This window comes from Meiothermus taiwanensis WR-220 (genome assembly GCF_003568585.1).
Lineage (GTDB): Bacteria > Deinococcota > Deinococci > Deinococcales > Thermaceae > Meiothermus > Meiothermus taiwanensis.
Genome location: NZ_CP021131.1, coordinates 57,672 through 115,342 on the forward strand (window position 1 = coordinate 57,672; position 57,671 = coordinate 115,342).

Consider the following 57,671-nt stretch of genomic DNA (forward strand, 5'->3'; position numbering starts at 1 on the left):
GCCCACCAGCTGATCGGCCTGGCGAAGGATGGCAGGCCTGTCTTCGATTCCATCATCGTGGTGACCGACCGGCGCGTGTTGGATCAGCAAATCCGTGACACGATCAAGCAATTTGCCCAGGTGAACGCTACGGTGGGGCACGCCGAGCGTGCCGGCGACCTCCGGCGCTTCATCCAGAGTGGCAAGAAAATCATTATCACAACGCTGCAAAAGTTCCCGTTTATCCTCGATGAGATCGGCAACGAGCACCGCGGGCGCCGTTTCGCCATCATCATCGATGAGGCGCACTCGAGCCAGGGCGGTCGCACCGCGGCCAAGATGAGCATGGCCTTGTCGGAGGCAGGTAGGGAAGAAGATGACGAGACCTTCGAAGATCAGATCAACCGGCTGATGGAGGCGCGCAAGCTCTTGCCGAATGCCAGCTACTTCGCCTTCACCGCCACCCCCAAGAACAAGACCCTGGAGATATTCGGCGAGCCCGACCCACAGCCCGACGGTACAGTAAAGCATCGCCCGTTCCACACTTACACCATGAAACAGGCCATCCAGGAAGGGTTCATCCTGGATGTGCTGGCCAACTATACGCCGGTGAAGAGCTACTACAAGCTGGTTAAGACCATCGAGGATGACCCGGAGTTCGACGTCAAAAAGGCACAGAAAAAACTGCGCCGCTTCGTGGAGGGCCACGAGCACGCCATCCGGCTCAAGGCCGAGATCATGGTGGATCACTTCCACGAGCAGGTGATCGCCAAGGGCAAGATCGGCGGCCAGGCGCGGGCCATGGTGATCACCGGCAGCATCGAGCGCGCCATTCAGTACTTCCATGCCTTTCAGGCATACCTGGCCGAACGTAAGAGCCCTTACCGGGCGATTGTCGCCTTCTCGGGTGAGTACGAGTACGGCGGGGTCAAGGTCACCGAGTCGAGCCTCAACGGCTTTCCCTCGGCCCAAATTCCCGACAGGATCCGGGAAGACCCCTATCGCTTTTTGATCTGCGCCGATAAGTTCCAGACTGGCTATGACGAGCCGCTCCTGCACACCATGTACGTGGACAAGGTGCTCTCCGGGGTCAAGGCGGTGCAGACGCTTTCCCGCCTCAACCGCGCCCACCCCCAGAAGCACGACACCTTTGTACTGGATTTCGTCAACGATCCAGAGGTGATACGACAGGCCTTTGAGCCCTATTACCGGACGACCATCCTTGCCGACGAAACCGACCCCAACAAGCTGCACGACCTGAAGGCCGACCTGGATGGCTACCAGGTGTACGCGCCTGAACAAGTGGATGAGCTGGTGCGGCTTTATTTGAGCGGGGCCGAGCGCGACCGGCTCGACCCGATCCTTGATGCCTGCGTCGCCACCTACCTGGAGCAACTCGATGAGGATGGTCAGGTGGACTTCAAGGGCAAGGCCAAGGCCTTTCTGCGAACCTATAACTTTCTGTCTTCAATCCTGCCCTACACCAACGCCGAGTGGGAGAAGCTATCGATCTTCCTAGAGTTCCTGGTACCCAAGCTGCCGGCTCCAAAAGAGGAAGACCTCGCCAAGGGCATCCTCGAGGCGATTGATATGGACAGTTACCGGGTGGAAAAGCAGGCGAGCATGAGGATCGCACTTTCCGATGCGGATACCGAGATCGAACCGGTGCCCACGGTGGGTGGCGGACGCAAGCCCGAACCGCAGCTCGACCGTCTCTCAAACATCCTCAAGGCCTTTAACGATCAGTTCGGCAACATTCCCTGGAGCGACGCCGATCGGGTGCGTAAGCTGATCACCGAGGAGATTCCTGCCCGTGTAGCCGCGGACACCGCCTACCAGAACGCGCGCAAGAATTCTGACAAACAGAACGCACGGATTGAGCACGATAGGGCCCTGGTTCGAGTGATGACCGCGCTGCTCAAGGATGATACCGAGCTGTTTAAGCAATTCAGCGACAATGAGTCGTTCCGTCGCTGGCTGGCCGATACGGTATTCGCCTTGACTTACAGCGAAGCTCGTACCTCGGGGTAGCCAGTACGTCTTCGTTGGCGGCTTTGCTCGCCACCTGCGCGATGCCCTTCAGCACGCCTACTTTATCGGCTTCACCGGCACCCCGATTGAGCTCAAGAATGCTAAGAGACTGTCTTAAAACTCTTCCAGACAATATAATCACCCATGGAACCCAGAGAAAGCCGCTATCCGAGCGACTTATCGGACAAGGAGTGGGCGATACTCGGGCCGTTGATGCCTGAACCCTCTTGGTACACTCGTAGACCCAGGGAAAATAGCCGGCGGGAAATCCTCAATGGCATCTTCCACATCACCCGTGGGGGTTGCTCCTGCCGCACTGGAAAACCGTCTATCACTACTTTCGGCTGTGGCGTAAGAGTGGTTTCCTCGAGCGTCTGCACACCACATTGCGGGAGAAGACCCCTACCCGAGTGCGGGCAGTCTGGACAGCCAAAGCGTGAAGACCGGTGAAAAAGGGGGTCAGGGGGTACGACGGTGGCAAGAAAATCAAGGGTCGTAGAGGGCTGGTGCTCAAAGTCAAGGTGCTGCCAGCCCAGATCACCGATGCTGAGGGTGGGAAAGTATTGCTGCAAGCTGCTGGGGCCACCCAGAGAGATTGCTGCCATTTGTGGCTACAAACGCCGGTTCGAGGGGTGGGTCAAGACCACCTTGGGCTGGAGCGACCCGATGCTAACTTATGCGGCATCTGGTGGCCCAAAGACAAACCCATACCCGACGGCCTGGCCGAAGACCGGAGGGTATCGCAGCTTTGTGGTTATCCCCAGGAGTGGAGCGCACTTTTGCTTGGTTGAGCTTCAACCGGGACTACGAGCCACTGTCCGAAACCTCAGAAACCCTGATCTACGCGGCGATGATCCGGCTCATGGTCAGGAGACTGGCCTCCTAGACGGTTTTAAGACAGTTTCTCACCCCGCGGGCATCGCCGGAACCAGATCAGCAAAGTAAAACCCGTCGCGCTCCACGACCTCGCCCACCGCCGCGCACAGGGGCTTGCGGAACATCGGCCCGGCCAGAACACAGGTGTGGAACTCGCCGTTTTCACCACAGGGATCAACGCCCCCCGGCAGATTGTCGAGGAATGCCTGATCGAAGGTACGACCGACGAACGACGGCGGGAGCCTCCTCGGATCCACGCAGGTAACCACCGCCTCGAGGCCGGCCTCGATCATACGGCGGGCGAGCGGCCTGGTTGGCTCGTGCCATAACGGAAAGAGGGGCTCGAGGCCGGTGCCTTGGAGCTGCCTGACCCGGTAGGCGCGGATTTCCTCCAGAAACAGATCTCCGAAGGCCAGGTGGGTTGCTCCCCGCCTGCGCCCGTCGGCGATGGCCGCGCGCATTGCACGCTCGTAGACCTCGTTGGAACAGGGCCATGGAAGGGGGACGAGGTGAAGCGGGAGCCCGACCGCCCGGGCCTGGGCCTCGAGCAGGGCCAGACGGGTGGAGTGCATTGCGACCCGCCCGTGGGTGGTATTCACGGTTGTCAGGAGGCCGATGACCTCCACCTCCGGATCCTGCTGCAGGATGTGCAAGGCCCAGGCGCTGTCCTTGCCGGAACTCCAGGAAAGCAGCACCCTCTTCGGCATCAGGCCAACACCCCGGGCTCAGCCGCAGGGGCTTTCAACCCCCCATCGCTTTCTGCAGCTTCCTTGTGCAAGACCATGGCTGTTACCGATATTAGCAAATGGTAGTGCCAAGCAGGTAACGATCAGTGGGTAAGACCCCCCACCCTGGGCCGCGCTTTGAGCGGATCCTTGCCCCCGTACCCGCCTCGAGCTTTCTAGAAGGGGGCAAGATACCCTACGCCCCTTGCACGTCGGGTGACCGGGCGAAGGCTTTACGGTACACCCGGTACTCGAGCACAGCATAGACCATCGGCCTATGGACGGAGCTATGACACCGGTTTTCCAGTGCGGCGGCAAACAGCAGGGCTTGGAGGCTACGGTTGCTCCGGTACAAGGGCCTTCAGCAAAGGGGTTCGCCACTGCCGGGTGGTGCGGTCGTAGATGCCAAAGCCCGCTGCGAACTCCCAGTAGGCCCAGCTAAAATTGCGCTTCTCCAATTCCGAGCGCACCGCCCCTGTCCAGCGCACCCTCGAGTCCAGATCGCCCTTCTCGTAGGCTCCGAACTCCCCCACGAAGATGGGGCGCCGGTTCTGCTCAGCCCAGCGCTGGGCAAACTCCATGGCCTGGGCTATGGCGTTTTGCTGGTGGGTAAGCAGGGCCAGGGGGCTTCCAGGGCCCCGTAACTCCAGCCTCTCCAGGCGGAAAGCAGCTCGGGCGTTGGGGGAGTTGTTCTGCAAGATCAGGTCTGTAAGCCTGCTGGGGTTGCCGCACTCCGAGAGGTTCACCACCGTTTCCACCCCGCCGCTGGTGGTGACAGCTTTTGCAGGGGCATCCCGGCGGCACGAGACCTGCAGGCTCACGGGTGCGCTGGTTCTAAAGGCAAGACGGTCATACCCCTCCACCCCAGCGTCCGAGTGCAAATAGAACCCGGCCCAGCCTTCCTGGTAGGTGATCTCTAAAGCTTCACCCACAAAACCGACCCGGCTGCCCCAGGACCAGTTCTGCCAGCCCGCCGCGAAGGCCCCCTGGTTCTCCCTCCAGACCACACCGGTAGGTGGAACGGGGTTGAGCCACTCAGCCCCCTGGTGGGTGAACTCCAGGGGATCGTAGTAGTGGAAGGTAACGATCAGGTTGGGATCGTCCGGCAGCCGCAGCTCGGACAGCCGCCACAGCGAGTTCCAACCCACCGGCCCCACAATCACCGCCCGGCTGGGGTTGCTCTCCCGCACCACCCGCAGGGCTTTGGCCAAGAGATCGTTCCACAGCTGGGGATTGTCGTTGAACCGGCCGTGGGGCTCGTTGAGCAGCTCGAAATACACACTGCCCGGCTGGTTGCGGTAGCGCTCAGCAATCTGCCGCCAGATGGATAGGTAGCGGGCTTCCTCGGCCTGGGGGTTGGCGTTGAGCTCGTCGTAGTGGTGCACGTTGACGACGATGTTGAGGCCGCGCCGGGTGGCCTGTGTGACGGCCCAGTCCACCCGGCTGAAGAAGGCCGGGTCTATGGTGTAGGGTGCGGCCCGCCCCGCATGGTGTGTCCAGCTGACGGGCAGCCGAATGGTCTTGAAACCCGCCTCTCTGATCAGCTCGAAAAACCCTTCCTCCAGCCTGACCCCCCAGGCCCCTTCCCAGGGGGCCTCGAGGGCGTTGCCCAGGTTCACCCCCCGGCCCAGCTGGCGGTTGAGCTCGACGATCCCGCCGGTGTCCGGCGCGGGTGTTTGAAGCTGGGTGGATTGGCAGCCTACCGGCCCCAAAACCAGCAGCAACCCACTCACCGCGAGGAAGCGCATGGCCTCATGCTACCACCGGTGCCCCTAAGCGGCCGGCCGGGTACGGGGGTAGACCCTTGCACCTGGGGTAAAATCCGGGCAAGGATTGAAATATGCGGAACATGCGATTGAGTTACCGGCCCGAGAAAGATCGCGAAGGCCTCGACCCGGAGGGGTACGAGAATCTCTCGTTCTACGGCGACTGGTTGACTGAGGAGGAGCTGGCCGATATTGCCCGCATTCTGCGATCGCGCGAGAACCCTTTGCCCAGCCAGCCCGAGGAGGAGATGGACTAGTTCAACAGCCTCGACAGCGGCCTAAGGCATATCAATAAAGCCAGTCTAGAACGGAAAAACCCGAGGGTACGAATCCTCGGGTTTTGCTTTTGGCCCCAAAACGCTACTCCTTGGGGGCCCAATCAGGTAAGCGGGCGTCCTTGGACATGCGGTGGAAGGGTACGTTCTCGTAGTAGATTTTGTCAATCTTGTACTGGAACCGCCACTCGCCCCAGGAGCCGTCGCTGCCCTTGTAGAGGGCGTGGTAGCCCCAGCCGTAGTCGGGCGTCCACAAAGGCACCTTGTCAAAGCCCACCAGCTTCCAGCGCACCCCGTTCTCCTCAAACTCGATGCGGTCTTTGATGGGGAAGCGGTGCGGGGGTAGGCCGTATTCTGGTTCAGCCCAGCGTTTACCGATGCTCATACTCTCACCTCGGGTACAGGATAGCTAGCCGGGTTTTTCTGCTCAGAAGAAATAGCCCCCGGTGAACACCGAAAACCACGATGTCAAGGCAATAAGCCTCCACTGGACAGCCGTCGAACAGGTGTTCGGCGGGGCGTGCAAGAGGGTCTCTTGAACGTCGTCCAGGACGAGCGCTGGGATGGGTCGTTGCACTCAGGTGAGAGCCTGGGGTGAGGGCTCGGACACAATGGCCCCCCTGTGGGGTGGCCGTGGCGTTATGCTTCTTTCTCTTTTGGATATATTTCGCATAATGTGTATTATGCGAAATTAGCCAACGATAAGAACCCTAAGGTACGTTCGACAGTGGTTCCCGATAAAACACCTTACATGCCCGCATGGCTGCTTTGCCCACGAGGGCTACTGTGCGGTGTGGTACTGGGGATACGCTGTGAGGCTTTTGTCGTTGGATTCAATCCTCACTCGAGCGCTCACCAAGTGCGTGGGGCTATACAATACCCTCCGTGGACCTGCAGGAGCTCGAGCGCTGGCTGGCCCAGGCCCGGCACACCCTCACCTCAGCCGAGAGGGACGCCCAGGGCGGCGATTTCGACTGGGCCTGCTTCAAGGCCCAGCAGGCAGGGGAGTATGCCATAAAGGGGCTTCTCAGGGGGCTGGGGCGGCCGGCCTATGGGCACAGCATCATGCGCCTCCTCGAGGAGCTGAGGGCGGGCCATGTAGACGTCCCCGAGGAGCTCGTCGAGGCCGCCCAGGAGCTGGACATCCACTACATCCCCGCGCGCTACCCCGATGCCTACCCCGAGGGAAGCCCCTTCGAGTTTTACAACCCTAGACGGGCCGAGGAGGCCCTCCGGGCGGCCCGACGTATCCTCGCCTGGGTTCGGGAGGCGGTATGAGAAGTATCCTGGCCTCTGCTCTGGCCAGAAGGGCTGAGGAGCGCGAGGCCCTCCTCCAGGAAGCCCGGGCCTATGCGCAGCGGGTACGGAACTCTCTCGGGGAGGCCGAGGTCTACCTCTACGGCTCGGTCGCTCGAGGGGATTTCAACCTGGAAAGCGACATAGACCTCCTGGTGGTCTCCCCTAACCTCCCCAAGGATCCCCTGGAGCGGGCCCGGCTTCTCTTCTCCCTGCGGCAGGGCCGGGAGGAGCCCAAGGGGCTTCTCCCCCAGGAGTTCGCCCAGCTGCGGGCCAGGGGGGGGGCTCTGGTTCCTCGAGGAGGCTGTACCCCTCTAGGGGTAGTGGCGTAGGAGCTCGAGCCCCGACCCACGATGATCCTCCCAGGGCAGCTAGTCGACCAGGGACGCTGGAAACGTGGGCAAGACAGGAGTGGCCGGTCAGCAGCCGAATCTAGCCGTCCTGCTCATGCTGGTGACCAGAGCCTTCCGCAAGATGGTTGTACTTGTGCTTGGCAATCAGATCCACCCCCTGCCGGGCACCCGTGCCTTGAGGCCCCGGCTCAGATACCCCTTCTCCCCCGTGACCACCTGGTACCTCCATCCCTCCAGCAACCGCCCGGCCACCACCCCATCGTGCGAGCAAAACCCGCCGCACAAAGCCCCGCTCAACGACCCGGGCGTGTAGGCGCAGTTCGTGGAAGTACGTGCGGTGGGCGGTGTCAGGTTCTTTTCCGAATTGTGGGAAACGCTCTGAGCAATGGGCCGCTCGAGCCGCCTCCCACCCAGCACCCGTAAACCTACCGTGCGGCCCAGGCCAGCAGGTACTGGGCTGCGTAGTAAAGTGGCAGGCCCAGCAACGGATTCAGCGGCTGCTGCACCACAAAGCGCTGGCGGGCCACGAACAGGTCGGAAAGGTAGAAGAGCAGCGCCCCCAGCCAGATCTCGCTCTGGGCAGTGCCCAGCCCAGCCCAGAGCATCAGGCTGATGACCACCCCGTAGGCCAGCACCGGGGCCTTCCAGCCTCCCAGATGGGGCCACAGCCAGCGCAGCCAGCCATACCCCATCGCCAGCACCAGCAGCAAACCCCCCAAGGAGGGCGCGCCCACCTGCACGAAAGCCCCCAGGTAGGCCAGGTGGGCCAGCAGAAAGGCCCCCAAACCGGCCAGAAAGGCCCGGCTCGAGCCAAAGAGCAAAAGCACATCCCCCACCGCCGAAAGCAGCAACCCCACAAAGATGAGCCTCGCGAACAAGCTATCCAGGCCCAGGCTGAGGGCGAAGAGCAGGAACCCCAACGAACACAGGGATTTGAAGAGGGCTCGAGCCGCGCGCCGATTCTGCCACTCTGCCCACAGCAGCCCCACCAGGCTGAGTCCCCCCAGTCCCAGCACCACCCAACTCCAGTCGTTCATAGCCTTCCACACCGCCTTGAGCCAGCCTTTAGACGGCCCCTAGCTTACCCTGGGTCACGCTACAATCGGAATTGGTCATGAAACACCAGGTGGGGCTACTTGGTTTGATTCTGGCGATAGGCCTGGCCGCACCGTCGTCTAACCTTGCCGACCTCGACCAGGACGGCTATCCCGACGTTGCCGAGTTCCACAGCGCCGTGCAGCGCGAGGCGTTTCTGGAGTGGTTTGCCGCTATTGCCGAGGCCCAGTTCACCGCCCCCTCGCCCGCCTGGCCCCCCCAGGAGCAGGACTGCGCCGGCCTGCTGCGCTTTGCTTTTTTCGAGGCCCTGAAGCCCAAAACCGCGGCCTGGTTCCAGAAGTTTCCCTACCTGCCCAGGGTAGCAGCCCCGCCCCTGAGCGCCTATCCCCTGCCCCAGATTGGCCGCGCGGTCTTCCGCATCGCGCCGGGGGCCTACCGCCCGGACGATGTGCAGGCGGGCCGCCTGGTACCCTGGGCCAGCGCCATGTACCTGATGCGGTACTCGAGCGTCTTCCTGGGCCGCACCCCCGACAAAGCCCGGCGCGGCGACCTCTTGTTTTTCGTGCGCCCTTTGGCCCGGGGCTCGGCCTATCACAGCATGGTGTACCTGGGCAATAACCTGGTGGTCTACCACACCGGCTACGCCCCCTCCGAAGGGGGGGAGGTGCGCATGGTGAGCCTGGAAACCCTGAACAAGCACCCCCAGAAATACTGGCACCCCCGGCCCGACAACCCCTACTTTCTGGGCTTTTACCGCTGGAAAATCGTGAGTTATTAGGAGGCTACGGAGATGAAGCGTTTTGGGCGAGCAGGGTTCGGCATATTCGGTTTGCTTTTTTTGAGTCTGATACCAGGGTCGGCCCAGCGCCCGGAACCCCAGTTGTACGGCGGCGGAACCTACAGCCCCACCCAGCCGGTGCGGCTGGAGTACTACCTGCCGGGGGGTGGCCGCAGCCAGATCCGCCTCTTGCGGATTCGCAACCCCGAGAAGGTGGTGGAACTCGGCGGTCCGCGCGGCTTTCAGCGCACCGGCGAGCTGGACCTGTCGCCGGTGCGTACCGTGCCGGTTTTTGGCACCCAGAATAGGCCCTACGGCGAGGTGAGCCTGGGGCGGCTACCCGAGGGCCTGTACCTGGCCCAGATGGGCACCCCCCGCCCCACCTCGGCCACGCTGGTTCTGGTGACCAACCTGGGGCTGGTGGTCAAGTCGGATCCGCAGCGAATCCTGGCCTATACCGCCAGCCTGGATAGCGGACAGCCGCGCACCGCCCAGATTTTTGTCTCCAAGGACAGGCGCATCGTGCAGCAGGGACGGGCCGAGGGCGGGCTGGCCCTGCTCCAGAGCAACCTGCCCGACACCAGCAACCTGTTTGTGGCGGCCCGCTCGGGCAGCTCCTGGGCCTTTAGCAGCGCCTACTGGCAGCGCTGGAACCTGGAAAAGAATCGGCTTTATCTGGTCACCGACCGCCCGGTCTACCGCCCCGGCCAGACGGTGTTTTTCAAGGGCACCGCCCGCAGCACCAGCGGCCTGCGCCCCATCGCCCATCAGCCGGTGGAGCTGGTGGTGCGCGACTTCGACGACAACGAGGTGTTTTCCGGCCGCTTCACCACCGAAGCCTACGGTAGCTTTTCCGGGCAGTTTCGCCTGGGGCTGGACGTGCGGCTGGGCGGGTATACGCTGGTGGCCCGTCTACAGGGGGAGGAGCACATCGGCGAGTTCGAGGTGCAGGAGTTCGTCAAGCCCGAGTACCGCGTGGAGGTGACCCCCGCAAAGCCCGTAGCGGTGCAGGGGGAGAAGGCCCGCTTTGTGGTGAAAGGCGAGTACCTGTTTGGCGGGCCGGTGGCGGGCGGCAAGGTCAGCTACGCCCTCATCCAGCGGCCCTACTACCGCTTTGCCTACGCCTCGAGCTACGGTTTCTACGAGAATTACGAGTACGAGGACATCTACGAGGGCCGGATCATCGAGCGGGGCGAAGGGCGGCTCAACGCCCAGGGGGAGCTGGTGCTGGAGGTGCCCTTGCAGCCCCTGGGGGAAGACTACCGGCTGACCCTCGAGGCCGGCGTGACCGACGAGGCCGGGCGGGAGATCAGCGGAACCGGGTTTCTCACCGCCTACCGTGCGGGCGTGGTGCTCAACATCCGCACCGACCGCTACGCCTATCAGACCCAGGAGACCCTGAGCGTCACCGTGCAGGCCGAAGACCTCGAGGGCAACCCGGTCGCGCTGCCCTTTTCCCTGAGCGCCAACCGCGTCTACTGGGTGCGGGGCCGGGGCGAACAGCAGGAACGCACCGTCCGCCTGCAGGGGCGCACCGACGCCAGGGGCCAGGCCAGGCTGCAGCTCAGGCTGCCCAAGCAGGGCTCGTATACCCTGGTGGTGGAGGCCCGCGACCGCGCCGGGCGGGCCACCCAGGCCCAGGAGGGGGTCTGGGTCTCGGACGGTTCGTACTGGTTCTGGGACTATAAGAGCCTGAAGATTACCCCCGACAAGCCCCAGTACAGGGTGGGCGAGACCGCCCGCTTCGTGGTGCAGTCGCCGGTGGCGGATGGCTGGGCCCTGGTGAACCTGGAAGGCCCGGGCCTCCGCAAGCCCGAAATTGTGCGCTTCCGGGGCTCCACCTTCACCTACGAGCTGAAGCTCACCCCGGAGATGGCCCCCAACGGCTACCTCGCGGTCACGGTGCTGGGGGGTGGCGAGTACTACAGCGAGGTGGCGGGCTTTTTGCTGCCACCGACGGAGAAATTTTTGAACGTGACGGTGGCCTCCGACAAAACCACCTACAAGCCCGGCGAGACCGCCCTCTTCCGGCTCAAGGTGACCGATGCCAGCGGGCGTGCGGTGAAAAGCCAGGTCACGCTGGGCCTGGTGGACGAGGCCATCTACCTGGTGCGGCCCGAGAAAACCCCGGACATCCGGGCCTTCTTCTGGGGTCTGAAGTCCAACCTGGTGGGCACCCAGACCGCCGGGGGCTTCTACTTTGGCAACGTGGCCCCAGCACCTGCGGTGGCCGGCCGGGCCCCCATGGACAGGGCCGTCTTTGGACAGGCCAAGGAGTCGCTGGCGGCCCCCAAAGTGCGGGAGGACTTCCGCGATACCCTCCTCTGGCTGCCCGCGGTGGAGACCGACGAACGGGGCGAGGCCACGGTAGAGGCTCGCTTCCCCGACAACCTGACCCAGTGGCGCCTGACCGCCCGGGCCATCTCGCTGGCGGATACCGTTGGGCAGGCCACCCAGACCGTAACCACCACCCTGCCGGTGATCGCCCGGCTGAGCACCCCGCGCTTCCTGGTCCGGGGGGACGAGGCCACCTTGCGGGTGATCGGGCAGAACAACCTGGGCGAGAACCAGGAGGGCCAGTTGCGCCTGGTGCCCAGCGGGCTCGAGCTGCTGACCCCACCCACCACACCCGTTAGGCTTCCAGCCGGTGGACGCACCGCTACCAGTTACCGGGTGCAGGCCCGACAAAGCGGCAGCGCTACCCTGGAAGCCTCGGCCCTCACCCCGGCCGCCTCCGATGCCCTGCGCACCCGGCTGCCCATCCTCCCCAGGGGCCTCAAGCAGGAGCTGGGCTGGGCCGGGCAGTCGGGGGATCGCTGGGCGTTTAGCCTGCCCCCCACCACCGACCCCGGCCAGATGCGGGGCCGGCTCTACCTCACCCCCTCGCTGGCCGCTGCGGTCACACCCGCACTCTCCTATCTGGCAGGCTATCCCTATGGCTGCTCCGAACAGACCATGAGCCGCTTTTTGCCCAGTGTGCTGGCCAGGCAGGCCGGTAACTTTGCCCAATTACCCGAAGAACTCGCGCAAAATCTGGACGACTTTGTGGCGGCAGGCCTCAAGCGCCTCTACGACTTCCAGCACGAGGACGGGGGCTGGGGCTTCTGGCAGCACGACGACTCCTCGCTCTACATCTCGTCCTATGTGCTGACCGGGCTCCTGCAGGCCCAGGAGGCCGGTTATCGGGTGCGCGAGGACGTCCTGAAGCGGGGCGTGGCGTATCTGCTCAAAACCCTGAACCGGCCCGACGCCCACACCTACGCCGCCGACGCCGTGGCCTACGCCGCCTATGCCTTTGCCCTGGCCGGGCCCGCGTATATGCCCAAGGAACGTTCCGCTGTCGGGACAGACTTCGCTCGTGCGCCGGGTGGCTTGCAGCGCTCCAACCAACCGCACCTGACCCGAACCGCCAATCAACAAACCCCGCCGCTGGACTTTAGCTACCTGCAAGACTACCTGAGAAGGCCCGACCTCACCCCCTACGGCCATGCGCTGGCGGTGCTGGCCTACCACCACAACGGCAACCGAGCCCTGGCCGAACGGACCCTCGAGGGTCTCCTGGCCCGACTGACCGAGCGCGAACGCACCGCCTACTGGGAGGTGCGGGCCCCGCGCTGGGCCTGGAACGACGACCGTATTGAAGCAACGGCCCGTGGCCTGGAAGCCCTGGCCCGGTTGCGCCCCAACCACCCCGCCGTCCCCAAGATCGTGAACTGGCTGATGCAGGAGCGCAGGGGGGCCCGCTGGGTCTCCACCAAGGACACCGCCGCAGTGGTGATCGCCGCACTGGCCCTGGCGAAGGCTACCGGCGAGCAGCCCGGCGAACAGGAGGTGCAGGTTCGGGTCAACGGGCAGACGCAAACCCTGAAGGTTCCAGCCCGGGGGGCCGAGCTGGCCCTGGAAGGCCTGAAGGTAGGCGAGAACGAGGTACAGGTCACCGGCCAGAATGGCCTGTATATCAGCGGCAGCGTGAGCTATTTCGAGGAGAAGGAGTACCTGCGTCCGGAGTCCCGTGGCCTGCGGGTGGCCCGTACCTATCATAAGCTCACCCCCCGCTACGATGCCAGAACCGAACGCTTTGTCTACGAGCAAAGCCCCCTGACCGGCCCGGTCAAGGCCGGGGAGCTGGTGCTGGTAACCCTCACCGTGCGCCCCGAGCAGGGCGCGCTGCGGTATGTGGTGGTGGAGGAACCCACCCCGGCCGGCCTGGTGGTGGTGGAGAACGACGACTCCTTCCGCATCGCCGGGGTGCGCTCGCGCTTTGGCGACGACTACTACGGCTGGAACTACTGGTTCGACGGGCGGGAGATCCGCGACCGGCAGGTGGAGTTCTTCTTCAGCTACCTGAGCGGGCCCGTCACCTTCACCTACCTGCTGCGGGCCGAGACCCCCGGCCGCTTTACCGCGCTGCCCACGCTGGCCTGGATGATGTACGAGCCGGAGGTGCGCGGGGTGGGGACGGCACGGACGCTGCAGGTGAGCGAGTGAGGTGAGCCGGTGCGCTGGCCCTGGGTGCTGTTTGCTTTTGGGGTCTTTTTCCCCTTGGCCCTGGCCCAGGCCTGGCAGATCGCCAAAGCACCCGGCTTCGTAGTACAGACGGCCTCGCCGGAGGACGCCCGGCACCTGCCCGAGGTCTTCCGGGTGCTGCAAAAAGCCCGGCGGGACTTGATCGCCGCTGGCTATACGCCGCCCCCAGAGGTGCGGGTGGTGGTGCACCCCCACCTGAAGTCCTACCGCGCCGCAACCCGGCTGCCCTGGTTCATCCTGGCCGCGGCCAATCGGAACAGGAACCAGATCGACAGCCAGCGTCTGCGGCTTCTGCTGGAGCGGGGCGCGCTGGAGCGCACCCTGCGTCACGAGCTATTCCACCTGGCCCAGCCCGCGGGCTGGCCCCGCTGGAAAGCCGAAGGGATGGCCCTGCGCTTTGCCGGCGACCGGCCCCGGGCCAGGCCGCTGGAAAACATCGACGAGGCCGAGTTAGAACGTTTGTTGATCAATCCACCCGATCAAGAAACCTTAAACCGGGCGATGGCCACCGCATTTTGGTGGGTGGGGCGCTGGCAAGCCGGCCAGAATCTGCGCCAGCGGCCCTGATGGGCGGTTTGGGAGACATCCTCTCCGGCCTCATTGCGGGCTTGGGCTTCGCCTGCAGTGGGAACATGGGCTAAAGGAGGGCGAAGCGGGCCTCGAGGCCCGGGATATCCGCCTCCAGGAAGCGGAGGCGGGCCTCCGCGTCCAGGGCAAGGGGGGCGGGCAGGATCACCTGGGCGCTGAGGCCCAGCTCAGGGAGGAGGAAGACCCCCTGCCCTCCCCTTCGCTCCACCAGAACCCCGGGGCCTTCGTACCCCTTTTCCTGAAGGTAGAGGAGGGTCCAGTGAAGCCTGCTCTTCCTCTCGGCCTCCCGCACCAGGTCGGCCACCGCCTCCGCCGCCCCCACCCTTTCCAGAATCTCCCCCTGGGCTAAGGGCTTTTCCCCCCGGAGCCAGGCCCGAAGCTGCTGGTGGGCCACCAGATCCAGGTAGCGCCTCAAGGGGCTGGTCACCTGGGCGTAGAGGGGAAGGCCCAGGCCCTTGTGGGGGGCGGGCACCGCCCTGAGCTGGGCCCGTTTCAGGGCCTTCCGCTGCTCCCAAAGGGCGCTCAGGCCCTCCCCCTCCACCCGCCGACTGGGGGCCTCCTGGGTGGCGAAGGGGAAGGGCAGCCCCTCCCGTAAGGCCAGATGGGCCGCGGCATAGCCCGCAAGGAGCATGGCCTCCCGCACCCAGACCCGGCTTTTGTAGGGGGGAAGGGGGTGGATCTGGATGGCCTCCCCCTCCACCCGCACCTTCACCTCGGGAAGAGCGAGGTCTAGGGCCCCCTGGGCCAGGCGGCGCCTTCGCAAGACCTCCGCCAGGGCCTTCAGAGCCTCGAGGCCCTCCACTTCCAGGGCTTCCCGGTAGGTGAGGCGCACAGCCCGCACCCAGCTCGGGTAGATCCGCTCCTCCAGTAGCTCCCCCTCTTCGGAAACCCGTAGCTCAAAGGTGAGGGCGGGGGAAACCTCTCTCAGGCCCAGGCCGAGGATCTGGGTTGCCTCCTCGGGGAGCATGGGCATCGTGCCCTCGGGCAGGTAGAGGTTGGCCCCCCGGCGGCGGGCCTCCTCGTCCAGGGGGCTATGCGGAGGGACGAGGGCGGCCACGTCCGCCACGTGCACCAAGAGGCGGAAGCCCTCCCCTACCCTTTCCGCGTACACCGCGTCGTCCGGATCCCGGCTCCCCTCGTCGTCGATGGCGAAGGCGGGGAGGTGGGTGAGGTTCTCCCGTTCCTCCTCGGGCAGAGGGGGAACCGGGAGGCCTGGGGGGGTAAGGGGGAGGCCCAGCCTGCTCGGGTGGGGGTTTTCCCGGTGCCAGACCCCCAGGCGGAGGAGGAGGCCGTGAGCGGCCTCGGGGGTTTCGGAAAGGCCCAGGGCGCGCAGGACAGGGCTTTCCTTCCGCTTCCCCAGGGCCAGGGCCTCCACCTCCTGGAGGAGGGGGCGATCCTCCGGCCCCGGGTTGCCCTTCTTAAGCCGCTCCACCCCCTCCCGGAAGGCCCGCTCCCGGGCTTCCCTCTCCTCCCGCGCCCGCAGGAGGGCGGAAAGCTCCTCCTCCGTGCGGGCCCTCACCCCCTCCCCCTCCAGGGCGAAGCGCTCCCCCCTTTGGGCCAGGAGGTAGGCCCCGTAGGCTGCCTCGGGGGTGTAGGCCCCGTAGACCAACTCAGCAAGCTCCTTCAGGGAAACCTGCTCCCCCTTAAGAAGCTCCCAGGCCGCCTCCTCCTCGCCCTCGGGAACCGCAAGCTCCAGGCTTGCAGGCCCTGGGTGGAGGAGCAGAACGTCCTTGGAACGAACCCGCACCCGCTCCCCGTCGGAAAGGAGGAGCTCCAGCCGCCCTTCCTTCTCCCAGGCCAGGGCGGGCCTCTGGCGGTAGATGACCAGCGCGGCGGTCAGACTGGACATAGCTACTCTCCTCTACTAGCCTTGAGTGTGCAGCGGGTTCCCGGCCTCGGCTTTTAGCCAGGCTCAGCAAGCCGTACCCTAGCGGAACTCAACCTCCCCTCAGGCGAACCCAATCCATGGGGCGGCCACGCGTTCGTCGCCCACGAAAGGCCAATAGTCTTGGGTTTTCGGGTTCGGCCCCCGGCCCTATCCCAAAGCCAAACCCCACCCCGCCAAGTATACTTGACACCGTGGGATGGGGTCTTTCTGAAGCTAGAGGGGGCCAGGGTTTTTTGAGGCCGCCCTGGCCCGGGCCAAGCGGGTCAGCCTCCCCGGACGCATCGGCCGTGACCATGCCAACCGAACGTACTTCTACGGATTACGTCTACACGCCCTGGTCGATGACCAGGGCTTCATACGGCGGGTTTTGCTCTCTTCAGCCAACGTGCACGATGTGGTGGTAGCCGAGCGGCTACTGGAGGGGTTGAGGTACCAGGCGGTCACGGGTGGCCCGGCAGGGGGTGGATCTGGTTGCCAAGCACAAGCGCAACATGCGGCCTCATACCCGGCGGGAGCGGTGTCTTTTACAGGGGCACCGGGTGGTCGAGAGTGTGTTTTCCAGCCTGGATCGGCGGGGTTTGAGCGAGCGTGCTTATCGCAAGACCCGGGGGCTGGTCTTTCACGTCTATGCGGTGCTCCTGGCCTATGGTCTGCTCAAGCTGCTGGAGCACGATCCTGCCTGGCGTCACATGGTGGCGCAGATGGGGGCGGGGCTGGGTGCTGGTCTCTGTTGCTCCTCCGGCCTCCACAGCGGTTGGTGGTTCGGGTGGCTTTTCCGAATTGGGGTAAAGTTATAACCACTTATATTTGATTTCATTTATAACTGGACATAAGTGCATATAGATAGGGTATGCCTGCAGGAGTTGTACAGTTCGCTCTCGCCCATCTACTTGGCTGCCGCGCCACCCGGCGACTCCGCTTGATCGGGAATACTTTGAAGGGGCGTTGTTGCATTTAGGACTTACGCAGTTGGGCAAAGGATGTGGCGGTGGGCGTGTACGTGCATGTCCCGAGGTGAGCCGTGCCCTACCCTCGCTATCCTAAAGGCAACGGGCGCACACGAACCCGGCGGGAGTCCACCACTACGATGGCCCCAGCCTCGAGCACCTCTGCCGCGGCCACCAGCACTTGCAGCAGGCGCTCTCCGCTAGCCTCAGGCCGCAAGTCCACTCCCCGCAGAATCACCACGCTTGGGTATACGCCAGCAGGTCGCCAAAGTCGAGGTCGTGGGTTAGGAGCAAGTACCCCTGGGTGGCAGCGAAGCGCAACACCTCGAGGTCGTTTGCGCTGGCCAGTCCCACCTCCGACCATCGCACGGCCTGGTGGCCCCGTTCACGCAAAAACCCCACCCAGCGAGGGGTGAGGTTCATGTCCAGTAGAATCTTCAAACCGCAACCTCGCGCTCCTCGGCCAGAAAGACCGCGTACTCCAGCGCGGCGTCAATATCCTCTGGCTCGAGCTCGGGGTAGTCGCGCAGGATTTCTGCCGGGGTCTGGGAACGGAGCTGGTTGAGGATGGTGCCCACGGTGATGCGCGTTCCACGAATGCAGGGCCGCCCGCCCATGACCAGTGGGTTGAAGGTGATGCGCTCAGACAGCCTCACATGTTTATGTTAGCACTCCGGTAGGACTTGCGCAGTTGAGTGAAGGATGTGGATGGGATTGGCCAGGTAACCTTGTATCGCCTCACGAACGATGCTCGCCTTGGACTCATACCAACTCAAACCCGTTCACAAACGCTACGCCTCCAGCCTGAGAAAAGCACGCGTGGCCTAAGATCGAAGCCTTCTTCACCTCATTCCGTCCCCTCCAGCTCTCCCCGCCTGCCCTCGCTCATCCCCAGATTGTCAATTGCCCGGTGCTCCGCGTTCTCTTCTTTTGAAACTGCCCGGAACGCCCTGACCAAGCCAACCCTGTTTGCAGAAAAGGATGGCCAAGTAGAAAGGTGAAAGGCAACTACAGGAGGTGTCGGTTCCTCAGGAGTCTCAAGTGTATTGACCGATTACACGCCACCCGGCCGTCAAGATGCTGGCGCTGTCCTTCCTGCTGCTCATCGGCGTGAGCCTCATCGCCGAGGGGCTGGGCCAGAAGATCCCTAAGGGCTACATCTACTTCGCCATCGCTTTCGCGGTCTTCACTGAGTGGCTCAACATCCGTGCTGGCAGCCGCACCAAGGCCAAGCCGGTGCAGCTCCACCAGCCCTACGAGCAGGCGAAGGAATAACCGGCAACTACCCCAGGGCGGGTTGGTCTCGAGCTCCTTCAGCACCGCGTTCACGGCCCCGAGGAGGGGCCGGATTTTTCGCCAGAGACACGCGAGAGCGCCTGGGGGATCTGCGGGAAGCCCGTTGCGCGCGGCAGCCTCAGAAATCTTGAGCAACCTGTTCAAGAAGCAGCATCTAGTTGTCGCAGATTGGATATAAGTGTTTTTTTTCACGATTATATTTACGTGAAAAAAATATTTGCTATACACTTCACGCCCTTTGGGCATGTTTCGAGCGAGCCAACACTCTGCAACAACAGCCACCTCGAGACCGGCTTCGAGGCCGAGGGGGCAGCGCTCGAGTGGGGCGCGATGGCTAGGGTGTTCGTCTACGGAACCGAGTGTTGCCCGCGGCATCCCCTTCAAGCTGCAGACGTGGAGCGCAACCCCGAGGCCGAGCAGGCCGTGCGGGCTATGAGCAGCGGCTAGCTCAAGTTCCCGATGGTGGCGGTGGGCGAACTCGAGGGCCACTGGAAACCCGGCGACAACGCCCGTACACTGAGAGACCCACGCCCAGCGGAGTTGCAGGAAGCCCTGCAGCACGGCGGCTTCTCGGTAAGCGGATTGTAATGCTTGATTTTTTATAGCACTATGTTTTATCATCATTAGTGAGGTTGCCCTCGAGGAGGGCCTGCAATGGAAAAAGTCACCGGAATTCACCACATCACTGCGATGGCAGGCGACCCCCAGAAGAACCTGGACTTCTATGCCGGGGTGCTGGGACTGCGCCTGGTCAAGCTCACCGTCAACTTTGACGACCCCGGCACCTACCACTTCTACTACGGCGACGGGCTGGGCCGGCCCGGCACCCTCCTGACCTTCTTCCCCTGGCCGCAGGCCGCGCCCGGACGGGCGGGCGTGCATCAGGTGGGGGTGGTCTCCCTGGCGATCCCCCAAAGCTCGCTGGGCTACTGGCTGCACCGCCTGATGGAGAAGGGCGTGGCGTACAGCGGCCCCTTCGAGCGGGAAGGCGCTCAGGTCGTGGCGTTCAAGGACCCCAACGGGCTGCAGCTCGAGCTCGTCGCCACCCCCCACGCGCCCGAAGTCACCGCCTGGAAGGCCATGCCGGTTCCCGCCGAGCACGCGATCCGGGGCGTCTACGCCGCGCAGATGTGGGTGCTCGAGGCCGGGCCGAGCCTGCGGACGCTCGAGGCCATGGGCTACCGCGTGAAGGGGCAGCGCGAGAACGTCACCGTGATGGTGCCCGAGGGCGGGTTCGGCGCGGTGGAGGTGCGGGAGACGGGAGGGTTCCTGGCCGCGCGGGACGGGGTGGGCACGGTTCATCACATCGCCTTCCGCGTCCCCGACGACGCGGCCCAAATCGCGCTGCGCGAGAAGCTGCTGGGCTTGGGGTTGCGCGTGAGCGAGGTGCGGGAGCGGCAGTACTTCCGCTCGGTCTACTTCCGCGAGCCCGGCGGCGTGCTCTTCGAGGTCGCCACCGACATCCCCGGCTTCACCGCCGACGAGCCCTTCGAGGCGCTGGGCAGCAGCCTCAAGCTGCCGCCATGGCTCGAGGCCAGCCGCGCCCAGATCGAACTGGCCCTGCCCGAAATCGCCCACCCGGGCGCGGAGGTGCGGGCATGAGCGGGGTGAACGGCCTGCACCACGTCACCGCCATGGCCACCCAGGCCCAGCGCAACCTCGACTTCTACGCCGGGGTTCTGGGGATGCGGCTGGTGAAGAGGAGCGTAAACCAGGACGACCCCGGCACCTACCACCTCTTCTATGCCGATGCCGAGGGGCGGCCCGGCACCGACCTCACCTTCTTCCCCTGGGAGAACCTGGCCGCCCCGCGCAAGGGCACCGGCATGGCCGTTGAGGTGCAGCTTGCGGTGCCGCACGGCAGCCTGGAGTTCTGGGCCACTCGGCTGCAGCGCTACGGGGTCAGGGTGGGCGAGGTGGAGGTGCGCTTTGGAGAGCGGGCCCTGCCCTTTCAGGACCCCGACGGCCTCGAGGTCGCCCTGGTGGAAACTGGCCCCCGCCCCTTCACCCCCTGGGAGGGGAGCACCATTCCGGAGGACAAACAAATAATGGGCCTGCACGGTGCGCGGCTGTGGGAGCGCGAACTCTACCCCACCGCGCAGTTTCTGAGCCAGGCTTTAGGCTTCGTGAGCGCAGGCCAGGAGAAGGGTTGGAACCGCTTCGTCGTCAATGGCGGCGGCTCGGGCAACTTCCTCGACATCAAGGAGCTGCCCAACCTGCCCCAGGGCCGCTGGGGCCGGGGCAGCATCCACCACCTGGCCTGGCGGGTGGAGGACACCGCCCACGAGATGGCCGTGCGCGCGCGCATCGAGGCTGCTGGCATGCGGGCCACGCCGCAGATCGACCGCTTCTGGTTCAAATCGGTCTACTTCAACGAGCCGGGCGGGGCGCTCTTCGAGCTCGCCACCGACGGCCCCGGTTTCGCCGTGGACGAAGACCCCGCCCACCTGGGCGAGAAGCTGGTGCTGCCGCCGTGGCTCGAGCCGGCGCGCCCCCGCATCGAGGCCAGGTTGCCCGAGCTGCGTCTGCCCACGCCTGAGGTGTGGTCGTGAGCGCCGAGCTGGGCTTCGTCCACCGCTTTGAGCCGGGGAGCTCACCGACCACCCTGCTCTTGCTGCACGGCACCGGGGGGAACGAACACAGCCTGATTGAGCTGGCCCGCCATCTGGCCCCGGCTGCCAACCTGCTCTCACCGCGTGGGAAGGTGCTCGAGAACGGCGCTCCGCGCTTCTTCCGGCGGCTGGCCCTGGGCGTGTTCGACGAGGCCGACCTCAAGGCCCAGGCCGCCGACCTGGCCCGCTTTGTGGGGGAGGCCGCCAAACGCTACGGCTTCGATGCGGGCCGGGTGTACGCCCTGGGCTACTCCAACGGGGCCAACATGGCCGCTGCGCTGATGCTGCTGCACCCCGAGGCGCTGGCCGGGGGTGTGCTGCTGCGCCCGGTGCTGCCCCTGAAGCCTTCCACCCTGCCCAACCTTTCCACCAAGGCCGCCTTCTTAGCCGCGGGCCGTCGCGACCCCTGGGCCCCCATTGAGCGCGTCGAAGCCCTGGCAGACTGGCTCGAGCGGGCCGGGGCCGCGGTCGAGCTGCGCTGGCAGGAGGCCGGCCATGAGCTGCATTCGGAGGAGCTGGAGGCAGCCAGGGAGTGGCTGGCCCGGCACCTGGAGGGCTGATCCAGGCACAAAGCCCCACATGGGCCTGACCCCTCTGGAAGCTACACGAGGCGTCGGTTCCCCAGGTGCCTCATACCAGATTCGGTTAGTTCGGCACCGGGATACATAGCCTTACCCAACCCAGCATCTCAGGAAGGCAGGTAGGGGCTGGGCTCGCCCCAGTAACCCACCCAGAGGTACTCCCGGGGGCGGGAGAGGGCCACGTACAGCAGGCTGCGCTCCTTCTCCTCCACCAGGGCCCTTTCCTGAGGGTCGGCGGCCCTGTCCAGCAGGGTTCTCAAGGGGAACAGGCCGGCGGTGGCCCCAAACAAAGCCACCGCACGGAACTCGAGCCCCTTAGCCCCGTGCACCGTCCCGCACCAGACCCCTTCCCCGTCCGTCTCCAGACCCTGGGGTAGGAGTCCCTCCCTCTGCAGCCCTTCCCCAACCCGCTTGGACAGGTTATGGGTGCGGGCCAGAACGGCCATCTGATGGGGCTCCAGACCCTGATCCAGGAGCCAGCGGAGCCAGCGCAAAAGCTCCTCCAGGGCCGCCTCCTCTCTGGGAAAGCCACGGATTTCCGGCTTGGAACCCCGCAGAAGGGCCAGACTCCCCCGCACCTCCCCCTCCACCTGGGAGGGAAGCGTCCGCTCCGCCAGCTCCCCGATCTCCCGGGTGGTGCGGTAGTTGACCCGCAGACGGCGGGATCGCCCCTGCACCTCGAGGCCCAGCGCCCGCCAGGAGGTGGGGCCTTTGTAGATCCGCTGGCCAGGATCCAGGGTAAGGAAGAGGTCGTCCGCACCTTCCTCAGCCAGGGCCCGCAGGAGCATGAGCTCGGCGGGGCCGAAGTCCTGGGTCTCGTCGGCCACCACCGCGCGGAAGCGGGGCAGGTTCCCTTCCTCCAGGGCGGTGCGCACCCGGTGGCAGACCCCGCTAAAGGTGGTAGCCCCCTGGGCCTGCATGCCCTCCCATACCCGCTGGAAAACCTCAAAGAGGCTGCGGCGCTCCCGGGCGCTCAGGGGGATGCCCCGGCCCTCGCGGGAAAAGCCCCGGTAGGCCTCCCAGGTGTACAGGCCCCAGGCATCGGCCATCTCCCACTCGGAGAGAACGAAGTCTGAACTGAAGGACAGGCCCTGGCTCAGCTTTTCCAGAACGGGGCGGTATTCCTCCTCCTTCCAGATATGTACCCGCCCATAAGCCTCCTCGTAGAGGCGCAAGGCGAGGTTGTGCAGGTTGTCTACCCAAACGTTGGGGAGCTCCTCCCCGGCCAGACCCTTGAGGGCGATTTTGAGCCTCTGGGCCAGGCCTTTGTTAAAGGTGGTGAGGAGAATGCGGGCCTCCGGGTAGCGCTGGGCCAGGGTGCGGGTGCGGTGGATCGCCACCACGGTCTTGCCCGTGCCCGCTCCGCCCGTCACCCGGGCTGGCCCCCCGAAGTGGGCTTTCACCACCTCCTGCTGCAGGGGATGCAGGAAAAAGCGCCAGGCCTCCCAGGAGCCTTGCAGGGCCTGGCGCACCTCCTGGAGGCTCTGGAGCAGGTGGAACTGCCGCTGGATCAGGGGATGGGCCAGGAGCTCCTCCGGGTTTTGCACCTGGATTCTGGGCGGCGGAACCACGGGTTTGCCATCCAGAAGATCTAAAATGCGTTCCTGAATGGCCTGAGGAAGCCCGTCCAACAGCTCCAGAACCCCGTCTTCGGTGGCGTAGCGCAGGGGTTTGAGGTAGTCCGGCGGCACCCCCAGGCTCAGGAGATAGTCCTCGTCGAAGCGGGCAAGAGGGGCCTCTACCTCCCTAGGCACCGTAACTACCACTACCTCAGCGCGGGTGAACTGGAGTTCGCCCGTAACCGGGTGAACCTCCACCCGGTGTCGCTCGGCCCATTCGTAGGCCTTGTCGTGATGGTCGCAATAAGCCACAATCCAGGCCTTACCGTAGGGGTAGAGGATAATTCGTATATCCCGATTAACTCGAGTAGACCAAAACCCATTGTGGATTTTTTCCAGATTCAGACTGTTGTGGCGCGGATTCTGAGCAAAGAGAAGGAGGCTTTCCATCACCAAGGCCCGCTCCGCAGCAGTGAGGCGATCCTTGGCCTTGTAGAAACTATCCGCGATGGATAGGGTCACGGTTTCAGCCATAGTTCCTCCTTCAGTTGTTTAGATATACCAACTCTACGACGAGGTGACACATAAAGCCTCTTGAATCCAAGGCCAAAAGCAAAGCCGCTTGACCCTAGTTGGATCAGCCGCAAGCTGGGTGAGGAACTCCTCGGCAGCCAGGCGTTTGTGTTCCAGCGAAGGGTACACTTTGCCTTCAATGGCCCGCCTGACCTCCTCAAACACCCGCTCGGCAGGATTGAGCTCGGGCGAATAGGCCGGTTGAAGGATACGACTCCCCGCTAGCTCGGATAGGCTACGACCCCGATGAACCCCCGCCCCATCCCAAACGTTGATGGCTAACCCCCATTGCTCCAGCACCGGTTTGAGGTGTTCTTGCTTCAGGCGGGGAATCCAACCCCACCTCAACTGACCGATGGCCGGTATCACCGCCAGCAGCAGGTAGGCATACTGGTATGCCCGCTGTACCGTTTGAACGACCTTCACCCCCCGAGGCGCCAGCACCCGTCGAACTTGACCCAGCAGTCCCAACCGCAGCTCATCGCTAAACCCAATCCGGCCCAGAGCCTCCCCCAGGGTCTGACCCCCTCGGTGGAGCTGCTCGGCTATCAGGGCTTTGAGCCCCCCTTTTTCCAGCGCGCTTGCGCTGCCGCATCGGCCTTGGCAGCACTCGGTCGCGGTACTTTGGGGTGAATCTTCCATCGAGCCATCAGCCCATAGAGGCCTTTATAGCTGTACTGCACCCCAAAGCGTTGTTGCACCCACTGCCGCGCTTCTTCGTAGGTGCGAAAGCTTCCTTGGGCACTCTCGGCTCGCAGTTCCAGTTGTTGGTCTTGATCCAACCAGGCTCGACTGACCTTGACCCCCCAGCCCGGTACGCGCTTCAACACCTCCTGCAATCCCCCGGCCCGATACCAAGCCAGCCACCGGTTGAGGGTTTTACGTCCAATCCCCACTTCTTTGGCCGCATCCTGTGCAGCTTTGCCTCGACGTACCAGCCACATCGCCTGCAGCCGTTTACGTCGTTCCAGGTGCTTCTCCCGTCTATACTGTGCCTCCAGCTCCTCTGCGCTTTCAGTCCAATCGATTGGGGCAATCCTACGACCCATTCCCCAATCCTACTATAGGTGTCACCTCGAGGGAGATTTGGTAATAGTTCTGGATTTTCTCCACTGGGGTCTCTGGGTGAACCTCGAGGCCATGCGCCCCCAGCCCCGGGGGCACCAGGCGCTTCTGGCCCCAGCGGGCCAGGCTCTGCCCGATGACCCGTCCCTCTGCCATCAGGTCTTCGGGGCCTTCCTCCGGCGGGGGCAGGCCCGCCTCCTGCAGGGCCTGAAAAAGGCCGGTGTACTCTGCGGGCAGCAGGGCCTGGAGTTCCGCCCAGTCGAGCCGGGGGGGTGGGGCCTGGGGCTTGCGCGGAGGGAACTCATCCGGGTTCAGGCGGTGGAGCTCCTCGTAAACCCTTTCGCGCAGCTCGAGGGCAAACTCCAGGAGACCTTTCACCCGCTCCTCCGGCCAGACCCGGTGGGGGTAGAGGAGCTTTAGCAGGGCGGAAAGCCACTTACGCACCGCGCGGATGTCCCGCTGGGTGTAGCTCGAGGGCAGGCTCACCTCCGCAGAGAAGGCCAGGGGGCGCAGGCGGCGCAGGGCCGCGGCCAGGTAGTCCACCACCAGGGCCGGGCCCTGGTAGAGGCGCTCCGGGGTGATCTTGGGGAACTCGTGGCCTGGAAGGATCCCGTGTATCCGATCCAGGAAGGCCGTGTCCCCCCGCAGCCCGTTGGGCAGGGCGCGGGTCACAGGGGGGGTGGGGTCGTCGGCGTTGCCCAGGAAAACCAGCGAGGCCTCGGTGGCCAGGGTTCTGCCGCCCCGGCTGAACTGGCCCGACTCCATGTAGTCCTTCAGGATAGAGATTACCGAGGGATCCTCCCAGGCGGTGTGGGCGATCTCGTCGAAGATCACCACCTCGTAGGTGGGCACCAGGCCCGGGCGACGGGTGAGCTGGTTGTAGAACAGAACCGCCGGGCTCACCTTGCCTCCGGAGACCACGAAGGCCTCGGCCGAGGTGTTGCGCAGAAGGTAGGTCTTCCCGGTCTGGCGGGGGCCCAGCTCGAGGTAGTGCAGGTTGGGCTCCACCAGGGGGGCCAGGCGGGCTAGGTAGAGGAGCTTCAGCCGCTCGCTCAGGCCTTCGGGGTTGATGCCTACGCTCCCCAGGAGAAAGTCTGTCCACTCCTCCTCGCTGAAGGCCTGGCGGCCCCGCTGGAAGGGCTCGAGGTCCTTCAGATGCGCCTCGAAGGGCACAAACTGCCCCAGGCGCACCTTGCGGGTGGCCGGGTCGTACAAGAGCTCCAGGGTGCCCCACATCCCGTAGAGCACCCCCGGGTGCTCCTCCGCCAGGCGGGGCCGCACCTCCAAAAGATGCTCTCCCAGGCTGGGAATCCGGCCCCGGTAGGAGCCTGTTTGCAGATCCACCTGTACCTCGAGGCGGTCGATGAGCACAAACCGGCCCGTGCGCAGGAGCTGATCCTTGATCCACTGCTCGTGGCCGGGGCCCAGGTAGCGCTCCTCCAGGAGCTTTCGCACCTTTTCCACGGCCTCGCGCTGGCCCCCCATGCGGGCCAGCAGGTACTCCACCACGTAGCGGGGGATGCGGTAAAAAACCTCTTCCTGAATCAGGCTTTTATCCAGAATATGCCCGGGGAACGCACGCTCAGCTTTTTCCAGAACCACCACTTCCCACCTTCCTCATCCCAAAAGCCCCTGCAGCTCGTCCAGAAGCGGGTTGGGGCGCAGGCTGTCCCTGGGCTGTCCCGCCTGCGCTGGGGCCTCTTGCAAGGACAGCTCCCCCTCCTCGGAAAAGGCCCCGGCCCCTTCCCGCCAGAGGTCTGCGGGCGCCAGGGGATAAAGGAGCCGGAAGAGCACCACCTCCCCCTCCCGCCCCGGCTCTTCCGCGTAAGCCTCCCCCCAGCGCCTCCCCTGGGCGCTTCCCAGCACATAGGCGTAGGCCCGGTGCTCCGGCCAGGTGCGCACCGGCACCTGGGGGGTGGCCGCCTCCACCAAAAGGGCCCAGGTCTCGGGCGGGGGGTTCAGGGGCTCGGGGGGAGGGGTGTGGGCCAGGAGGCGCTCGGCCCCCTCCAGCAGCTCCTCTTCCAGGGCTTCGAGGTCGTCCCCGTACCACAGGTGCTCCAGAATCCCCTCCTGCAAAAGCCGTGCGGCCTCCTGATGGTAGGCAAAGCGGGGAGGCCGGGGCCCGGGGAGCCGAACCACCAGGGGGTTGTGAGTTCTCGAGGGGGCTCGAGGGCTAAAAGACTGGATGCGCTCGAGCGTCTCCTGAAGCTGGCGCTCCTCCTCGGCCAGAGCAGGCAGCAGCGCGTTCAGGTAACCGACCTCGCGGTAGATACGCCGGTACTTTTCCAGCCTGGCGGCATAAGCCACATACCGCTCGTGGGCCTCCCCCAGGATGCTCCAGGCCGCGTCGCAGAGCTGCTTGCGGGCGGAGGGGGTCTCAGGGGTAGTTGGACGCCTGGGAAAGAACCACCGGAACCCTCGAGGCTGCGACTGGGATGACGCAGCGGCCTCCTGCTTGTCCCATTCCTTCTGCCCTTCCTCCAGCTCGGCCTTCAGGCGCTCCAGTTCCTCCCTGAGCGCCCGGGCCTCCCCGTCCCTTTCCAGCAGAACCTCCAGCCGTCCTTCCCCCAAAGCCCCATCGAGTTCCTGGAAAAGGGCCTCGAGGCGGTCAAACTCCTCTTCATCAACGGGCCGCCCCCGCTCTTGGCGGGCCTTCAGGCGCCGGTAGCGCGCCCGCTGGCCCCGGAACCCCAGGGCCTCGTCCATCTCGGCCAGCGCCTCCTGTAGCCGCTTCTGAAGCTCGCCCTGGGTCTCCCGCAGGCCCGTTAGCACCGCCTGCAGGGCCTTGGGGCCTTTGAAGAGGGCCTCGCTTACGCTGGCAAACCGGATGGGGTTCTCCAGGGACAGCAGGGCCTCCTCCAAAGCCGCCTCCTCCTTCCGGGCCTGCTCCGCCAGGGCCTGCTCCCAGGATGAGCCTCGCCACTCGGGGTAGCGGAAGCAGTCCTGGCGCTCCGGCTTGGGGGGGTACTGGGCCTTGGGGGTTTGTGGGGGCGGCGGAAGCTGGAAGGCCCCCGGATGCCCTTCGCCGGCCCCCTGGATGGCCTCCCAGAGCCCCGGCACCAGATCCTGGGCCTGGGGTTGGGCGCGCTCGATGCGGGCGACGCCCAGCCCCATCCAGTCCCGGCCCTGGGTGGGCTGGAGCGGGGCCCTGGTATGAATCAGGGCCTCCACAAAGTGCTGCACCCATACCTGGAGGTACTCCTCCCGGGCCAGCCGGCCCCCCCGCCGGTTCCAGAGGGCCAGGGGCCAGACCCGGCTGGGCAGGGGGTGGGCGGGGTTCGGGGGAAAGCGGCCCGCCGCCTGAAACTCCTGGGGGTCGCGCAGGAGGAGCACCAGGTGCAGCCGGGCCTCGAGGCCCTGGCTGCCCGCACCCAGGAAAAACGCCTCCAGATCGGCCAGGGTTTCCTCGAGGGCCTCGTCCAGGGGGCTGCCCAGCACCACCAGGGTGGGGGCGGGATCGGGGGGAAAACCCCGGGCGCGCAGGGCCAGAAGGCGGTTCTGATTTAAAAGCCGCCCGAGCCCCTCCCGCCAGGCCTGGGGCTGGGCTTTCTCCAGGGCCAGGGCTTTAGAGCCCAACCGCTTCTCCCACACCGGATAAAGGGGCTCCAGCAGGGAGCGGGCGCTGGGAAAGAAGAGCAGCAGGGTGGGGTGAACCATAGCTAGAGGGAGGGGAAAAGATCCTGGCCGCTGCGGGGGTTAAAGCGCCTTAGCTCCTCCAGCAGGGCCTGAAGCGCCTCCTTCTCCCGAATAAAGACCTTCCGATCCTTCTCCGTCCAGGACTCCCCGCTTTGCAGGTTCTCGCGGCTTTCCAAAGCCTCCCGCACTTTTTCCAGGTACTCCTGCAGGCGCTCCCGCCGCAGGGCCCGATCCTTTTTCACCACCTGCCCCTCCACCTCTTTGAAGGCAAAGAAGTCCTGGGCAAAGGCCTCAAAGGCTTCTCCGGGCGCACCGCCCAGGGTCACGCGCCGCCCACCCACCTCGCGGGTGTCCTCGTAGCTGTACTCCCCCTTGTTCTCGCGGATGATGCCCAAGAGGCGGGCTTGGGTCCATATCCGGGCGGCCTCCTCGGGGTCGGGCAGGGGAAAGAGATCCTCGAGGCCCTCCTCCCAGGCACGGTGCAGGTGGAAGCTGCGGTCTTTGGAAAGGGTCTGATACTTCTCCCGATAGACCTCAATACCCCGCAGGGCAAAGGCCGGGATGGAGGCCTCGATGCGGTAAAGCAGCACCCGCCGCCCATCTCCGGTGGAGACCTTCTGGAGCTTGCTCCGCTCGTGGATGTTGCCCGCCAGGATGTTCAGGAGATCCTCGGAGACCTCGAGGGGATCGTGGAAACCATCCTTCTCCCCCACCCCCAGGATGGAGACCATCTCCCGGTAGCCCAGGTTGGGGTTGGAGACCCAGGCGTCCTGGTAGTCCCAGGCGGGGGCGGCCAGCTGATCCAGCTCGCGGAAAGCCCGCTTGATCGACTCCTTCAGGGCCTCGTCCCCGCTTTGCAGCGCTCCGCGCAGCCAGTCCGACAGGCCGACTTCCCCCGGGTTCAAAGCCTGCAGAACCTCGTCGGTGTTTTCCAGCAGAGCCCGGAGGCCTTGCTGCTTCAGGGACTGAAGCTCCACCCGCCCCTCCTGGACGGCCTGGGGCTCCCGGGCCAGGTAGGGCGGGGGCAGGGTGAGGGTGAAGGGAGCGCGATCCCAGCCTGGGACGGGGGTCGAAGCAGCAGAAGGGGCGGCCTGCGCGTGGTTACTCAGGCGCCGATGCAGCGTTTTTATGCGCTCCAGGGTTGCTTCCAACTGCCTCAGGAGTTCCTGGGCCAGCTCCACGCGGGCCTGGGCAATGCCCACATCCCAGGCCAGATTCAGCGTATCGTTGACGCGTGCGCTCGTAAGCAGGGGTACGGATGGGGGCGGGTTCCAGGGCCAGCGGAATCCCTTGGGTTGGGACAGGCCAAACCGCCGCTTTAGTGAATCCAGGCTTTCTTGCAGGCTTTGCTCGCTTTCTTCCGCTTTAGCCTTGAGGGCGTCTTTGCTTTTATTCAGCTCCTCCTTCAGCCACTCCATCCCCCGAACCAGACCCCCCAGGGGGTAGTCGCGGAAGGCCTCCTCCAGGTAGAGCCAGGGCTCGAGGCGGGTTTCTTCCCAGGCAGTCCGGGCGGCCTCCCTGGCCCGGTTTTTGAGGAGGTTCAGGGCCGCCTCGAGCTCTGAGATGACCCGCCCATTCTCCTCCGGGCTCGAGGCGCCCCGCACCCGGGGAAGCTCCTCCGGCTCCGGGGGGCTCTGCCCCAGAGCCTTCTCAATGTCCTGCCGTAGCCCGGCCGGCTCCCAGGGTGGGTTCTCGGCCAGGAGCTCCTGGATGGCCCTGGCCGTGGCCTGCTTTCGCGCTGCCCCCAGCACCTTCTCCAGCTCAAAGCGCAGCTCCGCCGCCCCAAAGCTGGCGTAGTGGGCAGTCTTGCCGTAGTAGCGCCCCTTCTGCTCGTTGAGCTGGTGGGCGATGTTGTCGAACACATCGGCCTGCTCCTTGCCCATAGGGCCCGCCTGGAGGAAGAGCCCCAGACCCAGGAGCTCGGTCAGGTCGTCCACCTCGTTGAAGGTCTTCCCGGCGCGGTTCTGCCGGTTGACCAGAAAAACCATGTCGAAGGGCTTTTTCTCCACCTGGATGCGCCGCCCGCCCAGGGTGTAGCTCAGGTTCTCCCTGAAGTTCATGAAGTGATCCAGCTCCTTCAGGGCTGCATAGGCGTTGGCCTCCACGTTCTGGGTGCCGGGGCGGTTGGTGTAGATATCGGGCAGGAGGAAGTAGCCGAAGAGCTGATCCTCGTCCTTCATGAGCTGGCGCAGGAGGAAGGCCACGTCCAGGAAGGTGCCCGAACCCGTACCCCCCGCCAGGGAGCCCACCACCGCCACCGTGAGGTGGGGGGTGTAGGGCTCGTAGATGTAGTGACGCTCCCCGCTGGGGCGCTCGTCCTTGTAGTCGCGGGCCAGGGCCAGCAGGTCGCGCAGGTTCTCGTAGACCAGGCTGGCGTTGGCGAAGAGGGCCAGGCGGCCCAGGGCCCTGATCTGCCCGGCCCCGGCCAGGATGTTGGCCTTGAGGTCGGCCTTGGGGGGGAACCACTCGCGGATCTCGTCGTGCACCTTGGGCAGCAGGCTTGCACCCCGCGCCTCGATGTGTAGGATCTCGCTGGCCTGCAGGCGGGCCTTTTTGCCGTCGGCGGTGAGAAGGTGATCGTTGTTGGCGGCCGTGGTGTCGATGAGCAGAAACTTGACCAGAGGGGGCTCCTCGCCAAACGCCTCGAGCAGCTTCTTCTTGGCGTAGAGAAGGGCCCGCTTGCCCGTCCCGCCCAGGCCGATCAGAACCGTGCGTTTAAGCTTTTTTGTCTCCATACGACTCGTTCCTCAGGATTCAACTACGAAACTTGCAATCTCCTGCTGGCCGTCATAGAAGTAAATCCGGGTGCCGCGAGAAATGGGTTCATCACTTTCCAGGAGCGTTTTCCGTTGCCATTTGTTTTCGTATTTGGCCTCGAGATGAGAGGGCAGATTGAAGGCTACATTTTCACCTTTTTGATACACCTTCACACCTTTGAGGTTTGAATCCACCCGCCCCAGGTCAAACCGGCCTTTGAGGTTTAGGGTTTTTTCCGCACAATCCGGAGGGGGCCCAATGTACTTGCCCTGGCCCCAGGGCCGCTGAGCCGCCAGCCAGCGCACCAGAAGGAAGGCAAAAAGGAGCAGCAGCGGCAGAATAAGCCACCAGTAGTCCAGGAGCCTTTCCCAGAGGGTCTTGGGCTGGGTTACAGACGGCAGGGGGGGCAGGGGGTTGAGCTGGCTGCCGGGAGGGGCCTGGGCCTGGAAGCTGAGCTGCGCGTTCTGTCCGGGAGCCAGGCCCTGGTTGGTGAGGCGTACCTCGAGCCCCTCCCCCGGCCTCAGCTCCACGGGGCCTTTCTGCCCGTTTAAGGTGGCCTCGAGGCCCTTGGGAGCCTCGAGGTTCAGGGAGAGGGGCTCCCTGGCCCAGGCGTTGCCCTCCAGCCGGTACTGCAGGGTGGCACTCTCCCCAGGGCGCAGATCCAGCCGCTCGGGGGTGTTCTCGGGCCGCAGGGTGTAGGCCGCGGGGGGGTGGTAGGCGAAGCGCAGCGGAACGGCCTCCGGGCGCACTAAGGTGCCCTCGGCGGCCTCGAGGCAGAGCCAGGCCGTGTACTCCCCTTCCCTGAGGCCCTGGCCCCGCAGGCGGAAGGTGAGGGTGTGGTTGCCCGCCTCCAGCCGGTTGGGGGAGACCTCCAGGAAGGCCCCCTGCTTCTGCAGGTTCGCATCGTCCAAAGCCAAACGCAGAGGCCGGGGCTGGCCCTGGGCCTCGAGGGCCACCTCCACCCGGGCCTCGGGGGACTGCATCAGGTTGCCGAGCTGAAGCGCCGTGGGCTTGAAGGTGTAGGCCCCCAGGGTGGGTACCTCCCCTACCCCGGCCTGCTGCACGCGCGTGCGCGGCAGGCTGCCCAGTCCCCGGCGCACCTCCTCCGGCACCGAGGCCCCCAGGGCAATGTAGTACACCCAGTCGTAGGGCCCCTGCTGGAGCCGGAGGGTCTGCACCACATCGGTCATGCGGAAGGGCCCCTGGCGGTCGTTGTCCACCCCGTCGGTGAAGATGTAGTAGATGGTCGCCACCCCTTCCCTGGGTGGAGTGGACCTCAGGGTGGACATCAGGGTGCGGTAGATCCAGGTGTTCTGTCCATCGGCCTTGAGGTTCTGCACATAGGCCACCGCCTGCTTTAGCTCATCGGGCAGGCGGAAGCGACGCTCCCCCTGGGGCCCCTGGTGAAAGGGCACAAACACCACCTCCGAGGCGGGCAGGGTTCTCAGGAAACGCACCAGTTCGGCCTGCACCTTGGGGAAAATAATCGCCTTCCCATCCCCCAGGCCCATCATGGAGCCCGAGGTATCCACCAGGAAGACAAAGCGGTACCGATCGATGGGCGGGGGTACGCCCTGGGGGCTCTGTTTGGGTATGCAAGCGGCCCAGGAAGCTGCCAGTAGCAGCGGCAATATAAACCCCATGCAACGATTTCTCATACTGCTAAAGATTAGCAGCTTGTCAAAGTATCTTGGGTTATTTTGCACAACTGAGGGCAGCTTCTTTACAGTCACTGGACATACCCGCCGGTGCTCGAGCCTAATCCCACGGCCACCGGCAAGCGACAAGTTTGTATCCCGGGCAGCTACTCGCACAGTCCCTGACTCGGTGGGGTGCTGGCATCCCGCGCGGCCATACCAAACTTTAGGTAGATAGTCCCACATTGGAAACCCGCCTGAACCTCGCCACCCTCGAGATGATCTCGAGGCGCTCCTGGCGCTAGGGACACGGCCCCGCCAGACGCTCTTGCAAAGCCTCCAACCTGGGGAAGCTTCCATTGGCTTCCTTGCAGGTGGTAGCGCTGTCGGCGTACCTCCAGACGCAGGTGGGGGTGGTTTTTCTAGACATACTACTTATGCACTATGTAGGTAGATTTGGTGTGGGCTCGGCGTTGCTGGCCGGGCACCCATCGCGCGCTTCCCCCGCACGAACCCGGCTGATTGGTGTCTGGAAGCTTAAGGCTTTTACCAACACCTCAGCTGCCATCCCACAGTCGGGTCATGAGAAGGGGAAGAGGTGTCGCCTCCACCCCCTCCCCCACGGGTATAACTTCATCACCTGGATAAACCACAAAAGCCCGGCTGGGCTTCAGATCCCCCAAAGCCGTGCGAAAGCCCGGTCTGGGTTTGGGGGTCAGGCTCCGCTTGATCTCTATCATCCACATCTCTCCTGAGCCTAAGCGCAGCACCAGATCCACCTCGGCCCCCGCCCGGGTGCGGTAGAAGTAGGCCTCTCCCCCTTCTGGCAACACTCTGAGAAGGTTCTCCACCACAAAACCCTCCCAGCTCGCCCCCACCACCGGATGCCCCAGGAGATCGTCCAGGGTTCGCAGGCCCAGAAGGGCATGAACCAGCCCGCTATCGCGCAGATACACTTTGGGGCTCCTGATCAGTCGCTTGCCCACATTGGCCTCCAGGGGGGGCAGCCTTCGCAGCAGGTAGAGGTCGGCCAGCAGATCCAGGTAGCGGCCTACCGTGCGGCCGTCCAGGCCCAGGCTCCCGGCCAGACGGGAAAGGTTCAGGAGTTCCCCCTGGAGGTGGGCCAGCATGGTGAGGAGACGGCGCACCGTCTCCACCGGAAGTCTGCCTCCCAGGAGGGGTATCTCCCGTTCCACATAGGCCCTCAGAAAGTCCTGCCGCCAGCGGAAACTCGCTTCCTCGTCCGGGGCCAGATAGCTCTCGGGAAAACCCCCGCGGAGCCAGAGCGTCTCCAGGGCTTCACTGCCCACCTCCAAGGAATCGAAGGGGGCAAGCTCGAGGTAGCTGGCCCGGCCCGCCAGACTCTCCCCGGCCTGACGGGACACCTCGGGCGAGACCGAGCCCAGAAGGAGATACAGACCGTTCCTCCGGCCCTGCCGCCTGGCCCGATCCACCAGGCTGCGCAGGAGGGGGAAAAGTTGGGGCATCCGGTGTATCTCGTCCAGAATTAAAGTGCGGTTCAGGTAGGTTTCAAGGTAGAGTTCGGGTTCCAGCAGCCTGGCCCGATCCCGGTCGGACTCGAGGTCCAGATAAAGGGCCCCCATCGCCTCCCCCACCGTCAAGGCCAGGGTGGTCTTGCCCGCCTGACGCGGCCCCGTCAGGACGACCACCGACGAGCGGGCCAGGCGGTCTTCCAGGATGGGCTGCAGCCTGCGGATTATCACCTTGCTAATTGTACATTGCAGTGCTTATATAGCAAGGTATAGGCCTGTAGCGGTTGGTAGAGCTCCCCGACCCGGTGGGGTGCTGGCATCCCGCGCGGTCACTCGTCCTCGAAGCCAAACTGCTCGAGCCTGAGCGCCTGGCTGTTCTCCCGCACCGTCCGTATGAGCTGCTCGCCGAAGCCCGAAGGGTGCTGGGCCCGGATCTCCAGGGTCACCTCCACCCGGGCCCCCTGCCCTGCCAGGTGGGCGATGATCTCCTCGGCAATCCGGCCGGCCTCGGCCCCTACCCTCGTGGGATTCAAGCGCACGCTGCCGTAAAAGCGGGTGTTTTTGGGTTTTGGCGGCAGCGGGGGCCTGGGATCCTCCAGCGCGGGCTTCTTCTCTCCCTCTCCTGGAGTGATGCCGGTAGGGCTGCCCGCGCTCACGACCGGCGGTTTTTCCCGCTCCATCTGGCGGGCGGCCACCTCCGGCCTGACCAGGAGGCCGGTATCCTCGGGGGTAAGCGGCAGGGCCTGACCCCCGCGCAGGCCACGGTAGCGTTGCTCGGCCTCGTCGTAGCCCTCGGCATAGGCGAAGGTCTCGCTCTGCCAGGTGAGCATGGAAAGGCCGTTCGAGATGGCGCTCAGCAACACCCCGGGGCCGGCCAGGCGGGGCAGGTAGAGATAGGTGGCGAAGTCCTGCACAAGCTGCCGCACGGGCACGTGATCGCCGCGCCAGAGGGGCACCTCGTCCAGGTGCTTGCGCAGGATGGTAGCGCCGAGGCTGGTGACCAGCAGCTCCTCGTTCTTGAGCCTTTTGCTGGCCCTGGCCGCCAGGGCCTCGTTGCCGGAGAGGCGCAGGGCCTGCCAGGTGATCCCGGACTGGGGGGTTTTTTGCTCGGGCACCAGCAGCCAGCAGTAGGCCTCGGGAATCCGGGCGGTTACGGCCTGGTCGGCGGCTCTGCGCTGGGTTTCGGCCTGCTTGGCCTGAAAGGGCGAGAGGTTAAGGGTTTCCCGCTCGCTAAAGATGGAGTCCCAGGCCAGGAATTTGCGCAGGGCTTCGTCCAGATCCTGTAGCCGCACCTTATCGGCAGCCAGAAACACCAGGGTGTTGCGGTAGAGCCGGGGCGCATGGCCGCGCGACTCGAGGATGGCCTGGGCCGCCCTCTCCGCGGGGCTACCCTCTTCCTTGCTGTAGGGGTAGTCCGGCGGCAGCACCACCAGCCGGGTATCCAGGTCGTCCGGCACGTCGGCGCCCGAGCGCGGCAGCGGGTGCACCCGGGAAAACTCCCCGGTGGTTCTAAGCTCGGCGCGCAGGCGTTTTTCCAGCTCTCCGGCTACTTTATCGGGGTTGCGCTTCAGCTCCTCGGCGCGGTCTTCGGCCAGCTTGGTCACGGTGGGCTGGGTGTCGTACCAGAAGTGCGGCCCGTCCTGGTAAAGGTAGGTGGCCCTTGCGGCCAGGCGGCGCAGGGCATCCCCAAACACCGCCGGCGACTCCCCCGGCAGCACGCACCCCAGCTTCACCCGGCGATCCTCCAGGCCCCGGTGGGCCGCGCCCGCCTTGGGCGCGGAGCCCAGGTAGATGGTGCGGGCCACCCGCCGCGTGGCCGATAGCTTGCCCAGGATGGCCACCTCGGCGTCGATGCGCAGGGGCAGGGAGTTGGGCCCGTCCACGTCCTTCTGGATGATGGGCACCCAGTTGTCGGACAGGTAGCGGGTTAGCTCGAACTGCACGCGCGGGTCGTCCATGGGAATGGTGGAGGGCAGGATCAGCGGGCTGCGGTCGCCTTTCTCCCACAGGGTATGGATGACCGCCGCCATCAGCCGCAGCACACCACGGGTGCGCTGAAACTTGACCAGGGTGGACCAGTCCTCGTACAGCCGGTCGAAGATCTCGGGGTGGATGGGGAAAGCCGCCTGGATGCGCCTCTCGTAGTCGGAAGTGGGGCATTCGGAGGGGAACTCCGCCGCGTGCGCCCGGTAGAAATCGGCAAAGGCCCGCGCGGTGACATCGCGCAGCTTGAAGGCCTCCGGCCCCGAGAGGGGCTGGAACAGCCGGCGCCGCACGATCTCGAAGCCCTCCTCGGCGCTGGCCGGCCGCCACGACGACTCCAGGCGCCCCACCACGTTGCGCAGGCGCTCGAGGGCCTCCCGCCCGCGCAGGCCCCCCACCTCGACATCGTCGGCCTGGGCGCCCGCCGTGTCCGAGGCGGGCAGCGAGATCACCAACAGGCAGTTCTTGGCCAGCTTGGCCGACTCGGTCAGGGCCTGGGCAAAGGAAAACTGGGTCTCGAAGCTCCCGCCCGGCAGGTCGCTCTGGTCGTGGAGCTGGCGGGCGTAGGCCACCCACTCGTCAATCAGGATGAGGCAGGGGCCATAGGCGTTGAAGAGCTCACGCAACCGGTCGCCGGGGCTGGTGGCGTTTTTGTCGTCCTCGGCGATGCGGGCGTAGGCCTCCCGGCCCCCGAGCTGCCAAGCCAGTTCGCCCCACAGGGTGCGCACCACCGTGCCGTCGGGCTTGGTCACGGGGTTGCCGGGTGAGATTTTGTTGCCCACCAGCACCACCCGGCGCACCCGCGGCAGTTCCTGCACGCCGGCCTCGGCCAGCAGGGCATCCACCCCGGGCAGCTCCGCGGGCTTGGCCCCGGAGAACAGGTGGTACAGCGCCAGCATGGAGTGGGTCTTGCCACCACCAAAGTTGGTCTGGAGCTGCACCACCGGGTCGCCGCCCTTGCCCGAGAGCCGCTCCACCGCACCCACCAGCAGCCGCTTCAGGCTTTCGGTAAGGTAGGTGCGGCGGAAAAACTCCTCGGGCTTGCGGTACTCGTCGCTCCCCTCGCCTAAGTGCACCTGCCAGAGGTCGGCGGCGAACTCGGCCTGCTGGTAGCGCCCGCTGGCCACGTCGGGGTGGGGGGTCACGATCTCCCGCCAGGGCTTGAGCTCCCCGCTGGCCGCCACCTCGATCAGCGAACCGCCCGCCTTGCGCTTCTCCCCCCGCACCTGCTCGTCGAAGCGCAGCCGCAGCAGATCCATCTTCATCCGCTCGATCTCATCGGCCTGCGGGGCCGAAACAGCGCTCAAGAGCCGGGCCGCCGAGTCCAGCGCACGATAGGCATCGTCGCTGGAAAAAGCCTCCTGGTGTGCCCACTTGTTGCGCCAGTCGCGCAGCTCACTCACCAGGCTGCGCTCGGGAAAGCCCAGGGTGTTGCGGAAGACCTCGTTCCAGGTATCCCACATCAGCTTCAGCAGGCCCGCGCTGTCCCACTCGGCGATGGGTTTATCCCGCAGCATGGGGTCTTCGGCGAAGCGGCGCACGGTTTCCATGTTCACCGCGCCCGCCCGGATGGCCTCCTGCACCTCGCGCTCCACGAAAGGGGCCAGCCCCTCCCGCAGCAAGTCCAATGCTTTGCCCACGCGTTCACGGTTGGTAATAGCCATACAGTCTTACTCCTGCACTGCAAACAGCCCCGCCTGGGCCTGGGTTTCCTTGTCCCTCTCCCCTGCCAGCCGCACAATCTCGGGCCAGCTCTGCACCAGGGCGTTGTACAAAAGCGCTTCGCTGGCCCAGTTTTTGCGCTCGCAGATGGTGTAGAGCCGGTAGGCCAGCTCACGGGCGGTCTCGGCCTGGCTGCCCAGCCTGGCTACCAGCTCGGCGGCGGCCTCTTCGCCCCCCTGTTCCAGGCGGCGGATGAGATGGTGCAGCACCTCCCAGTGCGGAAAGCGCTCGTCCAGGGCCGGATCCCAGTCTTCGGGCAGCTCCTTCGGTTCGAGCAGCCGCACCCTCCCCCGCGCCGACTCCAGGATGCCGGCCTCCAGCAGCCCGGCCACGCTGGTGTTCTTGGCCTTGGTAAGGGTTTCGGCCACGCCGAACTCCCCCTCGCCAAACCCAAACTGCTCAAACCAGGCCAGGGCCCAGCGGGTGTCGGGGTCAAAGTTGCCCTCCTGCTCCGCCAGGGCCTCGTCCAGCACCTGATTGATAAGGCTCAGGGCTTCTCGCACGGCAACCGGGCGGCCCTCCGCGTCCAGCACTTTGGCATAGCGCGTGTACACCGCCATCCCCGGCCCGATGGCCGCCTGGGCCAGATCCACAGGGGCGATGTTGCCCGCCTGGAGAAGGCGAAGGGCTTTGGGAAGCTCCTCCTTGAGGGCCGAGAGGAACTCGCGCCGGGTGGCGGTGGGGGCGTTCTCCGGGCGCTTGCGGCAGACCAGGACGATGCTTGAGGCTAGAGCAGCAACATTTTTCTTGAGGTTACCCGTGTACTCCGTGCGCATGGGCCAGGTGCCCGTGATGGAAAACCCTGCGCGGATAACAGCTTCCAGAAAGGTTTCCCACCCCGTGCGCCGGGCCTCGCCGTTCCCTTCGCTTTCCGACTGCTTGAAGGCGTAGTAGATGGTGACCGGAAAAGCCGGGTGCGCCTGCTCCGCCAGGCGGGCCAGGGCCTTGGTCATGCCCTCCAGAAAGAACTTCTCCGCCTCTTCCTTGCCCCCATGCCGGTAGGGCGTGGCTACGAGCTCCTCCGCCTTGGGAACAGCCATAGTGGCGAATAGCTCAGGGAAAACCGGGCGCAAAGAACGGCGGAGCCAGACATAGAAGAAGTCGGAAAGATCGGCGTAGCCGATGTTGTCGTAGTAGGGGGGGTCAGTAGAGACGATTTTGTCTTTGCTGATGTTTTGGGTTTGGGCATCAGATTGTCCAGCCCGCCCAATCCAATCTGTTGTTATGTTTCCAAGAAGTTTTGCCGCCTGTTCAAAGCCGCTAAGCAAGTTTCCAGACGATTCACTGAATGGGTTGGCCTCTGCAAAATCCCATACCATCGGTATTGCCTGGCGGCCGTAAGTACTTGTAATTTTTTCAAAACCTGAATTCCAAGAACATAAGCTAGACCAGTAATTTGCTCCCTTATCAACAGCAAGCGCCGAATACACCCCTACCGCCTGGGCATAGGAAGTGGCACCTGTGCCGCCCTCATCCAGCCCAATACCATCATCTGGCAGGCCAGCTTGAATGGCATCCTCCCGCACCTTGGCGATGGCTTCGTCCACCAGGTCGGAAAAGGTGGTCAGCGCCACCAGTTGGCGGGGGGTGAAGAGGTCGCCCCATTGACGCATGCCGTAAGGCACACATGTACCGCCAGTCAAGCGCGCTGGTACATCGCCAGACGGTTTCCATTGAGGCAGCGCTTCACGTGCACTGGCTTCATGTTCTCTGATGGGTGCCAAGTATACACGGCCTTGCGGGCCTTCAGCCACAATCGCCATCAGCCGCGCGCCCATGCGCCCAGCTTGGCCTTCCGCTTTGATGTAGTTCGGCTCAATGGGCGTACCCGACAGGATGCAGCGGAAGTTCGCGCCTCGCGCCAGCTTGGTGCCGTTTTTAGCCCCTTCCGGCGGCTTGCCCACCTTCACCGTAAAGCGGTAACGGTCGCCTTCCACTACCGGCTCCACATAGGCCTCCTTGCCGGGCTTGCTGGATAGGATGAAGGTGGAGGCCAGTGGCACTTCCACGTGGCCGAAGGCCGGGTTGGGGCTCCGCACGGTGCGGGCCCAAATCCAGGCGATAACGGTAAGCTCCTGGCCCACCAGGGGCTTGAGGTCGGGCCGTTCCTGGGCCATCTCGGGGGTGATCTTCACCTTGGGGTACAGGTGGCCGATGCGCCGTTCGGCCTCGTCGCGCATCCACTTCCCGTAGTAGCGCACGTCCTCGGCCAGGCCCCGGGCCCCTTTCCACTCCCGCTCCATAAGGGCCTCTTTCGTCCGGGCCTCGGGGTTCACCGGGGGCCTGCCCGCAAAGCGGGGGGGAATCTCGATCATGGCCTTGTTGATGAGCACGGCCACCGGGTTCAGGTCGCTGGCGTAGGCCTCGAGGCCCAGGCGCTGGGCTTCCAGGGGCAGGGCGCCGCCTCCGGCGAAGGGGTCGTGGAAGGCGGGGAGGCGATTGGGGTTGAAAAGCTCTTCGGCTCGGGGATGGTGGGCGTTGTCGCAGCAGGCCCTTTGCCAGCTCTTCCAGATCTCCTGCCGGGCCTCCTGCAACAAGTCTTCGTTGTTGGTGTTTTCCCACTGCACCAGCTTTTCTATCAGGCGGAAAAGGCGCTCGCGCTCCTCGGCCTGGGCCGCCTCGGTGGGGAACTCCTCGGGGCAGGCCGAGGGGTCGTCCACCATCTGGGCGAAGATGACCGCCCGCGCCGAGGCCAGGGGGCGGCGGGCCCACCAGAGGTGCAGGGTGCTGGGGTGGCCGTGGCGGATGGACTTTTCCCGCGCGGAGGCGGTGTTGATGGCTTCCAGGGGTAGGGCCACTTCAATGAGCTTCTTCCTCGTCATCGCATAAACCTTACAACAGGTTTCTCCACCGCTGTGTTCAATGCGGCTCCTCTGCTCGAGCCAGCAGTTCTGCGAAGTCGTAGTTGACGCTGGTCACCCCGAAGTCGGGCTCGCGCTGGAAGGGGCGGCGCAGGTAGCGCACCTGGTGGCTTCCGTCCTCCTGGAAGACCACCAGGGCCAGGATGAAGTCTTCGGGCTTGTTGAGGGCGGTGAGAATCTCGTTGCGGGTTACGGTGACGGTCTGGGCCCCGTCCAGGCGGCCCTTGACCTCTATAAAGCGCAGCCGGCCGGTGCGGGGGTCGCGGCTTTCGATGTCGTAACCCAGGCGCTCGAACTCGAGATCCACGGGCTCGTAGCCCAGGCTGCGCTCGGTCTCCATCACGATGGCGCGGGCCCGCGCGGCGGCGGCCTGGGTGTCGGTGGGAAGGCCCCCGGCGACCGGCCGCCCGGACAACTGCGCCAGCAGGCCCCTGGGCACCACCACCACACCCCCCAGCACCGTGGGGGGCAGGGCCGAGATCTGGGCCTCGCGGTCCAGCTCGGCCATGCGGCGCTCGAGGCGGGCCTGCAGCTCGTCGGCCCGCCGGCGCGCCTCCCCTGAGTTGAGCCGGGCGCCCACCTTACCGGCCTGCTCCTGGAGCTTGAGCTCCTCGGCGCGGCGATCCCAGTAGGCGATCTCCTTGGTCAGGCGATCCTTCACCGCGGCACGGGTCTTCTCGACCCAGGCCAGCCGCCGCTGGCGCACCTCGCGCAGATGCTCGGGCACCACCTGCGCGACGGCGTAGTCCTGCACCCGGGCCTCGAGGTCGCGGGTCAGCCAGGCCAGCTCGGGGCGCTCGAGCAGCCAGGCGGCCCCGGGTTCGCCCTCGGCCAGGGGCCGGTAGTCGAGGTAGGGCGCGTACTGCAGGTGGCGGGTCTGGCCCTGGGCGTCCATCTCCACGTAGAGCAGGCGGCGCGAGATGGTGCGCCGCTCGCCGGAGGGCAGCAGGCTGGCGTCCTGGATGGCGTGCTCGAGGAAAAACAGCACCCGCGGGGTGGTGCCGGGATCCGACTCGTCCACCAGCACCGTCCCCTGGCGCAAAAGGTCGCGGTGGCGCTCGAGGGTGAGATCGATCACCGCCTCGAGCAGCGGATGGCCGGGGCAGACAAAGGCCGCCAGCGGCTGGCCGGGGGGCGCGATGAGGGGCTTTTCGAAGACGATGCGCTCGTAGCGCGGCAGCACCGGGTCGCCGGTGGCGCGCTGGCGGATGGAGGAGGGTACGTGGGTCAGCTCGTAGCGGCGCGGCTCCCGTTCAAAGGCCCTGCCGCCCAAGCGGCGGAAGGCCTCGAGGAAGAAGGACTCGATGTAGTGCGGCTGCAAGCGCCGGGCCAGGGCCCGCTCCATCTCCTCGCGGATGCGGGCCACCCGGCTTTTGTCCATGACATCGTGGGCCAGGGCCCGCTCCTCCAGCAGGTCGCGCAGGTGCTCCCGGTCCACGGCCTGCTCGACGGCGCGGGTGAGCCGGGCCCGTACCTCGGGCCGGTCGCCGTAGCGGATGGCCTCGATCATCAGGTCGCGCAGGGGCCGGCCCTCGAACTGGAGTTTGCCCAGCACGTCGAAGACCTGGCCGCCCAGGGCCTTGCGGGCCTCCTCGAGCTTCTCCAGCAGGCGATAGTACACATCGCCCTCGCGGGTCTCCAGGGCCACCAGGTTCCACAGGTGGCAGACCTCGGTCTGACCGATGCGGTGGATGCGGCCAAAGCGCTGCTCGAGGCGGTTGGGGTTCCAGGGCAGGTCGTAGTTGACCATCAGGTGCGCGCGCTGCAGGTTGATCCCCTCGCCGGCGGCGTCGGTCGCCAGCAGCACCCGCACCTCTGGGTCGTGCAGAAAGCTCTCCTGGGCCCGGCGCCGCTCCTCGCGGCCCATGCCCCCGTGGATCACCACCACCGCTTCGGGACGGCCAAAGAGGCTGCTGATTTTGCTCTGCAGGTAAGCCAGGGTGTCGCGGTGCTCGGTGAAGACCACCAGCTTCTGGCTGGGCGAGGGCCTGGGTTTGGAGGCTGGGCCGTCCTCGGCTGCGCTCGGCGGTTCCATCCGGGCCCGATCGCCAAAAAGCTCGCCCAGCAGCTGCGACAGCTCGCGCCATTTGGTGTCCTCCCCGCTGCGGCGCACCTCGGCGGCCAGGGCTTCCAGGCGGGCTAGGGTCTGGATCTCGCGCTCGAGCTCGCCGATGGTGCGCGCGGCCGTGGCCTGGTCGAGAATCTGCTCCTCGGCGCTGGCCACCTCGTTCTCGGGTGCGTCCTCCAGATCCTCCAGGTCTTCGGGCTCGAGGGCCGTCCAGCCGGGCACCTCGGCGCCCCGCTGCTGCAGCGCGAGTTCGCGCAGGCGCTTCTCCAGCCGCTCGCGCCGGCGGCGCAGGGACTGGTAGATGGCCTCGGGCGAGGAGGCCAGCCGCCGCTGCAGGATGGTCAGGGCAAACCCCACGGTGCCCGCCTGCTTGTCGTTCTGCAGCGCCTCGGCGCGGTTGAACTCCTCGCGCACGTACTCGGTGACCTCCCTGTACAGCCGGGCCTCGAGGGGCGAGAGCCGGTAGGGCACGGTGTAGGCGATGCGCTCCGGAAACAGCGGCGTGCCGTCGAACTTCAGCAGGTTCTCCTTGACCATGCGCCGCATCAGGTCGCTGGTGTCCACCCGGTGCACCCCATCGCGGAAGCGGCCCTCGAAGCGGTCGGCATCCAGCAGGGCCAGAAAGAGCTGGAAGTCCTCCTCCTTGCCGTTGTGGGGGGTGGCGGTCATCAGGAGGAAGTGCCGCGTGAGGCCGGAGACGAGCTGGCCCAGCCGGTAGCGCTTGGTGTACTTGACCTCCCCTCCGAAGAAGGTCGCCGAGAGCTTGTGGGCCTCGTCCACCACCACCAGGTCGTAGCGGTTGTCCGGGGCGGCCAGCTTGGCCTGCACCGCCCCGTCCCGCGCGAGCTTGTCGAGCCGGGCAATCACCAGGTGGTTTTCCAGGAACCAGTTACCGGTGCGGGCGGCCTCGAGCTTGTCGTTGGTGAGGATCTCAAAGGCCAGGTGAAAGCGGCGCGAGAGCTCGTCCTGCCACTGCTCCACCAGGCTGCCGGGGCAGATGATGAGGCAGCGCTGGAGGTCGCCACGGGCCATCAGCTCTTTGATGAGGAGGCCGGCCATGATGGTCTTTCCGGCCCCCGGATCGTCGGCCAGCAAAAAGCGCAGGGGCTGGCGCGGCAGCATGGCCTCGTACACCGCGGTGATCTGATGGGGCAGGGGCTCCACCAGCGAGGTGTGCACAGCCAGGAGCGGGTCGAAGAGGTGGGCCAGGCGGATGCGCTGGGCCTCGGCCACCAGCCGGAAGAGGGCCCCGTCGCCGTCGAAGCTCCACGGGCGGCCCTGCTGGAGGAGCTCGAGGCGGGCCTCGTCGTGCCGGAACAGGAGCTCGTGGGCCACCTTACCGGCCGGGTCGCGGTAGACCAGGGTCAGGGCCTCCGATCCGTGCCACTGCACGCTGACCACCGATACGGCCGCATCCGGAAGTATGCCTCGCAGGACAGCACCGGGCTGGATGTCTTCTAGGCGCATACCAGACTGGGGTTGTTCGGCGTTCAACCTCACACACACCGCACCTGCCCCGTTTGCACGCATTATAGGGAGTCCGGCGATCCCGCCGGTAGCGTCGGGGTCGTGTGCGGCAGCCTCTGTAGAAGGAAAGCACTGCTCTTTCTGCTCTTTTGCCCCGGCCAAGCCCCCTGTGTTACGTCCACCCCCAGGCGCTAAAAATGCCTTTCGTAAAACGACCCATTCCGTTTTGCGGGTAGTAGAGTGAGATTATCCCAGACAGGGGTTGAAGGGGAGGCCGTTTTCAACGCAGATTGCGTTGTGTGAAAACAAACAAACCTCCCCTCTCAAGTCTGGCATGCCCGATAGAAGGATGCAAGCTGTACGGGAAAACCGGACAAGGCAATCTCAAGGTACGCAAAGTGTACAGCGCAGAAAAGATACGATACCTGCGTTGCAAGAGCTGCGGGCAGGAGTTCAGCGAAAGGAAGGGCACGGCCCTCTGGAACTGTAAACTGCCCGAATCCAAGGCCGTAGCGGTCGCAGAGCAACTGAGCGAGGGCAGCAGTCAGGCCGCCACCGCTCGCCTGCTCAAGGTGAGCCGGGAGAGCGTGCGCAGACTGGAACGCTGCCTGGGTCGGCACGGGCGGCTGTTTCATGACCAGCAGGTGCAGGGCCTGGTGTGCAGCAGCCTGCAGGCCGACGAGCGGCACGGGTACGCCGGGAGCAAGAACCGGCCCTGCTGGGAGGCGGAGCTGCTCGAACCCAAAAGCCGCCTGATCGTGGAGCGGGTGCAGGGCGAGCGCAACGAGGATCTGGCCCGCCGCCTTCTGCGCGGGGGGAAGGCCCGGCTGAGAGACTTCCAGGATCTGGCCTTCTTCAGCGATGGCTGGGAATGCTACGCCACCCTGTTCCCGCAAGTCTTCGGAACCCCCTACCAGCCCAAGCGGCGAGGGGCTCGCGGCAGGAGGCCGCGAGAGCGCTATCGCCTGACCCGCCGACAGGCCCATGTCCAGGTGCTCAAACGGCGTGAGGGCCGGCGGGTGGTGGAGGTCAGACTGCGCATGGCCCATGGCAGTCGCAAGCGCATTGACCTGGAGTTAGAGCGTCTGGGCTACACCACCCCTAACACCTCTGCCATTGAGCGGCTCAACGCCACGGCCCGGCGTATGGACGCCTTCTCCGTGCGCAAGACCCTGGCCTTTGCCCGCAGGCCTGAGTCCCGGGAGCACCGCGGTGACTGGCGGATGACGGTCTACAACTTTGCCCGCCCCCACCGCTCCCTCCGACTTCCCCTAGCAGAGCCCATCGGCAGGCGGCGCTACCGGCCTCGCTCCCCGGCTATGGCAGCAGGCCTCACGGAACGCATTTGGACGATCCGAGAAATCCTTCTTCATCAGGTTTTCCCCAGGCCTGTCAGAGATAATCTCACCTAACTACCGTTTTGCGAAAAGTGCTACAATACCCCCGTTGAGCAAGTCGACAGCGCATCTTGAAAGCCAGGTTTTGCCATAGATAAGGCCAATCCAGCCCCAAAGGCGGTCTGGGGTTCTAAAAAAGTCCTATAAAGGGATTGCAGCATGCCGCCGAAGTCCGTACGATCCCGGTTTGAGGCAATCAAATTGCAAAAAAAGCCCCGTAAGGGGATTGCAACCCGAGAGAGCCTGCGCAAAGCACAGGCCCTCCCATGTGAGACGAAAACAAAAAGCCCCGCAAGGGGATTCCAGCCAGAGGAGGCCCGCTGTCAGCCATAGACTGGTGGCCCTCCCCTGCCACCCGGCGGTACAGAGGGCAGCCTCAAAAAAATCACCCCGGCGACAAGCCGGGGTGAAGAGGGGGCGCCAGGTTAGGGCTGCCGGCCCACGCCCGGGGCCGGGCGCAGCGGGGTGGGGAGGCGCAGCCAGATAAACTCGTTGGCGTCGCGCACCTCAGGCCCGCGCCCACCCGTGGCGGGGTAGTTGTTGTCGTTATTGACCAGGATGGTGTTGGCATCCAGCACGATCACACCCTCAATGGTGAGGTAGGGAAAGGTGAACACACCATTTTGGGTGCTGGGGGCCAGACCCCGGGGGTCTGCGATGTTGAGCAGGTCAGCCACCAGTTCTTTGGCGAAGATCCCGTTGGCATCTCTTCTGCTCAGGTCGATCTTGTAGATGCGCTTGATTCTGGCCGTAGCCCCCTGCTGGGAATCGCGCTCGATCACCAGGTATTCGTTCTCGTTGATCACGGCAAAGTCCCCAATGGCGTTGGCGGGGTCGTCGAGCTGGTAGCGGCCGATCATCCCCAGGAAGCGGCGGCTGGCGGGGTCGAATTCCATCACCCGCAGCGTACCCGCGGGGTCGCCGGCTACGGTACCCTCGAGCATGGCGTAGATCCGGGTCTTGGCGGGATTAATCGCCATACCCTCGTAGCCTCGCGAGGTGGGCAGGTTGGCCGGGGAAGGCTGGCCCGGGCCCACCGGGTTCATGACCAGCTGGGGGTTTTGTGGGGCGCGAACAAAGTCCCTGCTGGGGTCTTTGCCCTGGCCAAAGTCGGGGGTGGGGTAGGGCGGCTCGAGCAGCACCCCCTGGGCATCGAAGTGCAGCAGGTAGGGGCCGAACTCATCCCCAACCCACAGCGTGCCGTCGGCAGCGATGACAAAGGACTCGGGGTCGAAGTCGTAACCGGTCAGCAGGCGGTCGGGGGTGTTTTCATTGAGGATGGGAAAGGGAATGCGGCGGTTGGGGTCACGCAGCTGGATGAAGGGGCCCACCTGCACCGTGCCGGGCCCACCCTGGGCCGTGCGGGGCTGGAGGGTTACCTGGTAGATCCGCAGGAGGTAGTCGGGGCTGTTGGCCTTGGAGCCGAAGCCGTTGTCGGACAGCACCCAGTAGGTGCCGCCGGGGCCAAACTGAATGGCGCTAAAACCCTGCACCGGCTGGCCGGAGAAGGGTGCAGCGGCAGAACGGAAACCGGGGTTCTCGCGGAAGGCTCCGCTGGCCGGCCCCTGGGCAAAGATGTCGGCAGGTAGCACGGCAAAGCCTACCAGTTCAACTCGAGGCGCAGCCTGCGTTAAGGCAACACAACCCAGCGCGGCAAGCGCAACCGCCCATCTTTTTTTCATAAAATCACCTCCAGGGCAATTCATACAAGCGCACATCAGGGCTGTGTAACCTACTCGCTGACAGGTTTTTGATTTTTCTGTACCGCCATAGCGATTGAGCTTCTTCTCAACAGAATGTGTCAAGTGCTCCCTTGGTCGGGTACCTTCGCTAGGTATGGCAGTGGTTTCTGAAGATAAAAAATCTGCTTGAAGCCCTTCATAATCCCCTTATACGCCCTACCAGCCCGGACAGCATACTGAGGCCATGCTGCGCACGCTTCCGCTCTTAATCGCCCTTGTCCTCGGCCTCGCCGCCTGCACCCCACCGGCCCCCCCTCCCGCCGCAGAGCCCCCGCTGGCCCCGGGCGCATGCCCCTCCGCAGCCAGCCTGCAGGCCCCGCCCTCCTTCGCACCGGGCGAAATTATCGTGCGCTTCAGGCCAGGGGTAAGCCTCCAGTCCCTCCAGGGCCTCTCGGTGGCCGGGGTGGAGTTGCAGCAGGTGCGCCCCCTGGGCCAGGCCTTCCTCTACCGTGCCCCCCTGGATCCCGCCCAGACCCTGGCCGCCCTGAGAATCCTACGAGCGCGAAGCGAGATCGCCTACGCCCATCCCAACTACCTCCTCTCCGCCCAGGCGGTCACCCCCAACGATACCCTGTACCCCTCTCAGCGCTGGCACTACCAGGCCCTCCGCCTGCCCGAGGCCTGGGAGATTGAGAGGGGGTACACCCATCCGGTCACGGTGGCGGTGGTGGACAGCGGGATCGTCGCTGCGCACCCCGATCTCGCGGACAAGCTCCTCCCCGGCTACGACTTCTATTCCGACGCTTGCACCTCCGGCGACGGGGACGGTCGCGACCCCAACCCCGAGGACACCGGCCCCAACACCACCTACCACGGGAGCCACGTGAGCGGCCTCATCGCGGCGGCCACGAACAACGGACAGGGGGTGGCCGGGGTGAGCTGGGGGGCCCGCATCCTCCCTCTACGCGCCCTGAGCGGGGCGCGGGGTACGCTCTCCGATGTGATCGATGCCCTGCGCTGGGCCGCCGGGCTGGGGGTGACGGGGGTGCCTCCCAACCGGAACCCGGCCCAGGTCATCAACCTGTCGCTGGGGGTGGAGATGCCCTGCAACGAGCTACCCGCCCTCCAGGAAGCCCTCCAGGAGGTGAACAGCCGGGGGGTCATCGTGGTGGTGGCGGCGGGCAACTACAACGCGGAGGCCAGCACCCTGAGCCCCGCCAGCTGCCCGGGGGTCATTGTGGTGGGGGCCACCGAGGCCAGCGGGCGGCGGGCCTACTACTCCAACTACGGAACCCGCGTCGACCTGATGGCTCCTGGGGGGGATGACCGGCAGCAGCAATGGGTGGTAAGTACCCTGGGCAGGGATCAGTACGGTCGGTATCAGTATGGAGGTATGGTCGGCACCTCGATGGCCGCCCCCCAGGTGGCCGGGGTGGTGGCCCTGATGAAGAGCAAGAGGTACAGCCTCACCCGCGAGGAGGTTCTTTCCATCCTGAAAGCAACCGCCCGGCCCCTCACCGCCGAAGAGTGCAACCGCCCCAGTGGGGCGGAGTGCGGGGCAGGGCTGGTGGACGCACGGGCGGCGCTGGAGCGGCTGGGGCCCTGAGGGTTCCTTCACCCACTTGCTCTGGATCGGGGCCATGCCCACCTCGCCATCAGGGATGGGCTGCTGCGAGATCGCCATCAACTGCTTCGGCCTACTTGCTCCAATCTTGCCCCCTTTTGCCCCTAGATGAACCCAGAAAGGGGGCAAGACACCGGATGGCCCAGGGCCGGGGAGGACGGACACCAATTCCCCGCCCAAAAAGGTACAGCGAAGGCCAGGGATCCCATGGATTGGAGACGGAAAAGCACACCAGTCTGCTTCGTGATCGGCCAGGTTAGGCGTAACCGGTCAATACCATGGCCCCCGTGTCGCTAGGGCAGCCCCCAGACCCACAGCTGAATAAAATGTAGTATGAACCATGCTGCGCACGTTGGGGGAGTTGTCGTTCGAGCTGCCGGATGTAGTAGAGCGCAAGGTCTTTCGCAAAAGGAAGCCGCTGTTGCTATTGGCTTACCTGCTTTCAGAAGGTCCGCGTTCGCGCCGCCACCTGGTCGAGCTGTTCTGGCCCGGGGCCAACGACGGCTATAACAGCCTGTCGGTAGCCCTTACCCAGCTGCGGGCGGCAGGGGTACATCTCGAGGGAGGGGAGGTGCTGCGGGCTGAGGCGGCCTGGGACGTGAAAGAACTAAAGGCCGCCCTGGCTGCAGGGCAGCTCGCGGAGGCCCGCCGCCTCTACCAGGGCCGCTTTCTGGAAGGTGCCGACGATGGACTTTCCCTCGAGCTCGAAGAGTGGGCCTGGAGCCAGCGTGAGGCGATCATCCAGGATCTCTGGGAGGCCCACTTGAAGCGGGCCCAGGCCCTGTACGGGCTGGGGTGGGAGGAGGAGGCCCAGGCCCTTCTGGCCCAGGCTCGCAGCCTGCCAGGGGTGGAGGAGGTAGTGGAGGAGGTTCCAGAGCTCAGGCCCTTCCCCTGGGAGGTGCGCCGGGCCTTCTACGCCGTGGGGTTGGTGGGGTTTTCCAAGGCGGTGGAGCTCCTGGAGCTACCTACGGAGGCCCTGGACTTTCTGGTACGGGAGGGGCTTTTGGACGCTCAGGGGCGGCCCCGACTGGAGATGCCCACCAATCTACCAGCCCGCCAGGTAGCCCTCGAGCTGGCCCGCCAGCTTCCCCTGAGCGAGGCAGCACCCCTGTACAAGCTCTCGCGGGCCCACTGGGAGGAAACCGACCGCGCCAGGGGCCGCCTGGCCCTGCTGCGCCTGGTGCGCGCCCAGGTGGACGAGCACCCCCAGGAGGCCCTGGAGCTACTGAGCGAGCTTTCCCCAGATACCGAGGTGCTGCTTTTGCGGGCTCGAGCCCTGGAGCGCCTGGGGCGCTATAAAGAAGCCCTGGAGCTTTTGGATGAGCTACCTCCAGGCCCGGATCGCAGCGCCCTGCGCGGGGGCGTGCTGCTACGTCTGGGGCTTTTCAAGGAAGCCCAGGCCGAGGTGGAAGCCGCCTCCCAGGGTGGAGTCTTTGCCCAGGCCGAGGCTTGGAACCTGCAGGGGATGATGCTGGTGGGCCAGGGTCGCATGCAGGAGGCGGCCGAGGCTTTTAGCCGGGCGGCGGTGCGCTTTTTGATGGCCGGGGAGGAGGTGCGCCACCTGGGGGCCCTGAGCAACCGGGCAGCAGTTCTGGCCGAGCTGGGCCAGGGTGAGGCTGCCTTTGACGAGTTGCTCAGGGAAATTGGAGAACGCAAAGGGCTGCGGGCCCGGGTCTGCCTCAACTTAGGAGTGGTGCGCGAGCGCCAGGGCCGGCTGGAGGAGGCCGAGCGGCTTTACCGGGAGTCGCTGGAGCTGGCCCAGGGCAACCTCGAGGCCATGGGACGGGCTTGGAACAACCTGGGGGCCCTTTACCACCGCCAAGGAAAGACCCAGGAGGCCAGAGCTGCCTACCAAGAGGCCCTGCGGCTGGCCAGAACCGGGCAGGAGTGGGTGCTGACCGCAGCGGTGCTGGCCAACCTGGCCGAGCTTACCGGCGAACGGGCCAGCCTCGAGGAGGCCATCGCCCTGCTGGAGGAGGCCCAATACACCGTGCTGGCCGAGCGGTACCGCAGCCGGTTGGATGCGTTCAGACCTAATTAAGACCCCCTCTGCTAACCTTCCTTTGCCCACAGCAGGCCAGCGGCCGGCCCAAGTCCAAGCCGCAAAAACCCTTCATCCCCCCGCTGGGCCTGCTGTGTGAGGATAAGGAGGTGCCAGGATGACCCCAAAAACGCCGTTTTCGGCTCTACTACTCTCAGGCCTCTTTCTAGCCGCCTGCGGCGGTGGGGCTCCCCCACCCCCCAGCATCGCCCTGATGGGGGATTATCTGCGGCTAGCCCAGGCCCGCACCAACAGCTATAGTGTGGGTGGCGGTAACATCAACCTCCCCTAGCCATGCCAAGGCGGGTGTGGGATCTCAGCGGCATCACCTGGGTGTGTAACGAGGTAGAGTATGCGTCAATGGTTATGGATGGGCCTGCTGCTGCTGGCAGCCTGTGCCCCGGCGAATCCCACCCTGACCCTATCCCCCAGCCGGGCCGCGCTGGGGGAGGAGGTAACAGCCCGGCTGAGCGGCCTCACCACCGAGGGGGCCCGGGTGTTCGTGGGCGGGATAGAGGCTCCGATAACCTTTCGTGACGGCGCCACCTTGCACTTTAGGGTGCCCATCAACCTCTCCGGCGGCCCCCAGCCGGTGCGGGTGGTGCAGGGAGGACGGGAGGCCCAGGCGACCCTGGGGGTGCTGGGCCAGGTCGCCCGTGATCGCATCCTGCTATGGCTGCCCCGGGGCCAGACCCCCCGCCTGCCTGCGGGCTTTACCCTGATCCAGCAGGACGAGCTGCAAGGCTGCGGCTTCGCCCTGGCCGAGCTGGGCTACAGCGGGGAGAGCCTGGGCAAGGCCCTGGAGGAGTTGGAAGCCCAGGATCCTGCCTACAAGGCCGATCCCGAGAGCCTGTGGAGCTGGAGCAGCTGGGGCAGCGAGGCGGTGGGTGCCCCATCGGCTCATAACCGGGGCCTGGGGGGAGATGGGGTACGGGTGGCGGTGCTGGACAGCGGGGTGGACGGGGCCATCCCCCAGCTTCCCGGCTACGACTTCGTGGAAAACGACTCCACGCCCCAGGACGACTTCCTCCCCGGCGGGCACGGTACGGGCGTGGCCGGGCTGGTGAAGGAGATCGCCCCCGCGGCCGGGATCATCCCTGTGCGGGTCTGCGACGCCGATGGGGTCTGCCGGGCCAGCCGGGTGGTGCGGGGGGTGTGCTGGGTGGTAGAGAACCGCCAGGGTCCCACCGTGCTGAACCTCAGCCTGGGCGGGGACACCCCAGTGGAGGCCCTCCGGCTGGCCCTGCAGGCTGCTATCAGCCAGGGAATCCCGGTGGCCGCCGCTGCGGGCAACCAGGGCCTGCAGGGCAGCCCTGCTCACTACCCCGCGGCTTTCGACCTGCCGGGGCTGGTGGCGGTGGCGGCATTGGAGCAGGATCCCAAAACCCAGGGCGGCCTCAAACCCGCCCCCTACAGCACCCGTGGAGCCTACGTGGATCTGGCAGCACCGGGTACGGCCCTCGAGTGCGTGAAGCCTGGCGGAGGGCTGGGAAGCTGCACCGGTACCTCCTTCGCCACCCCCATTGTGGCCGGGGCCATGGCCCTGTGGCTTTCAGCCCAGCCCAGCCTCAGCCCGGCCCAGCTCCAGCAAAACCTGGAGCAGTACGCCAAGCCCCTACCCTACCCACCCCAGGAGGTGGGTAAGGGGACGGTGGATCTGTCACAGAAACCTTGAACAACCGGCTCCTGCCCGGGGGCCTCGAGGCTCCCGGGATGTTTTTTTGCGCAGGGAGATCACGACCGGTTAAGGATGAGGCCGCAGCCAGTTAGGGCTCGGTTAAGGGGGAATTGCTACATTTGGCCCCGAGGCTGACGACCAAAGCCTCAACCGGAAAAGGAGGAAAGTATGGCAAAAAGGTGGTTGGTTTTAGGTTTATCGCTTCCCATGGTGCTGCTCCTTCTTGCAGGATGCGGCCAGACGGGCAACACCCCAGCCCCACTACAGCAGCTTGTTCAGGCCGAGGACCAGACCGTGCAGCAGGCGGAAGCTACCCTCGATGAAGCCATCTCTGCGTTCAGCGATGTGCTGCCCGCTTCCCTGGGAGCGCAGGCCACCAGCGAGCCCCGCCCACTCACCGCTTACTGCTGCCTCGAGGACGGGTCGATGATGGTGATCGGTGGCCCCTGGCGCTCGTCCTTCCCATGGTCCATACCCAATGGGGTGGATGATTTGGTTGACAAACCCCTCTTCGTAGTCATCAAGGAAAAAAGAGGATCAGGAAAGCCAAAATCATCCTACCTAGGCTATCTACGCCGGACTGCAGGTGGGGGTGGATACGAGGTGGAGTGGTACGGAGCCCGCGGAGCCCGTCCGGTGAGAACCCCGGCAACCACAGACGGGCGCCCGCTTACCGCAGATGAAGTGGCTAGAAAGATAAAGATAACCGTCTTTTCCAAGACAAAGACCACCAACCCGGACGGCTCTACTACTACCGAGATTGATATTCTGCGGATTGAATTCGATACTCAACGGATGGCACACGTTGCCACCAGGCTACCCAGCGAAAACGAGCTACCAGGAAGGGAGCTGGGCACTGCAAACCAGGCTGATCCCCCGCTTAGCAAGGAGCCGCCCATAATCTGCTGCGGTCGGCCCAAGCCCTGGCCGCCCTATCCAGATTGGCCTTGGCAGTGGCTCCTGCGTAACAACGATGTTGTGCTGGGGTTGATGCCCTACGACAACCCGAAGTTGCGCACCGCTGCCAGCATCGAGGAGCTGGTAGGCGAGAACCTGGGCATGGTGTACGTGCGCAAGAGACTTCCCTTCCCGCCCGTCACCACCGACTGTGGTCCAAACAGGGTCTGGTGCCCCCCAGACAATGATCCAATCTACAACCTGCGGCTGGTTCGGGAACAACAGGGGCTTGCGATTCAGCTAACAAAACTGGGCGATCCCAGCCAGGTCATTGCTACTTTACCAGTGGCCAGCGCTTCGTTGGTTAGGGGTACCGGTACTGCCGGTTCAGATCTCGGTATTACGGACAGCATCGGCGAACAAGACGCCGTTGTAACCTTCACCTTCCGTGAAACTGCAGGTAGCCCACCAGGCGGCCCGATAGTTATCAATATCATAACTATAAATATCAACATCAAACTCCGATGAGGTTGAAGGGGGTTCGTTTCAACGCAATTCCTTCCATGTGCTACCTGATCTACCCCTAGCGGATGTGAACAAAGGGGGGTGCTCATCGCACCCCCTGTACTATCTTGACGCAGGAACCCTCCTGGTGGCTGCCAAAAGGAGCTCTTCCGTCTTGGGGCTTTGCGAGAGCATCCGCCAGGGGCGCTCCAGGGGTGGCGGGGTTCAGGTGGATTCACCATCTACGGGTCAGCCGTCCATCCAGTGGCCCAGCCGATCCCGCTTGGCCGCCAGGTACCCCCTGTTGTGTGGATTATCCCCAGTTCGCAGGGGGATCCGCTCGAGGATCTCGAGGCCGTAGCCGGAGAGGGTGTAATCGGTCAATACATTTGAGACTCCAGGGGAACCGACACCTCCTGTAGCTTAGCCAGGTACTCCACCGGCGCCAACCCCCCCAGGGCCATGTGCGGCCGGTGCAGGTTGTAGTGCTCCAGATAACCCTCCAGCTCCCCTTGAATAGCCTCTATCCCCAGCGGTAAAGCCCGCGTGTAAAACTCATCCCGAAACGTCCGCTGCAGCCGCTCTACCATCCCGTTCAGCTTCGGACTCCTCGGCGGCAAAACAAAAAGCTCTATCCCCAATACCCGACAACCCTCCTCAAACTCCGCCATGAACTCGCTGCCCCCATCCACCTGGATCGCACGGATGACACAAGGACATCGCCGCACCAGCTGCTGCAGAAAATCCAGCGCCGTCTTAGCACTCGCCCGGCTGTACACCCCCGCCGTCCCCCAGCGGCTTACCGTGTCCACCGCCGTAAACTGCCGCAGACCCGTCCCGTCCCCCAGATCCACCCACAGCGTATCCACCTGTACCAGATCCCCAGGCCGCAGCGCCGTGTACTCCGCGGGCTTCCTCCGGGCATAGGGCCGCTGGCTCTTCCTGCGCAAACGGGCCTTACGGTTTCTGGCCAGGAAAGCGCTCACCGGCTCCACCCGGCCGCTTCGCTCCAGGTAGCTCAGGATGCGTCCTACCGTGCGTTCGCTTAGGGTGTAGCCCTCTCTGTGCAGTCTCTGCCCGATGCGCCAGCGGCCCCAGGTGGGGTTTTGTTTGCGCAGCCGCTCTATGCGTATGAGGACATCGGGTTTCCAGTGTACCTTCCGGCGCAGCTTCCTGGGTTTGCGGCTTTTGGGTTTGAGGCCGGCAAGGTCTTGTTCTTCGAGTCTTTTTTTCCAGCGGTGGTAGGTGGCCTTGCTGATGCCTACCAGCTTTTGGACTTCGTCCCAGGGAACTTTCTTTTTTCTGAGGGTCTCTACCAGTTTGAGCTTCCGCAGGCGCTCGGCCACGACGGGGTCGCCGGCGCCTGCTTGTTCGAGCTGGCTGGCTTGGTTGGCGGCTTTGAGCAGGGGTTTTCCAACTGTAGTAAGCTGCATCTGGGGGAACCTCCTTTCCAGAGTCGGTTCCCCCTATTCTCTTTCGCTCAGAGTCTCACATGTATCCGGCCGAGCACAGTCTCTAACAGGAGCCGCTCCACACCCGGCCAAATGGCCCGTACCGGATCGGGGAAAACCTAGCATACGATCAAACCAGATAGCACGCCGACTTCATCCCCTAAGTAGAAGCTCGGGGCCTTCAACAGCTTAAAACCAGTAACCAGGAAGGTATGGTCTGGCCCAGTCTGACAAGTCCCTGACTTTGGGTATCTAAATTTCTCAGGCGAGGGAACTATAAACCAAAGCTTCATAACAGTCCCGAGGAGGGCAAACATGATCCGGATCGAAAAGGAGTTTCACCCCGAGGATGCACATATCGGCGGGCGCTCCCCGGCCACCTGTCACTGGAAATGCGGCGATGCCTGTGCCCAACCCGTTCTTAACCAAAGCGAGAACCCGTATGTGCGGAGTGTGATCGAGGAGGCCCTTACCCGCCGTAGCTTCATGGCGGCCAGCCTGGGGGGGTTGTTCATGCTCTCGGGGCTGGTCAGGGCAAAATCAGCCGGTAGCCTTGGCTTCAAGCCCATCAGCCTCTCAACCGAGGACAGGGTTCTGGTACCCGAAGGCTACACCACCAATGTTGTCATCCGCTGGGGCGACCCCATCGGGCGGGGGGCCCGGCGCTTCGACGTTAACAACTGGGACGTTCGCTCGCAGGAAAACGCCTTTGGCTACAACGTGGACTATATCTCCTGGCTGCCCCTGCCCGGCTATGCCTCGGGCAACTCCCGCCGGGCCATCCTCTGGGCCAACCACGAGTACACCAACCCCGAGCTGATGTTCCCCGGCTACAAACCAGGGAGCCCCAGCAAGGAACAGGTGGATATCGAGCTGGCCGCCCACGGGGGCACGGCCGTGGAGGTGCGCCGGAACGCCGATGGCAGCATCTACTACCTGCCGGTCTCGGTCTACAACCGCCGCATCACCGCCACCACCCCCATGGAGCTCTCGGGCCCTGCGGCCGGCCACCCGCTGCTTCAGACCAAGGCCGATCCCACCGGCCGGCGGGTGCTGGGCATGCTCAACAACTGCGCGGGGGGCACCACGCCCTGGGGCACCATCCTTACCGCGGAGGAGAACTTCAACCAGTACTTTGCCGGTAACAACGCCTTACCCGAGGGCCCCATCAAGCGCAGCCACACCCGCTATGGGCTACCTGAGGGTAACAGCGGGCGCCGCTGGGAGCTCTTCTACGACCGCTTCGACCTCACCAAGGAACCCAATGAGCCCTTCCGGCACGGCTGGATCGTGGAGATCGATCCCTACGACCCCACCTCCACCCCTAAAAAGCGCACCGCCCTAGGCCGCTTCAAGCACGAGGGGGCCGAGACCACGGTAGCCCCCAATGGGCAGGTGGTGGTGTACATGGGCGACGATGAGCGCTTCGACTACCTGTACAAGTTCGTCAGCAAAGGGCGCTTCAACCCCGCCGATCGCAAGGCCAACATGAACCTTTTGGACGAGGGTACCCTGTACGTGGCGAAGTTCAACAGTGACGGCACCGGGGTCTGGCTCCCCCTGGTGCAGGGTAACGGCCCCCTCACCGCCGCCAATGGATTCGCCAGCCAGGCTGATGTGCTCATTAACACCCGCCTTGCGGCCGACCTGTTGGGTGCCACCAAGATGGATCGGCCTGAGGATGTGGAGCGCAACCCGGTCACAGGGGCAGTCTACGCCGTTATGACCAACAACAGTCGCCGTACCGCTGCCCAGGTGGACGCTGTGAACCCCCGCGCTGACAACCGTCACGGGCATATTGTGGAAATCCTCGAGAACGGCAACGACCCCACCGCAACCACCTTCCGCTGGGCCCTGTTCCTGGTTTGCGGGGAGCCCTCCGACCCCAGCACCTACTTTGCGGGCTTCCCCAAGGACAAGGTCTCACCGGTCTCCTGCCCGGACAACATCACCTTCGACCAGGCCGGTAATATGTGGATCGCCACCGATGGACAGGACGGCA

Annotated in this window: 41 protein-coding genes and 5 pseudogenes (2 of these 46 cut by a window edge); 24 read left to right on the forward strand and 22 right to left on the reverse strand. The window is 64.9% G+C overall.

The window, feature by feature from the left end; genetic code table 11:
• From MTAI_RS14110 to MTAI_RS15750, 3 genes and pseudogenes are all read left to right on the forward strand, one after another.
• Positions 1 to 2,010, forward strand: partial view of a type I restriction endonuclease subunit R gene (locus MTAI_RS14110; protein WP_027888418.1) — the 3' portion only. Its footprint begins 1,011 nt before the window's first position; the window shows 2,010 of its 3,021 coding nt (coding positions 1,012–3,021); the start codon falls outside the window, past its left edge; its stop codon occupies positions 2,008 to 2,010.
• Positions 2,009 to 2,104 (forward strand): annotated as a pseudogene (locus MTAI_RS15745) (hypothetical protein); the annotation flags it as partial. The gene MTAI_RS14110 and the pseudogene MTAI_RS15745, both read left to right, overlap by 2 nt.
• A gap of 50 nt (positions 2,105 to 2,154) precedes the next feature.
• A pseudogene (locus MTAI_RS15750) lies at positions 2,155 to 2,896 on the forward strand (transposase).
• Positions 2,897 to 2,915: 19 nt separating this feature from the next.
• On the opposite strand, the gene MTAI_RS14125 reads toward MTAI_RS15750, so the two are convergent.
• Both MTAI_RS14125 and MTAI_RS14130 read right to left on the reverse strand, forming a co-directional pair.
• Positions 2,916 to 3,593 (reverse strand): adenine nucleotide alpha hydrolase, encoded by a 678-nt coding sequence (locus MTAI_RS14125; protein WP_187388637.1) that lies wholly within the window; start codon positions 3,591 to 3,593, stop codon positions 2,916 to 2,918.
• A gap of 353 nt (positions 3,594 to 3,946) precedes the next feature.
• On the reverse strand, positions 3,947 to 5,359 hold the full coding sequence (locus tag MTAI_RS14130) for a glycoside hydrolase family 5 protein (protein WP_051349854.1): 1,413 nt from the start codon (positions 5,357 to 5,359) through the stop codon (positions 3,947 to 3,949).
• A gap of 92 nt (positions 5,360 to 5,451) precedes the next feature.
• On the opposite strand from MTAI_RS14130, the gene MTAI_RS14135 reads away from it, so the two are divergent.
• Positions 5,452 to 5,634, forward strand: coding sequence for a hypothetical protein (locus MTAI_RS14135; protein ID WP_147370692.1), 183 nt, complete (start codon positions 5,452 to 5,454; stop codon positions 5,632 to 5,634).
• Between the two features lie 103 nt (positions 5,635 to 5,737).
• Here MTAI_RS14135 and MTAI_RS14140 read toward each other — a convergent pair whose 3' ends face one another.
• Positions 5,738 to 6,037 (reverse strand): hypothetical protein, encoded by a 300-nt coding sequence (locus MTAI_RS14140; protein WP_027888831.1) that lies wholly within the window; start codon positions 6,035 to 6,037, stop codon positions 5,738 to 5,740.
• 500 nt (positions 6,038 to 6,537) lie between these two features.
• Between MTAI_RS14140 and MTAI_RS14145 the strand changes: the two genes are divergently transcribed.
• From MTAI_RS14145 to MTAI_RS14155, 3 genes are all read left to right on the forward strand, one after another.
• Complete coding sequence (locus MTAI_RS14145; RefSeq protein ID WP_027888830.1) at positions 6,538 to 6,930, forward strand: HEPN domain-containing protein; 393 nt, start codon at positions 6,538 to 6,540, stop codon at positions 6,928 to 6,930.
• Positions 6,927 to 7,280 (forward strand): nucleotidyltransferase domain-containing protein, encoded by a 354-nt coding sequence (locus MTAI_RS14150; RefSeq protein WP_245453153.1) that lies wholly within the window; start codon positions 6,927 to 6,929, stop codon positions 7,278 to 7,280. The genes MTAI_RS14145 and MTAI_RS14150 overlap by 4 nt, the downstream gene beginning before the upstream one ends.
• A gap of 142 nt (positions 7,281 to 7,422) precedes the next feature.
• A complete protein-coding gene (locus MTAI_RS14155) occupies positions 7,423 to 7,614 on the forward strand; it encodes a hypothetical protein (protein ID WP_131455706.1) in 192 nt (63 codons plus the stop codon).
• A gap of 112 nt (positions 7,615 to 7,726) precedes the next feature.
• Here the strand turns inward: MTAI_RS14155 and MTAI_RS14160 are convergent, their stop codons facing one another.
• Positions 7,727 to 8,338, reverse strand: coding sequence for a lysoplasmalogenase (locus tag MTAI_RS14160; RefSeq protein ID WP_036197520.1), 612 nt, complete (start codon positions 8,336 to 8,338; stop codon positions 7,727 to 7,729).
• Between the two features lie 77 nt (positions 8,339 to 8,415).
• Between MTAI_RS14160 and MTAI_RS14165 the strand changes: the two genes are divergently transcribed.
• Genes MTAI_RS14165 through MTAI_RS14175 form a run of 3 tightly spaced genes read left to right on the forward strand, consistent with a single transcriptional unit; the run spans position 8,416 to position 14,229 of the window.
• Positions 8,416 to 9,135, forward strand: a complete 720-nt coding sequence (locus MTAI_RS14165; protein ID WP_027888826.1) for a DUF1175 family protein — start codon at positions 8,416 to 8,418, stop codon at positions 9,133 to 9,135.
• 12 nt (positions 9,136 to 9,147) lie between these two features.
• Positions 9,148 to 13,623 carry an alpha-2-macroglobulin family protein gene (locus MTAI_RS14170; RefSeq protein ID WP_027888825.1) on the forward strand — a complete coding sequence of 1,492 codons (4,476 nt, stop codon included), beginning with the start codon at positions 9,148 to 9,150 and terminating at the stop codon, positions 13,621 to 13,623.
• A gap of 9 nt (positions 13,624 to 13,632) precedes the next feature.
• Positions 13,633 to 14,229, forward strand: coding sequence for a hypothetical protein (locus tag MTAI_RS14175; protein ID WP_027888824.1), 597 nt, complete (start codon positions 13,633 to 13,635; stop codon positions 14,227 to 14,229).
• 70 nt (positions 14,230 to 14,299) lie between these two features.
• On the opposite strand, the gene MTAI_RS14180 is transcribed toward MTAI_RS14175, so the two are convergent.
• Positions 14,300 to 16,099, reverse strand: coding sequence for an RNB domain-containing ribonuclease (locus tag MTAI_RS14180; protein WP_036197517.1), 1,800 nt, complete (start codon positions 16,097 to 16,099; stop codon positions 14,300 to 14,302).
• A gap of 485 nt (positions 16,100 to 16,584) precedes the next feature.
• Between MTAI_RS14180 and MTAI_RS14190 the strand changes: the two genes are divergently transcribed.
• Entirely contained in the window at positions 16,585 to 16,935 is a 351-nt protein-coding gene (locus MTAI_RS14190; RefSeq protein WP_051349853.1) for a hypothetical protein, read from the forward strand.
• A gap of 238 nt (positions 16,936 to 17,173) precedes the next feature.
• Here the strand turns inward: MTAI_RS14190 and MTAI_RS15435 are convergent, their stop codons facing one another.
• The 4 genes and pseudogenes from MTAI_RS15435 to MTAI_RS15755 all read right to left on the reverse strand — a co-directional run.
• Complete coding sequence (locus tag MTAI_RS15435) at positions 17,174 to 17,323, reverse strand: hypothetical protein (RefSeq protein ID WP_241768786.1); 150 nt, start codon at positions 17,321 to 17,323, stop codon at positions 17,174 to 17,176.
• A complete protein-coding gene (locus MTAI_RS15440) occupies positions 17,320 to 17,526 on the reverse strand; it encodes a DUF5615 family PIN-like protein (protein ID WP_223299626.1) in 207 nt (68 codons plus the stop codon). Before MTAI_RS15440 ends, MTAI_RS15435 begins: the two co-directional genes overlap by 4 nt.
• Positions 17,523 to 17,741, reverse strand: coding sequence for a DUF433 domain-containing protein (locus tag MTAI_RS14200; RefSeq protein WP_027888909.1), 219 nt, complete (start codon positions 17,739 to 17,741; stop codon positions 17,523 to 17,525). The genes MTAI_RS15440 and MTAI_RS14200 overlap by 4 nt, the downstream gene beginning before the upstream one ends.
• A gap of 9 nt (positions 17,742 to 17,750) precedes the next feature.
• Positions 17,751 to 18,046, reverse strand: a pseudogene (locus MTAI_RS15755) (IS701 family transposase); the annotation flags it as partial.
• Between the two features lie 92 nt (positions 18,047 to 18,138).
• Between MTAI_RS15755 and MTAI_RS14205 the strand changes: the two are divergent.
• From MTAI_RS14205 to MTAI_RS14225, 6 genes and pseudogenes are all read left to right on the forward strand, one after another.
• A pseudogene (locus tag MTAI_RS14205) lies at positions 18,139 to 18,360 on the forward strand (TerC family protein); the annotation flags it as partial.
• A 225-nt stretch (positions 18,361 to 18,585) separates the two neighbouring features.
• Positions 18,586 to 18,828 carry a hypothetical protein gene (locus MTAI_RS14210; RefSeq protein WP_027888936.1) on the forward strand — a complete coding sequence of 81 codons (243 nt, stop codon included), beginning with the start codon at positions 18,586 to 18,588 and terminating at the stop codon, positions 18,826 to 18,828.
• A gap of 12 nt (positions 18,829 to 18,840) precedes the next feature.
• Positions 18,841 to 18,969 carry a hypothetical protein gene (locus tag MTAI_RS15645; RefSeq protein ID WP_280938744.1) on the forward strand — a complete coding sequence of 43 codons (129 nt, stop codon included), beginning with the start codon at positions 18,841 to 18,843 and terminating at the stop codon, positions 18,967 to 18,969.
• A 66-nt stretch (positions 18,970 to 19,035) separates the two neighbouring features.
• Positions 19,036 to 19,983, forward strand: coding sequence for a ring-cleaving dioxygenase (locus MTAI_RS14215; RefSeq protein ID WP_027888935.1), 948 nt, complete (start codon positions 19,036 to 19,038; stop codon positions 19,981 to 19,983).
• Positions 19,980 to 20,933: a ring-cleaving dioxygenase gene (locus MTAI_RS14220; RefSeq protein WP_027888934.1), complete on the forward strand. Its 954-nt coding sequence runs from the start codon at positions 19,980 to 19,982 to the stop codon at positions 20,931 to 20,933. The genes MTAI_RS14215 and MTAI_RS14220 overlap by 4 nt, the downstream gene beginning before the upstream one ends.
• Positions 20,930 to 21,553: an alpha/beta hydrolase gene (locus MTAI_RS14225; protein ID WP_027888933.1), complete on the forward strand. Its 624-nt coding sequence runs from the start codon at positions 20,930 to 20,932 to the stop codon at positions 21,551 to 21,553. The genes MTAI_RS14220 and MTAI_RS14225 overlap by 4 nt, the downstream gene beginning before the upstream one ends.
• Positions 21,554 to 21,681: 128 nt before the next feature.
• Here the strand turns inward: MTAI_RS14225 and MTAI_RS14230 are convergent, their stop codons facing one another.
• From MTAI_RS14230 to MTAI_RS14280, 11 genes are all read right to left on the reverse strand, one after another.
• Positions 21,682 to 23,667 (reverse strand): 3'-5' exonuclease, encoded by a 1,986-nt coding sequence (locus MTAI_RS14230; RefSeq protein ID WP_027888932.1) that lies wholly within the window; start codon positions 23,665 to 23,667, stop codon positions 21,682 to 21,684.
• 33 nt (positions 23,668 to 23,700) lie between these two features.
• Positions 23,701 to 24,132, reverse strand: coding sequence for a transposase (locus MTAI_RS14235; RefSeq protein ID WP_157413585.1), 432 nt, complete (start codon positions 24,130 to 24,132; stop codon positions 23,701 to 23,703).
• 122 nt (positions 24,133 to 24,254) lie between these two features.
• Complete coding sequence (locus MTAI_RS14240; RefSeq protein WP_081439958.1) at positions 24,255 to 24,755, reverse strand: winged helix-turn-helix domain-containing protein; 501 nt, start codon at positions 24,753 to 24,755, stop codon at positions 24,255 to 24,257.
• Positions 24,745 to 26,373 (reverse strand): BREX system Lon protease-like protein BrxL, encoded by a 1,629-nt coding sequence (gene brxL / locus MTAI_RS14245; RefSeq protein ID WP_245453154.1) that lies wholly within the window; start codon positions 26,371 to 26,373, stop codon positions 24,745 to 24,747. Before brxL ends, MTAI_RS14240 begins: the two co-directional genes overlap by 11 nt.
• 15 nt (positions 26,374 to 26,388) lie before the next feature.
• The gene (locus MTAI_RS14250; protein ID WP_027888720.1) at positions 26,389 to 28,428 is read right to left on the reverse strand and encodes a hypothetical protein; all 2,040 of its coding nucleotides are present in this window, start codon (positions 28,426 to 28,428) and stop codon (positions 26,389 to 26,391) included.
• 2 nt (positions 28,429 to 28,430) lie between these two features.
• A complete protein-coding gene (locus MTAI_RS14255) occupies positions 28,431 to 31,142 on the reverse strand; it encodes a tubulin-like doman-containing protein (RefSeq protein ID WP_027888721.1) in 2,712 nt (903 codons plus the stop codon).
• Between the two features lie 12 nt (positions 31,143 to 31,154).
• Positions 31,155 to 32,822, reverse strand: a complete 1,668-nt coding sequence (locus MTAI_RS14260; RefSeq protein ID WP_245392020.1) for a vWA domain-containing protein — start codon at positions 32,820 to 32,822, stop codon at positions 31,155 to 31,157.
• 536 nt (positions 32,823 to 33,358) lie between these two features.
• Entirely contained in the window at positions 33,359 to 34,525 is a 1,167-nt protein-coding gene (locus MTAI_RS14265; protein WP_027888722.1) for an ATP-binding protein, read from the reverse strand.
• 98 nt (positions 34,526 to 34,623) lie between these two features.
• A complete protein-coding gene (locus MTAI_RS14270) occupies positions 34,624 to 37,941 on the reverse strand; it encodes a Swt1 family HEPN domain-containing protein (protein WP_027888723.1) in 3,318 nt (1,105 codons plus the stop codon).
• Between the two features lie 6 nt (positions 37,942 to 37,947).
• Positions 37,948 to 40,821: a DUF1156 domain-containing protein gene (locus MTAI_RS14275; RefSeq protein ID WP_027888724.1), complete on the reverse strand. Its 2,874-nt coding sequence runs from the start codon at positions 40,819 to 40,821 to the stop codon at positions 37,948 to 37,950.
• Between the two features lie 37 nt (positions 40,822 to 40,858).
• Positions 40,859 to 44,395 carry a helicase-related protein gene (locus MTAI_RS14280; RefSeq protein ID WP_027888725.1) on the reverse strand — a complete coding sequence of 1,179 codons (3,537 nt, stop codon included), beginning with the start codon at positions 44,393 to 44,395 and terminating at the stop codon, positions 40,859 to 40,861.
• A gap of 398 nt (positions 44,396 to 44,793) precedes the next feature.
• On the opposite strand from MTAI_RS14280, the gene MTAI_RS15445 reads away from it, so the two are divergent.
• Positions 44,794 to 45,807, forward strand: coding sequence for a hypothetical protein (locus tag MTAI_RS15445; protein WP_245453155.1), 1,014 nt, complete (start codon positions 44,794 to 44,796; stop codon positions 45,805 to 45,807).
• A 410-nt stretch (positions 45,808 to 46,217) separates the two neighbouring features.
• Here MTAI_RS15445 and MTAI_RS14290 read toward each other — a convergent pair whose 3' ends face one another.
• Entirely contained in the window at positions 46,218 to 47,474 is a 1,257-nt protein-coding gene (locus tag MTAI_RS14290) for an esterase-like activity of phytase family protein (RefSeq protein ID WP_027888917.1), read from the reverse strand.
• A 244-nt stretch (positions 47,475 to 47,718) separates the two neighbouring features.
• Between MTAI_RS14290 and MTAI_RS14295 the strand changes: the two genes are divergently transcribed.
• The 5 genes from MTAI_RS14295 to MTAI_RS14315 all read left to right on the forward strand — a co-directional run bounded on the left by MTAI_RS14295 (position 47,719) and on the right by MTAI_RS14315 (position 54,242).
• Entirely contained in the window at positions 47,719 to 49,080 is a 1,362-nt protein-coding gene (locus MTAI_RS14295; RefSeq protein WP_051349857.1) for a S8 family peptidase, read from the forward strand.
• A gap of 358 nt (positions 49,081 to 49,438) precedes the next feature.
• On the forward strand, positions 49,439 to 51,139 hold the full coding sequence (locus MTAI_RS14300) for a tetratricopeptide repeat protein (RefSeq protein WP_027888916.1): 1,701 nt from the start codon (positions 49,439 to 49,441) through the stop codon (positions 51,137 to 51,139).
• Between the two features lie 118 nt (positions 51,140 to 51,257).
• Positions 51,258 to 51,431 carry a hypothetical protein gene (locus MTAI_RS14305; RefSeq protein WP_155915772.1) on the forward strand — a complete coding sequence of 58 codons (174 nt, stop codon included), beginning with the start codon at positions 51,258 to 51,260 and terminating at the stop codon, positions 51,429 to 51,431.
• A gap of 60 nt (positions 51,432 to 51,491) precedes the next feature.
• Positions 51,492 to 52,814, forward strand: coding sequence for a S8 family peptidase (locus tag MTAI_RS14310; protein ID WP_187388638.1), 1,323 nt, complete (start codon positions 51,492 to 51,494; stop codon positions 52,812 to 52,814).
• Between the two features lie 171 nt (positions 52,815 to 52,985).
• Positions 52,986 to 54,242 (forward strand): hypothetical protein, encoded by a 1,257-nt coding sequence (locus MTAI_RS14315; RefSeq protein ID WP_131455723.1) that lies wholly within the window; start codon positions 52,986 to 52,988, stop codon positions 54,240 to 54,242.
• Between the two features lie 225 nt (positions 54,243 to 54,467).
• On the opposite strand, the pseudogene MTAI_RS14320 reads toward MTAI_RS14315, so the two are convergent.
• Positions 54,468 to 55,651, reverse strand: a pseudogene (locus MTAI_RS14320) (integrase core domain-containing protein).
• A gap of 333 nt (positions 55,652 to 55,984) precedes the next feature.
• Here MTAI_RS14320 and MTAI_RS14325 point away from each other — a divergent pair.
• Positions 55,985 to 57,671, forward strand: partial view of a PhoX family protein gene (locus MTAI_RS14325; protein ID WP_043982921.1) — the 5' portion only. It continues 269 nt past the right edge of the window; only the first 1,687 of its 1,956 coding nucleotides appear in the window; its start codon is at positions 55,985 to 55,987; its stop codon lies off the right edge, out of view.

Bases quoted from the DNA above. Each gene is read 5' to 3' on its own strand.
- MTAI_RS14125 (WP_187388637.1), bottom strand. From the start codon at position 3,593: ATGCCGAAGAGGGTGCTGCTTTCCTGGAGTTCCGGCAAGGACAGCGCC.
- MTAI_RS14130 (WP_051349854.1), bottom strand. From the start codon at position 5,359: ATGCGCTTCCTCGCGGTGAGTGGGTTGCTGCTGGTTTTGGGGCCGGTA.
- MTAI_RS14135 (WP_147370692.1), top strand. From the start codon at position 5,452: ATGCGGAACATGCGATTGAGTTACCGGCCCGAGAAAGATCGCGAAGGC.
- MTAI_RS14140 (WP_027888831.1), bottom strand. From the start codon at position 6,037: ATGAGCATCGGTAAACGCTGGGCTGAACCAGAATACGGCCTACCCCCG.
- MTAI_RS14150 (WP_245453153.1), top strand. From the start codon at position 6,927: ATGAGAAGTATCCTGGCCTCTGCTCTGGCCAGAAGGGCTGAGGAGCGC.
- MTAI_RS14155 (WP_131455706.1), top strand. From the start codon at position 7,423: ATGGTTGTACTTGTGCTTGGCAATCAGATCCACCCCCTGCCGGGCACC.
- MTAI_RS14160 (WP_036197520.1), bottom strand. From the start codon at position 8,338: ATGAACGACTGGAGTTGGGTGGTGCTGGGACTGGGGGGACTCAGCCTG.
- MTAI_RS14165 (WP_027888826.1), top strand. From the start codon at position 8,416: ATGAAACACCAGGTGGGGCTACTTGGTTTGATTCTGGCGATAGGCCTG.
- MTAI_RS14170 (WP_027888825.1), top strand. From the start codon at position 9,148: ATGAAGCGTTTTGGGCGAGCAGGGTTCGGCATATTCGGTTTGCTTTTT.
- MTAI_RS14180 (WP_036197517.1), bottom strand. From the start codon at position 16,099: ATGTCCAGTCTGACCGCCGCGCTGGTCATCTACCGCCAGAGGCCCGCC.
- MTAI_RS15645 (WP_280938744.1), top strand. From the start codon at position 18,841: ATGGTGGCGGTGGGCGAACTCGAGGGCCACTGGAAACCCGGCGACAAC.
- MTAI_RS14215 (WP_027888935.1), top strand. From the start codon at position 19,036: ATGGAAAAAGTCACCGGAATTCACCACATCACTGCGATGGCAGGCGAC.
- MTAI_RS14220 (WP_027888934.1), top strand. From the start codon at position 19,980: ATGAGCGGGGTGAACGGCCTGCACCACGTCACCGCCATGGCCACCCAG.
- MTAI_RS14230 (WP_027888932.1), bottom strand. From the start codon at position 23,667: ATGGCTGAAACCGTGACCCTATCCATCGCGGATAGTTTCTACAAGGCC.
- MTAI_RS14240 (WP_081439958.1), bottom strand. From the start codon at position 24,755: ATGGGTCGTAGGATTGCCCCAATCGATTGGACTGAAAGCGCAGAGGAG.
- MTAI_RS14250 (WP_027888720.1), bottom strand. From the start codon at position 28,428: ATGGTTCACCCCACCCTGCTGCTCTTCTTTCCCAGCGCCCGCTCCCTG.
- MTAI_RS14255 (WP_027888721.1), bottom strand. From the start codon at position 31,142: ATGGAGACAAAAAAGCTTAAACGCACGGTTCTGATCGGCCTGGGCGGG.
- MTAI_RS14260 (WP_245392020.1), bottom strand. From the start codon at position 32,822: ATGAGAAATCGTTGCATGGGGTTTATATTGCCGCTGCTACTGGCAGCT.
- MTAI_RS14270 (WP_027888723.1), bottom strand. From the start codon at position 37,941: ATGGCTATTACCAACCGTGAACGCGTGGGCAAAGCATTGGACTTGCTG.
- MTAI_RS14275 (WP_027888724.1), bottom strand. From the start codon at position 40,821: ATGACGAGGAAGAAGCTCATTGAAGTGGCCCTACCCCTGGAAGCCATC.
- MTAI_RS14280 (WP_027888725.1), bottom strand. From the start codon at position 44,395: ATGCGCCTAGAAGACATCCAGCCCGGTGCTGTCCTGCGAGGCATACTT.
- MTAI_RS14290 (WP_027888917.1), bottom strand. From the start codon at position 47,474: ATGAAAAAAAGATGGGCGGTTGCGCTTGCCGCGCTGGGTTGTGTTGCC.
- MTAI_RS14295 (WP_051349857.1), top strand. From the start codon at position 47,719: ATGCTGCGCACGCTTCCGCTCTTAATCGCCCTTGTCCTCGGCCTCGCC.
- MTAI_RS14300 (WP_027888916.1), top strand. From the start codon at position 49,439: ATGCTGCGCACGTTGGGGGAGTTGTCGTTCGAGCTGCCGGATGTAGTA.
- MTAI_RS14305 (WP_155915772.1), top strand. From the start codon at position 51,258: ATGACCCCAAAAACGCCGTTTTCGGCTCTACTACTCTCAGGCCTCTTT.
- MTAI_RS14310 (WP_187388638.1), top strand. From the start codon at position 51,492: ATGCGTCAATGGTTATGGATGGGCCTGCTGCTGCTGGCAGCCTGTGCC.
- MTAI_RS14315 (WP_131455723.1), top strand. From the start codon at position 52,986: ATGGCAAAAAGGTGGTTGGTTTTAGGTTTATCGCTTCCCATGGTGCTG.